This window comes from Providencia sp. wls1916 (assembly GCF_009706585.1).
Taxonomy (GTDB): Bacteria; Pseudomonadota; Gammaproteobacteria; order Enterobacterales; family Enterobacteriaceae; genus Providencia; species Providencia lanzhouensis.
The window spans coordinates 288,357-333,243 of sequence record NZ_WLUL01000020.1 but is presented as its reverse complement, the minus strand read 5'-3'; the positions used below and the strand labels follow the sequence as shown (position 1 = coordinate 333,243).

Annotated in this window: 36 protein-coding genes, 4 tRNA genes, 1 rRNA gene, 1 pseudogene and 1 other annotated feature (1 of these 43 running past the window's edge); of the genes and pseudogenes, 8 read left to right on the top strand and 34 right to left on the bottom strand. The window is 42.5% G+C overall.

Going from position 1 to position 44,887, the window contains the following annotated elements:
- Positions 1 to 12 precede the first annotated feature (12 nt).
- The 4 genes from GKR61_RS14750 to rluD form a co-directional block, all read right to left on the bottom strand.
- A 16S ribosomal RNA gene (locus GKR61_RS14750) occupies positions 13 to 1,552 on the bottom strand.
- 545 nt (positions 1,553 to 2,097) lie between these two features.
- Positions 2,098 to 4,671 carry an ATP-dependent chaperone ClpB gene (clpB, locus tag GKR61_RS14745; RefSeq protein WP_036949859.1) on the bottom strand — a complete coding sequence of 858 codons (2,574 nt, stop codon included), beginning with the start codon at positions 4,669 to 4,671 and terminating at the stop codon, positions 2,098 to 2,100.
- Positions 4,672 to 4,796: 125 nt separating this feature from the next.
- Positions 4,797 to 5,531, bottom strand: a complete 735-nt coding sequence (yfiH, locus tag GKR61_RS14740) for a purine nucleoside phosphorylase YfiH (RefSeq protein WP_036949856.1) — start codon at positions 5,529 to 5,531, stop codon at positions 4,797 to 4,799.
- Positions 5,531 to 6,508: a 23S rRNA pseudouridine(1911/1915/1917) synthase RluD gene (gene rluD, locus GKR61_RS14735; protein WP_036949853.1), complete on the bottom strand. Its 978-nt coding sequence runs from the start codon at positions 6,506 to 6,508 to the stop codon at positions 5,531 to 5,533. Before rluD ends, yfiH begins: the two co-directional genes overlap by 1 nt.
- A 137-nt stretch (positions 6,509 to 6,645) precedes the next feature.
- Here rluD and bamD point away from each other — a divergent pair, with 137 nt between their 5' ends.
- From bamD to pheA, 3 genes are all read left to right on the top strand, one after another.
- Positions 6,646 to 7,374 (top strand): outer membrane protein assembly factor BamD, encoded by a 729-nt coding sequence (bamD, locus tag GKR61_RS14730; protein ID WP_036949850.1) that lies wholly within the window; start codon positions 6,646 to 6,648, stop codon positions 7,372 to 7,374.
- A 384-nt stretch (positions 7,375 to 7,758) separates the two neighbouring features.
- Positions 7,759 to 8,088, top strand: a complete 330-nt coding sequence (raiA, locus tag GKR61_RS14725; RefSeq protein ID WP_036949847.1) for a ribosome-associated translation inhibitor RaiA — start codon at positions 7,759 to 7,761, stop codon at positions 8,086 to 8,088.
- 168 nt (positions 8,089 to 8,256) lie between these two features.
- Positions 8,257 to 8,376: a sequence feature (Phe leader region), on the top strand.
- 25 nt (positions 8,377 to 8,401) lie between these two features.
- Positions 8,402 to 9,574: a bifunctional chorismate mutase/prephenate dehydratase gene (gene pheA / locus GKR61_RS14720; RefSeq protein WP_036949843.1), complete on the top strand. Its 1,173-nt coding sequence runs from the start codon at positions 8,402 to 8,404 to the stop codon at positions 9,572 to 9,574.
- Positions 9,575 to 9,641: 67 nt separating this feature from the next.
- On the opposite strand, the gene GKR61_RS14715 is transcribed toward pheA, so the two are convergent.
- From GKR61_RS14715 to ffh, 8 genes are all read right to left on the bottom strand, one after another.
- The gene (locus GKR61_RS14715; protein WP_036949840.1) at positions 9,642 to 11,198 is read right to left on the bottom strand and encodes a methyl-accepting chemotaxis protein; all 1,557 of its coding nucleotides are present in this window, start codon (positions 11,196 to 11,198) and stop codon (positions 9,642 to 9,644) included.
- A 299-nt stretch (positions 11,199 to 11,497) separates the two neighbouring features.
- On the bottom strand, positions 11,498 to 12,619 hold the full coding sequence (gene tyrA, locus GKR61_RS14710; protein ID WP_154600386.1) for a bifunctional chorismate mutase/prephenate dehydrogenase: 1,122 nt from the start codon (positions 12,617 to 12,619) through the stop codon (positions 11,498 to 11,500).
- A 13-nt stretch (positions 12,620 to 12,632) separates the two neighbouring features.
- Positions 12,633 to 13,727, bottom strand: coding sequence for a 3-deoxy-7-phosphoheptulonate synthase (locus GKR61_RS14705; RefSeq protein ID WP_154600387.1), 1,095 nt, complete (start codon positions 13,725 to 13,727; stop codon positions 12,633 to 12,635).
- 450 nt (positions 13,728 to 14,177) lie between these two features.
- On the bottom strand, positions 14,178 to 14,531 hold the full coding sequence (gene rplS, locus GKR61_RS14700) for a 50S ribosomal protein L19 (RefSeq protein ID WP_036949834.1): 354 nt from the start codon (positions 14,529 to 14,531) through the stop codon (positions 14,178 to 14,180).
- Between the two features lie 41 nt (positions 14,532 to 14,572).
- Positions 14,573 to 15,337, bottom strand: a complete 765-nt coding sequence (gene trmD, locus GKR61_RS14695) for a tRNA (guanosine(37)-N1)-methyltransferase TrmD (RefSeq protein ID WP_036949832.1) — start codon at positions 15,335 to 15,337, stop codon at positions 14,573 to 14,575.
- Positions 15,338 to 15,374: 37 nt separating this feature from the next.
- The gene (rimM, locus tag GKR61_RS14690) at positions 15,375 to 15,923 is read right to left on the bottom strand and encodes a ribosome maturation factor RimM (protein WP_036949830.1); all 549 of its coding nucleotides are present in this window, start codon (positions 15,921 to 15,923) and stop codon (positions 15,375 to 15,377) included.
- A gap of 18 nt (positions 15,924 to 15,941) precedes the next feature.
- The gene (rpsP, locus tag GKR61_RS14685) at positions 15,942 to 16,190 is read right to left on the bottom strand and encodes a 30S ribosomal protein S16 (protein ID WP_036949828.1); all 249 of its coding nucleotides are present in this window, start codon (positions 16,188 to 16,190) and stop codon (positions 15,942 to 15,944) included.
- A gap of 137 nt (positions 16,191 to 16,327) precedes the next feature.
- Positions 16,328 to 17,689, bottom strand: coding sequence for a signal recognition particle protein (ffh, locus tag GKR61_RS14680; RefSeq protein WP_036949826.1), 1,362 nt, complete (start codon positions 17,687 to 17,689; stop codon positions 16,328 to 16,330).
- Positions 17,690 to 17,972: 283 nt separating this feature from the next.
- Here ffh and GKR61_RS14675 point away from each other — a divergent pair, with 283 nt between their 5' ends.
- Together GKR61_RS14675 and GKR61_RS14670 are read left to right on the top strand one after the other, a co-directional pair.
- Positions 17,973 to 18,764 carry a cytochrome C assembly family protein gene (locus GKR61_RS14675; protein ID WP_108479420.1) on the top strand — a complete coding sequence of 264 codons (792 nt, stop codon included), beginning with the start codon at positions 17,973 to 17,975 and terminating at the stop codon, positions 18,762 to 18,764.
- Between the two features lie 45 nt (positions 18,765 to 18,809).
- Positions 18,810 to 20,096 (top strand): CNNM domain-containing protein, encoded by a 1,287-nt coding sequence (locus GKR61_RS14670; RefSeq protein ID WP_036949821.1) that lies wholly within the window; start codon positions 18,810 to 18,812, stop codon positions 20,094 to 20,096.
- An 84-nt stretch (positions 20,097 to 20,180) separates the two neighbouring features.
- Here the strand turns inward: GKR61_RS14670 and luxS are convergent, their stop codons facing one another.
- From luxS to gpt, 18 genes and pseudogenes are all read right to left on the bottom strand, one after another.
- A complete protein-coding gene (luxS, locus tag GKR61_RS14665; protein WP_036949818.1) occupies positions 20,181 to 20,696 on the bottom strand; it encodes an S-ribosylhomocysteine lyase in 516 nt (171 codons plus the stop codon).
- Positions 20,697 to 20,853: 157 nt separating this feature from the next.
- Positions 20,854 to 22,413, bottom strand: coding sequence for a glutamate--cysteine ligase (gene gshA, locus GKR61_RS14660; RefSeq protein WP_154600388.1), 1,560 nt, complete (start codon positions 22,411 to 22,413; stop codon positions 20,854 to 20,856).
- A 184-nt stretch (positions 22,414 to 22,597) separates the two neighbouring features.
- Positions 22,598 to 22,674, bottom strand: a tRNA-Arg gene (locus GKR61_RS14655).
- Positions 22,675 to 22,776: 102 nt separating this feature from the next.
- A tRNA-Arg gene (locus GKR61_RS14650) sits at positions 22,777 to 22,853 on the bottom strand.
- Positions 22,854 to 23,026: 173 nt separating this feature from the next.
- A tRNA-Arg gene (locus GKR61_RS14645) sits at positions 23,027 to 23,103 on the bottom strand.
- An 11-nt stretch (positions 23,104 to 23,114) separates the two neighbouring features.
- Positions 23,115 to 23,207: transfer RNA gene (locus GKR61_RS14640), tRNA-Ser, on the bottom strand.
- Between the two features lie 438 nt (positions 23,208 to 23,645).
- Entirely contained in the window at positions 23,646 to 23,831 is a 186-nt protein-coding gene (gene csrA, locus GKR61_RS14635) for a carbon storage regulator CsrA (RefSeq protein ID WP_004264815.1), read from the bottom strand.
- Between the two features lie 225 nt (positions 23,832 to 24,056).
- A complete protein-coding gene (gene alaS, locus GKR61_RS14630; protein WP_154639861.1) occupies positions 24,057 to 26,684 on the bottom strand; it encodes an alanine--tRNA ligase in 2,628 nt (875 codons plus the stop codon).
- A gap of 325 nt (positions 26,685 to 27,009) precedes the next feature.
- Complete coding sequence (gene recA / locus GKR61_RS14625) at positions 27,010 to 28,077, bottom strand: recombinase RecA (protein ID WP_154639860.1); 1,068 nt, start codon at positions 28,075 to 28,077, stop codon at positions 27,010 to 27,012.
- Between the two features lie 92 nt (positions 28,078 to 28,169).
- Complete coding sequence (pncC, locus tag GKR61_RS14620; RefSeq protein ID WP_036954226.1) at positions 28,170 to 28,685, bottom strand: nicotinamide-nucleotide amidase; 516 nt, start codon at positions 28,683 to 28,685, stop codon at positions 28,170 to 28,172.
- Positions 28,686 to 28,699: 14 nt separating this feature from the next.
- Positions 28,700 to 29,902 (bottom strand): lysophospholipid transporter LplT, encoded by a 1,203-nt coding sequence (lplT, locus tag GKR61_RS14615; RefSeq protein ID WP_036954211.1) that lies wholly within the window; start codon positions 29,900 to 29,902, stop codon positions 28,700 to 28,702.
- A 1-nt stretch (position 29,903) separates the two neighbouring features.
- Positions 29,904 to 32,051, bottom strand: coding sequence for a bifunctional acyl-ACP--phospholipid O-acyltransferase/long-chain-fatty-acid--ACP ligase (aas, locus tag GKR61_RS14610; RefSeq protein WP_154600390.1), 2,148 nt, complete (start codon positions 32,049 to 32,051; stop codon positions 29,904 to 29,906).
- 126 nt (positions 32,052 to 32,177) lie between these two features.
- On the bottom strand, positions 32,178 to 32,675 hold the full coding sequence (gene aroL / locus GKR61_RS14605) for a shikimate kinase AroL (protein WP_108479426.1): 498 nt from the start codon (positions 32,673 to 32,675) through the stop codon (positions 32,178 to 32,180).
- Positions 32,676 to 32,807: 132 nt separating this feature from the next.
- Complete coding sequence (gene proA / locus GKR61_RS14600; RefSeq protein ID WP_108479427.1) at positions 32,808 to 34,061, bottom strand: glutamate-5-semialdehyde dehydrogenase; 1,254 nt, start codon at positions 34,059 to 34,061, stop codon at positions 32,808 to 32,810.
- Positions 34,062 to 34,063: 2 nt separating this feature from the next.
- Positions 34,064 to 35,167 carry a glutamate 5-kinase gene (gene proB / locus GKR61_RS14595; protein ID WP_036954225.1) on the bottom strand — a complete coding sequence of 368 codons (1,104 nt, stop codon included), beginning with the start codon at positions 35,165 to 35,167 and terminating at the stop codon, positions 34,064 to 34,066.
- A 115-nt stretch (positions 35,168 to 35,282) separates the two neighbouring features.
- A pseudogene (crl, locus tag GKR61_RS14590) lies at positions 35,283 to 35,684 on the bottom strand (sigma factor-binding protein Crl).
- Positions 35,685 to 35,755: 71 nt separating this feature from the next.
- Positions 35,756 to 37,006 carry an esterase FrsA gene (frsA, locus tag GKR61_RS14585; protein WP_036954206.1) on the bottom strand — a complete coding sequence of 417 codons (1,251 nt, stop codon included), beginning with the start codon at positions 37,004 to 37,006 and terminating at the stop codon, positions 35,756 to 35,758.
- A gap of 169 nt (positions 37,007 to 37,175) precedes the next feature.
- Positions 37,176 to 37,640 carry a xanthine phosphoribosyltransferase gene (gpt, locus tag GKR61_RS14580; RefSeq protein ID WP_108479429.1) on the bottom strand — a complete coding sequence of 155 codons (465 nt, stop codon included), beginning with the start codon at positions 37,638 to 37,640 and terminating at the stop codon, positions 37,176 to 37,178.
- Between the two features lie 319 nt (positions 37,641 to 37,959).
- On the opposite strand from gpt, the gene pepD reads away from it, so the two are divergent.
- The gene (pepD, locus tag GKR61_RS14575; RefSeq protein WP_036954204.1) at positions 37,960 to 39,420 is read left to right on the top strand and encodes a beta-Ala-His dipeptidase; all 1,461 of its coding nucleotides are present in this window, start codon (positions 37,960 to 37,962) and stop codon (positions 39,418 to 39,420) included.
- 81 nt (positions 39,421 to 39,501) lie between these two features.
- Here the strand turns inward: pepD and dinB are convergent, their stop codons facing one another.
- Positions 39,502 to 40,557, bottom strand: coding sequence for a DNA polymerase IV (gene dinB / locus GKR61_RS14570; RefSeq protein ID WP_036954203.1), 1,056 nt, complete (start codon positions 40,555 to 40,557; stop codon positions 39,502 to 39,504).
- 234 nt (positions 40,558 to 40,791) lie between these two features.
- Here dinB and GKR61_RS14565 point away from each other — a divergent pair, with 234 nt between their 5' ends.
- Together GKR61_RS14565 and GKR61_RS14560 are read left to right on the top strand one after the other, a co-directional pair.
- The gene (locus tag GKR61_RS14565) at positions 40,792 to 41,688 is read left to right on the top strand and encodes a glycerophosphodiester phosphodiesterase family protein (RefSeq protein WP_154639858.1); all 897 of its coding nucleotides are present in this window, start codon (positions 40,792 to 40,794) and stop codon (positions 41,686 to 41,688) included.
- Between the two features lie 209 nt (positions 41,689 to 41,897).
- Positions 41,898 to 42,263 (top strand): hypothetical protein, encoded by a 366-nt coding sequence (locus tag GKR61_RS14560; protein ID WP_154600391.1) that lies wholly within the window; start codon positions 41,898 to 41,900, stop codon positions 42,261 to 42,263.
- A 104-nt stretch (positions 42,264 to 42,367) separates the two neighbouring features.
- Here the strand turns inward: GKR61_RS14560 and nqrM are convergent, their stop codons facing one another.
- The 3 genes from nqrM to nqrF form a co-directional block, all read right to left on the bottom strand.
- On the bottom strand, positions 42,368 to 42,595 hold the full coding sequence (gene nqrM / locus GKR61_RS14555; protein ID WP_006657399.1) for a (Na+)-NQR maturation NqrM: 228 nt from the start codon (positions 42,593 to 42,595) through the stop codon (positions 42,368 to 42,370).
- 15 nt (positions 42,596 to 42,610) lie between these two features.
- The gene (locus tag GKR61_RS14550; RefSeq protein ID WP_154639857.1) at positions 42,611 to 43,642 is read right to left on the bottom strand and encodes an FAD:protein FMN transferase; all 1,032 of its coding nucleotides are present in this window, start codon (positions 43,640 to 43,642) and stop codon (positions 42,611 to 42,613) included.
- Between the two features lie 231 nt (positions 43,643 to 43,873).
- Positions 43,874 to 44,887, bottom strand: the 3' portion of a protein-coding gene (gene nqrF / locus GKR61_RS14545; RefSeq protein ID WP_036954195.1) for an NADH:ubiquinone reductase (Na(+)-transporting) subunit F. Its footprint extends 213 nt past the window's final position; 1,014 of the gene's 1,227 nt are visible here — the last part of the coding sequence; its start codon lies beyond the right edge, outside the window; its stop codon occupies positions 43,874 to 43,876.

The window sequence follows — 44,887 nt, the reverse complement described above, 5'->3', positions numbered from 1 at the left end:
ACACTTCAATGGTAAGGAGGTGATCCAACCGCAGGTTCCCCTACGGTTACCTTGTTACGACTTCACCCCAGTCATGAATCACAAAGTGGTAAGCGCCCTCCCGAAGGTTAAGCTACCTACTTCTTTTGCAACCCACTCCCATGGTGTGACGGGCGGTGTGTACAAGGCCCGGGAACGTATTCACCGTAGCATTCTGATCTACGATTACTAGCGATTCCGACTTCATGGAGTCGAGTTGCAGACTCCAATCCGGACTACGACGTACTTTATGAGTTCCGCTTGCTCTCGCGAGGTCGCTTCTCTTTGTATACGCCATTGTAGCACGTGTGTAGCCCTACTCGTAAGGGCCATGATGACTTGACGTCATCCCCACCTTCCTCCGGTTTATCACCGGCAGTCTCCTTTGAGTTCCCGACCGAATCGCTGGCAACAAAGGATAAGGGTTGCGCTCGTTGCGGGACTTAACCCAACATTTCACAACACGAGCTGACGACAGCCATGCAGCACCTGTCTCAGAGTTCCCGAAGGCACCAAAGCATCTCTGCTAAGTTCTCTGGATGTCAAGAGTAGGTAAGGTTCTTCGCGTTGCATCGAATTAAACCACATGCTCCACCGCTTGTGCGGGCCCCCGTCAATTCATTTGAGTTTTAACCTTGCGGCCGTACTCCCCAGGCGGTCGATTTAACGCGTTAGCTCCGGAAGCCACTCCTCAAGGGAACAACCTCCAAATCGACATCGTTTACAGCGTGGACTACCAGGGTATCTAATCCTGTTTGCTCCCCACGCTTTCGCACCTGAGCGTCAGTCTTTGTCCAGGGGGCCGCCTTCGCCACCGGTATTCCTCCACATCTCTACGCATTTCACCGCTACACATGGAATTCTACCCCCCTCTACAAGACTCTAGCTGACCAGTCTTAGATGCCATTCCCAGGTTAAGCCCGGGGATTTCACATCTAACTTAATCAACCGCCTGCGTGCGCTTTACGCCCAGTAATTCCGATTAACGCTTGCACCCTCCGTATTACCGCGGCTGCTGGCACGGAGTTAGCCGGTGCTTCTTCTGTTGGTAACGTCAATCGTTGATGATATTAGCATCAACGCCTTCCTCCCAACTGAAAGTACTTTACAACCCTAAGGCCTTCTTCATACACGCGGCATGGCTGCATCAGGCTTGCGCCCATTGTGCAATATTCCCCACTGCTGCCTCCCGTAGGAGTCTGGGCCGTGTCTCAGTCCCAGTGTGGCTGATCATCCTCTCAGACCAGCTAGGGATCGTCGCCTTGGTGAGCCATTACCTCACCAACTAGCTAATCCCATATGGGTTCATCCGATAGCGCAAGGACCGAAGTTCCCCTGCTTTGCTCCTAAGAGATTATGCGGTATTAGCTACCGTTTCCAGTAGTTATCCCCCTCTATCGGGCAGATCCCCATACATTACTCACCCGTCCGCCGCTCGTCAGCGAGAAGCAAGCTTCCCCTGTTACCGCTCGACTTGCATGTGTTAGGCCTGCCGCCAGCGTTCAATCTGAGCCATGATCAAACTCTTCAATTAAAAAGCTTGATGCTCAAAGAATGTTACTGTCGTTTGATTTCCGAAGAAACCAAATTACCTATTAGTTCATATATATGAATTAACGTGTTAGTCACTCTTCAAGACTTAAAATCAAATATTTTTTTGATAGTGTCCTGTGAGTGCCCACACAGATTGTCTGATAAATTGTTAAAGAGCGGTGCGACATTTCTTGAGAAATTCGACTCAGTTTTTATCAACTTAGGTCGTTGTCGCGAGGTGGCGTATATTACGCTTTCCTCATTGAGAGTCAAGTATTTTTTTTACTTAATCTTTTCAGATTCTCTCGCTGCCGGTTCAGTGTCCATCGCGCTTTGTGTTGGCTTGTTCCCGGTCAGTGGATGCGCATTATAGGGAGTCAGAAAAATCTGGCAAGTGTTTTTTGCAAAATAATTTCTAACTGATTACCCTTTATACTTCACGTGTATTTTTTCAACAAAAAATGCCATTTGGGGCAATATTTATATGAAAAAGGCGACCTTATGGTCGCCTTTTAACTTACATTTCGATAATAACCTAGCGCTTACTTACTGCTTTGCTACGATTTCATCGTTTTCAACATCCAGAGTAATTGGTTTACCTGGGATTAATCTGCCTGACAGAATTTCTTGTGCCAGTGGGTTTTCAATCTCTTGCTGAATTGCACGTTTCAACGGACGAGCACCAAAGATTGGATCGAAACCAGCTTCACCAATTTTCTCTAATGCAGCCGCTGTTGCAGTGACTTCATAACCATGTTCTTCCAAACGTTTATATAAACGAGCTAACTGAATATTCGCAATATTCGTAATTTGCTCTTTACCTAACGGATGGAATACCACAACTTCATCAATACGGTTAATAAATTCAGGTCTGAAGTTATGAGCGACAACTTCCATCACCATATCTTTCATTTCTGAATAACCAATCATGCCAAAACGTTCTTGGATAAGATCAGAACCTAAGTTTGAAGTCATGATGATTACGGTATTACGGAAATCTACCGTTCTACCTTGCCCATCAGTTAAACGACCGTCATCTAATACTTGCAGCAAGATGTTAAATACATCTGGGTGCGCTTTTTCAACTTCGTCCAGCAAAATAACTGAATATGGGCGGCGTCTTACCGCTTCAGTTAAATAACCACCTTCTTCATAACCCACATATCCTGGAGGTGCACCGACTAAACGAGATACAGAGTGTTTCTCCATAAACTCGGACATATCGATACGAACCATGGCGTCGTCACTATCAAACATAAAGTTTGCTAGTGCCTTACATAATTCTGTTTTACCTACCCCTGTAGGGCCTAAGAACATAAACGAACCAATTGGGCGGTTAGGATCCGATAAACCTGCACGACTACGACGGATAGCATTCGACACAGCCACAACCGCTTCATCTTGCCCAATCACACGTTGATGTAATTGTTGCTCCATCCGTAACAGTTTTTCTCTTTCGCTTTCAAGCATTCTTGATACTGGAATACCTGTCCAACGAGCCAGAATTTCTGCGATTTCGACGTCAGTAACTTTATTACGTAAAAGCTTCATGCTTTTACCTTCTGCTTTCGTCGCCACTTCTAACTGTTTTTCTAATTCAGGAATACGTCCATACTGTAACTCAGACATTTTCGCCAAATCACCATTACGACGCGCTTTTTCCATTTCAATACGCGTATTTTCTAATTCAGCTTTGATATGTTGAGTGCCAGTTAATGATGCTTTCTCTGCTTTCCACTCTTCTTCTAATGCAGAATATTCACGCTCTTTTTCCGCCAGCTCTTCTTCTAACATTTCCAGACGTTTTTTACTGGCATCATCAGACTCTTTTTTCAGTGCCTGCTGTTCCAGTTTTAATTGGATAATACGTCTTTCCAATCTATCTAAAGATTCTGGTTTTGAATCCATCTGCATACGTAAGCTAGCGCCCGCTTCATCGATTAAGTCGATAGCTTTGTCTGGCAGCATACGGTCAGTAATGTAACGGTGCGATAACGTCGCTGCCGCCACAATAGCTGGGTCAGTAATTTGCACATGATGGTGCAATTCATAACGTTCTTTCAAACCACGCAAGATAGCAATGGTGTCTTCCACGGATGGTTCTGCAACATATACTTTTTGGAAACGACGCTCTAACGCAGGGTCTTTCTCTATATATTGACGATATTCATCAAGGGTTGTTGCCCCCACGCAATGCAGTTCACCGCGAGCCAGTGCAGGTTTTAACATGTTACCGGCATCCATCGCACCGTCGGCTTTACCCGCACCCACCATAGTATGTAATTCATCGATAAACAGAATGACGTTACCTTCTTGTTTAGCAAGGTCATTCAGAACACCTTTCAAACGTTCTTCAAATTCACCACGATATTTCGCCCCTGCAATCAGAGCCCCCATATCCAGTGATAAAACACGTTTGTTTTTCAATCCCTCAGGGACTTCACCATTAACAATACGCTGTGCAAGTCCTTCAACAATCGCTGTTTTACCTACACCAGGTTCACCAATTAATACTGGGTTATTTTTAGTACGACGTTGTAATACTTGAATGGTACGACGAATTTCTTCATCACGGCCAATAACTGGGTCTAATTTCCCTTGTTCTGCACGTTCGGTTAAATCAACGGTAAATTTTTTCAAAGCTTGGCGCTGGTCTTCAGCGCTTTGGTCATTCACTTTTTCGCCACCACGCATCTGTTCTATTGCCTTTTTCAAATTGTCTTTATTAACACCCGCCGCTTTCAACATATCAGCGAGGGTTGTATTGGCTTCTAAAGCAGCGAGCAGAAATAATTCTGAGGAGATAAAGTCATCCCCATTTTTCTGAGCAAGCTGGTCACATAAGTTCAAATGACGCATTAAGTCACTTGATGGTTGTACATCCCCAGCAACACCTTGCACTTGAGGGAGTCGAGCCAATGCATCTTCAATTTTGTTTTCGAACGTAACTGCGTTCACGCCGAGCGTCGTCAATAATGGACGCACGGTACCACTTTCTTGATTAAACAAAGCACTGAGTAAATGAATTGGTTCAATAAATTGATTTTCGCGCCCAAGGGCTAATGACTGGGCGTCAGCGAGAGCTTGCTGGAATTTATTAGTTAAACGATCCAGACGCATAACACCTCCAATAGAATATGATTAAAATTGCTACTGAAGATAAGATGCGGTCTGTTTTTAAATATTCAAGTTTTAGGCGGGATTATTTTTTCAATATTTGTTAATTTGGAATATCATTCCATGAACTAGTTATTTATCCATATAAGGGATGCCATTCTCCCCGTTCTCCCCTCTCGTCGGTAGGAAAAAAATCTGTTTTCATCACTGACCGTACAAAACTCACCACCATAAATGGCTGAAATGCCCGCGGCTTGTAGCTTTTTACGCGCCAGTAAATAGATGTTTGCCAGAAATTTGTCATTGTGAGGTGTAAACGCATCTGCAAGATCGGCAGATTGACCAGTAAATGCTTGTTTAACTTCTACGCCAACTTCAAATTTTTCAGGGCCAATAGCGGGCCCCATCCACGCCATAATGTCGCTCGGTTGTGCATTAAATGCCGCTAGCGTATTTTCCAATACGCCATTGCAGAGGCCTCGCCATCCGGCATGAGCCGCTGCCACTTCTTTACCATCGCGGCTGCAAAACAATACTGGCAAGCAATCTGCTGTCATGATGGCACACACTTGACCAACTTGGTTGGTATACACCGCATCCGCTTGACGATTTTCAATCTCGCTTCCCATTAAATGCAGAACATGAGTACCATGTACTTGCTCAAGCCACACGGGTTGCTGTGGTAATTGAGCAAGCTTTTCAAGACGATGGCGATTTTCACTGACTGCCTCAGGCAAATCCTCAACATGGTCACCTAAATTTAGGCTATCAAAAGGCGGAAGGCTCACTCCACCTGCACGAGTTGTACTGCATGTTGAAATATTTTTAGGTTGCGGCCAATCAGGGAAAATCAACGTATTCATTACCAGTCCATATCGTCTTTATGAAGTTCAGTGTCAGCTTTCAGTGCTTCAATCAATTTCACCATATCATCAGGTAATGGCGCATGCCATTCCATTTGGATTCCTGTGATTGGGTGATAAAGACGCAGCATTGTTGCGTGTAGCGCTTGTCTATCAAAATTACGCATCACTTCGAGGAACTCTTCTGTTGCTCCTTTCAGTGGACGTGGTCGACCGCCGTATAATGGATCACCGATTAATGGATGGTTGATATGCGCCATATGAACACGGATTTGATGCGTTCTTCCGGTTTCTAAGCGTAGACGTAAGCGCGTATGAGCGCGAAAATGCTCCATGACTCGATAGTGAGTTACCGCAGGCTTGCCCATTGGATGAACAGCCATGTGCGTTCTTTTGGTTGGATGGCGAGAAATTGGCTCTTCGACCATACCGCCTGCTGTCATACGGCCAACAGCGACCGCTTCATATTCACGTGTAATTTCACGGCGTTGCAACGCTTCCACTAAGTGAGTTTGTGCAGGGACCGTTTTAGCGACGACCATCAACCCAGTTGTGTCTTTGTCTAAACGGTGAACAATGCCCGCTCTTGGTACATCCGCGATTTCAGGATAGCGATATAATAATGCGTTTAAAATGGTTCCGTCTGGATTACCCGCCCCCGGATGAACAACTAAATCACGCGGTTTATTAATAATTAGGATATCTTCATCTTCATAAACAACGTCAAGTGGAATATCTTGAGGTTCCCAACGGCTATCTTCTTCAATCAAGGCATCGATGGAAATTTGTTCACCACCTAAAACTTTTTCTTTTGCCTTATTGATAACTTTGCCGTTAACCTGCACTCTATCGTCTAAGATCCATTCTTTTATTCGAGAACGTGAATAATCAGGGAACAATTCAGCCAAAGCTTGATCTAAACGTTGACCAAGCTGTGATTCAGCGATAGTTGCACTTAATTGTACTTGTTGAGCCATAAATTAATCTACTTTTTGGTGTTTGTGTTTTGACGGCGCTGCCGTTTCATTTAAAATGTATGCTATTGTAACTCGAATTTTGCCGGGAGCCTTACGGATAGACTCCCTCGATACAGTCAGAGGATAACCAACACGTGATGATACGTATGAAATATCTGGTGGCAGCTGCCACGTTGAGCCTGGCTCTCGCCGGATGCTCCAGCAATAACGAAGTCAGCCCCGATAGTTCCCCAGCTGAGATTTATAGTACAGGTCAGCAAAAATTACAGGACGGTAACTATAACGCGGCAATTAAACAGTTTGAAGCGTTGGATAACCGCTACCCGTTTGGTCCGTATGCTCAGCAAGTACAGTTAGACCTGATTTACGCCTATTATAAATCAGCAGAGCTACCAATGGCGATAGCTTCAATTGACCGTTTCATGCGTTTAAACCCAACTCATCCCAATATTGACTACGTACTTTACATGCGTGGCTTAACGGCAATGGCGTTAGATGACAGCATGTTACAAGGTTTCTTTGGTATCGATCGCTCTGACAGAGACCCACAACACGCATTGGTTGCGTTCAAAGACTTGAGCCAATTAGTTCGTTACTATCCGAACAGCCCATATTCCAACGATGCAAGTAAGCGTTTAGTTTACTTAAAAGATCGTTTGGCAAAATTTGATCTCTCTGTCGTTGAATATTACAACAAACGTGGGGCCTATGTCGCGGTTGTTAATCGTGTCCAACAAATGTTACGTGACTATCCAGATACAGAAGCAACGCGTCAAGCGCTCGGATATATGGAAATTGCGTATAAAGAGATGGGCTTAGACAAAGAAGCAAACAAAGTCGGCAGCATTATTGCAGCAAACCAATAAATTGCTTTTTAACGCTATCGATTGAAATAAGAACGGCAGCTTCGGCTGCTGTTTTTTTTGATAATTTTAATCGTGATTTGAAATGCAGTGGGTTTGAAGATGAATCAGAGTGTGGGGATAGTTTTGAACTTTTTCTTTTAAAATTCATAATCTAAAATTTTACCCAAAAAAAGTACCGGCTATTTACCGTGTTGATAGCCAACTCTCTCAGTCTCCCTCAATATAGTTATTTTGGCAATCCTTTTACCTGCCTTTTTTAGCCAAAATCACACTTCAAGTGGGTACCCCCTTCCCCATAATTTAAGTGTGATCTAGATCAATTTTTTATTCCTAGATATCGGTATTCTGAATTCATCAAAGACGGAAACAATGAGAGGTAACTATATGATAGTTAACATTACTAGCAAACAAATGGACATCACACCAGCAATTCGTGAACACATTGAAAGCCGTCTAGCAAAACTCGATAAATGGCAAGTTTCCTTAATTAGCCCCCATGTGGTGCTATCGAAAGAGCCTCAAGGTTTTATGGTTGATGCCAACATAAAAACCGCTACCGGACAGTTGGTAGCAAGTGCTAAGCATGAAGATATGTACGTTGCAATAAATGACCTTATCAACAAACTCGAAAGACAGTTAAACAAAGTGCAACATAAAGGAGAATCAAGAAGGGCAACTAATAGTGTAAAAGAAGCGAATCTAGAAACGTTGTAATCAGTTGCGTTTAAGTAGTTACGTTATATTTTTATATTATCAATCCACTTATCTTGAAACCTTCCAAACGCGCTCATCATGGGCGCGTTTTTACATTCTGCGCTGTTTTTTGTTGACTTCTCATTCACTATCATGTCTATTTGAATAACTTCACTCGAAAGGATTTCCCATGAAACTAAATACTGTTTTCTTTTTCTTCTTTAGCCACTCACATTAAGGGGCTTTTGTCGTTCGAGAAAAAAAAGAAGACAATATTTTAAAGCCCCCTACCTAGGGGGCTTTTTTATTCACTGATGTTTGATAGGGTCGCAGAATGGAAAATAGCACTAATTTACTGAAAGTCCGTGAGAAAATTAGCCAGTTAGACAGTGAACTCCTTGGGCTTCTTGCAAAACGTCGAGGCTATGCAATTGAAGTTGCTGAAACCAAAATCGATGATAACCGCCCAATCCGTGACAAAGAGCGCGAACGACAATTACTCGATGTATTAATTAATAAAGGCACACCTCTGGGTCTTGATGGTTTTTATATTACACGCTTGTTTCAGATGATCATTGAGGATTCTGTCCTTACTCAACAAGCTATCTTACAAAAACATTTAAATCTGACACCAAGTGATACCGCAAGATTTGCATTTTTAGGACCTAAAGGTTCTTATTCCCATGTTGCCGCGCGTCAATATTCAGCTCGTCATTTTGATCAACTGGTTGAATGCAGCTGCCATAAGTTTCAAGATATCTTCTCACTCGTTGAAAGTGGTCAAGCAGATTACGGTATTTTACCTATCGAAAATACCAGCTCAGGGGCAATAAATGATGTTTACGATTTACTGCAAAATACATCATTGTCCATTGTCGGTGAAATTCGTTTGCCAATTAACCATTGCTTGTTGACCACGCCAGGTAGTGAATTAAGCAAGATTGATACAGTTTATAGCCACCCTCAGCCCTTCCAGCAATGTAGCCAATATTTATCTCAGTTCCCTCATTGGAAAATTGAATATTGCGACAGCACATCTACAGCAATGCAAAAAGTGGCAGAACATAATTCCCCTAATGTTGCTGCATTAGGTAGTGAGGCTGGCGGAGCATTGTATGGCTTAACGGTTTTGGAACATAACTTAGCGAATCAGCAAATTAATATGACTCGCTTTATTGTTGTGGCTCCACGAGCGATTGAAGTAACTGAACAAGTTCCAGCGAAAACGACGTTATTGATCACAACAGGTCAACAAGCCGGTGCATTAGTGGATGCTTTAATTATCTTAAAAAATAATAAGATAGTGATGAGTAAATTAGAATCTCGCCCAATTAATGGTAAGCCGTGGGAAGAGATGTTTTATGTAGATGTTCACGCTAACTTGCGTTCAGATAATATGCAACAAGCACTGAAAGAATTAGCTGAGATCACCCGCTCAATTAAAATTCTTGGCTGCTACCCATCTGAAAATATCGTTCCTGTAGAACCAGAAAAAATGACGCCTTAATTTTGGCTCAAAAAAATAACACAGGTCATTAGCCTGTGTTATTTTTATTAATTACGATTTCTGTCAATCACGATTTTTGTATTGTCGCGCTGAGTTTAAAGTAATTAACCAGCTCTTGAAGGTGGTAAGCTTGGTCATTCAACGAATCTGCCGCTACGACCGACTCTTCCACCAGCCCCGCATTTTGTTGTGTTGTTAAATCCAATTGCCCCACGGCGCTGTTAATTTGTGAAATACCATCGCTCTGCTCCCTACTCGCTTGACCAATTTCACGCAATAACGCATTCATCTCTTCAACACTGGCGACCATACCGTGGATCTGCTGGCTAGCTTGTTCAACCAATTCCATACCTTCTTGGGTTTGTGAAGAGGAGTTTTCGATTAACGAACGAATATCACTGGCCGATGCAGCACTTTTTTGCGCCAATAATCTCACTTCACCCGCTACTACCGCAAAACCACGACCATGCTCTCCTGCCCTTGCTGCTTCAACAGACGCGTTCAAGGCTAAGATATTCGTTTGGAAGGCAATAGAGTCGATTAAGTTAATAATATCCGTCATTTTTTGAGATGAACCATTAATTGCGCGCATTTTATCGGTTAGCTGAACCATCATCTGACCATTGTTTTTGACTGTCACAGCCGTATTGTCAGCTAACATTGTCGCTTCATGGGTATGTTCTGTGGTGTTCTGTACCGTGGATGTAATTTGCTCCATCGAACTTGCCGTTTGCTCAACAGAAGCCGCTTGCTCTTCCGTTCTAGCGGCTAAGTTCTGATTACCCGCAACAATTTGCCCTGCTGCCGCAGAAATACTCTCAGATCCATTTTGAACTTCTTGGACAATCTCAAGTAGGTGCCCTTTCATTTCACTGAGCGATTCAAGTAAGATCCCAGTTTCATCTTTAGATTGCGCTTGAATATTTTGGGTCAAATCACCACTGGCAATTGATTTAGCAAAATCAACCGCTTGCTCTAAAGGTTTAGTGATAATACGCGTGATGTACCACCCCATAACGCAGCCCACAACAATGCTAATGATTGATAAAAATGCCAATAAAACACGATTTGCTTTATAGTCATCTTCCACCTGATAACCCGTTTCTTGCATCAACATATTTTGGATGGCTATCAGGTTTTGGACTTGCTCACGATATTCTCGCTGAATAGCTGATGTTTTTGTCATCATCATTTCAATCGCAGCTTGACGATTTCCCTGATTCATAAACTCCATCATCTGTTGCTGAGTACTAATAAATTTAGCTCTCACCTCTTGGATATTATCAAGCACTTCACGAGAACGGCTATCAGTTATACTTCGATCCAACTCATCCAACAGATCAGAAATATTTTGGCTAATTTTAACTAGCTCTTCCTTGCGTTTTTCACTCCCTCGGTCATCCAATAAAATCAATTCTTGGATACCAATATAAGAATAAAAATTATCCATCACCGAGTTTGCATTAGCGGTTATTGGATAACTTTTAAAAATGACGTTCTGAATGCTTTCATTTGCTCGATTCATATTTACTAATGAAAATAGAGAACTTAAAACAATTAGCGTGATGAAAACGCCAAACGCGATAGTTAATTTCAAACTAATTTTGAGGTTCTTAAAAGACATAGGTTTACCACACTTATCATCATTTAATGATTAGTGTTATCGGTCAATGGCAAGGGATCTTTATTAGATAAATCGTTTAATTTATAAATATCGATATTATAAATTGATTAATTTCTAATTAATTGGTGGATAAACCTACTTAAGGAAGAAACTCAATTATAAATTTAGGATAAACTACAGAAATAAGTACAATTACTTATTTATTATAAATATTAATAATGGAAATGCATTTAGCACTTTTAGCATAAAGATAGCCATTACCCTTTTTCATCGATTTATAGAGTAATGGCTAAAAGAAATTATTTACGGTTATCGTTCGCCCGCTGTAATAGAGACTGGCTTTCTTTCATAAAATGATGTGCATCTTCACCAAACCACTGGCTGACTTGCTCAAATTGTCGAATAAATTCAGCTTTATCTTTGCGCTCCAGCATTTCAATGGATTGCCCCAAAAGCTGGTAATAACGGCGGATCAATTCAACATTTTCGTCCGAAGACATGATGATATCTGCATACAATTGTGGATCTTGTGCAAACAAGCGCCCTACCATTGCCAATTCAAGACGATAAATTGGGGAAGAGAGATCCAACAACTGTTGTAGATCAACCTGCTCTTTCGCTAAATTTTGCCCATAAGTAAACGTCGTAAAGTGGCGTAACGCCTGAATAAAACTCATATTACGATCGTGTTCTTCAGGCTTAATCGCTTTCAAACGTGCGCCCCAAACTTGTAGCTGCTCCAGCAGCCATTGATAAGACTCCGCCTTTCGCCCATCACAGAATGCAAAAACTTGCTTGGCAACACTTCCAATATCAGGACCAAACATCGGATGTAATCCTAATACAGGGCCTTGATGCACAGATAGCATGGCCTCGAGTGGCTTTTGCTTCACAGAAGCAATGTCTACTAAAATTGTTTCTGGGTCTAAAGTAGGCAAACGTTTAATGACATCAACAGTGAGGTGGATAGGTACACTAATCATCACCACGCTTGCACCAGAGACTATCGAAGCCGCATTATCCCAATCCTGCTCACCCAGCAATTTAACCTGATAGCCAGAAAGGGAAAGTAGACGATGAAATAACCGCCCCATTTTCCCATTCCCACCGACGATCACAATCGGACCGGCGGTAGGGTTCAGTGTTTTAAATCCTTTGTCATTTTCGCGCGCATAGGACTCACGCATGATCCGTCGAAGAATATCTTCAATCAGATCAGGCGGGATCCCCATTCGCTCCGCTTCTGCTCGGCGAGCCGCCAACATACTAGATTCACGCTCAGGCACATAAATAGGTAATCCGTGCTGGCTTTTGACTTCACCAACTTCAGCCACTAACTGAAGCCGTCTGGCGAGCAAATCTAATAATGACTTATCAACTTCATCAATCTGTTCCCGTAAATGGGATAATTCAGCAGACATACCAATCCCTTGCTCAGCTCACTTTGCTTAATTTTTGCCCGCGCTGCTCAAGCACTGGTGATAATGCTTGGTGTAATTTACGCAACACAGACTCAGTTTCTTCCCAGTTAATGCATGCATCTGTCACCGAAACCCCGTATTTCATATTTTCACGTGGCTGTTCTGATGACTGGTTGCCTTCATTAATATGGCTTTCAAGCATAATACCTGTAATTGATTCATTACCATTAACAATTTGATCGATAATTGAATCAACCACCAGTGGCTGACGACGAAAATCTTTATTTGAGTTACCGTGGCTGCAATCCACCATTAATGATGGTTCTAGCCCCGCTTTTTTCATTTCAGCTTCACAAGCAGCGATGCCTTGCTCATCATAGTTAGGCGTTTTACCACCACGTAAGATCACATGGCCATTTTTATTACCGCTGGTATGCAGTAAGCAAACTTGACCGGATTGGTTGATTCCCATAAAGCGGTGCGGCATTGCTGCAGCTTTTAACGCATTGATGGCGGTAGATAAACTGCCATCTGTGCCGTTTTTAAAACCCACTGGCATTGATAAGCCGGATGCCATTTCACGGTGAGTTTGGGATTCCGTGGTTCTCGCTCCGATTGCTGACCAACTGAATAAATCACCTAAGTATTGTGGGTTATTAGGATCTAACGCTTCTGTCGCCAGTGGTAATCCCATATTCACTAAGTTGGTCAATAAATCGCGGGCAATATGCAGCCCTTTTTCCATTTCAAAGCTGCCATCCATAAATGGATCGCTAATTAAGCCTTTCCAACCCACGGTTGTACGTGGTTTTTCAAAGTACACACGCATCACAATATATAAGCTATCACTTAACTCAGCAGCAAGCTTCTGTAAACGCTCACCGTATTCGATGGCAGCATCTACATCATGAATTGAACAAGGACCACATACCACGAGTAAGCGCGGGTCACGCTGATGAATAATATCAGCAATCACTTTACGCGATGTCGCAATGGCATGCAGATTGCTGTTACTCAATGGATATTTTTGTTTCAGACTTTCAGGGGTGATAAGAACCTGCTCGTCTTGAATATTCACGTTATTGAGTACATCTTTTTGCATGATCATTTGATTACCTACTTATTAGCTTATTATTTGTTAGTGATGTTATTTATCGATCTTGTGTTTGGTGCGTGAGAGATAACATATCATGCATCGTAAAGATTTCAATCCAAAACCGTAAAATAATTCAATTACATGTACACAAAAAGTTACACCATTTTATCTGATTGAATTTAAATAATATTATAGAATTCAAAGAGAATGAGTTCATATTAAAAAGCAAAAAACGAACAAAAATTGTAAATATAAATTTACGAAATGAGATTTATTGAACGGTATATTCTAAATAGTTAGAGCTGTGGCTAGGCGGTAAAATGAAGACAGTGCAGGGAGCATACATAAGTATGTGACCTGCGTGGCTGAATGAAGCCAACACCGCCACAACGCGAAATATGACGAATATAAAAAAGGCCCGCAGATGCGGGCCTTTTAACTTTCGGATGTAGCGAAAGCGTATTACTTGGCGTTCAGACGCTCTTTGATACGAGCTGCCTTACCAGAACGCTCACGCAGGTAGTACAGTTTAGCTCTGCGAACAGCACCACGGCGTTTAACAGCAATGCTATCTACGACTGGAGAGTGAGTTTGGAATACACGCTCAACACCTTCGCCGTTAGAAATTTTACGAACAGTGAATGCAGAATGCAGACCGCGGCTACGGATAGCGATAACCACGCCCTCAAATGCCTGCAGACGTTTTTTAGAGCCTTCTACGACCCATACCTTAACTTCCACGGTGTCACCCGGACGGAATGAAGGTACGTCCTGCTTCATCTGCTCTTGTTCAAGTTGTTTAATAATGTTGCTCATAATAACTCTCTTACCCTAGGTAAACTGATATGTTTAGACAATTAATTGTCTGGATTCACTGGTTGCTCAGCCTGAAATTCCCGTTGGAACTCAGCTAGCAACATCCTCTGCTCGTCAGTCAGAGCTAGGCTTTCTAGAAGCTCAGGTCTTCTAAGCCAGGTACGACCGAGTGACTGCTTCATGCGCCAGCTATCGATCTTGGCATGGTTTCCTGAAAGTAGTATGTCAGGAACTTGCATGCCGTCTAACACCTCTGGTCGGGTATAGTGAGGACAATCTAACAAGCCATCAGCAAAAGAATCTTCTTGAGCTGAAGCTTGATGACCTAATACTCCAGGAATAAACCGAGAGACTGAGTCTATCAACACCATAGCAGGGAGTTCCCCGCCACTGAGAACGTAATCACCGATTGACCATTCTTCATCAATTTCGGTTTGAATGATCCGCTCATCAATACCTTCATAACGACCACAAACCAGAATTATTTTCTCATTTGTTGCCAGTTCACAAACTCCGTCTTGACCGAGTTTGCGACCTTGAGGTGAAAGGTAAATCACTTTTGCACCATCACCGGCCTCAGCTTTTGCTGCGTGGATTGCATCTTTTAACGGTTGCACCATCATCAGCATGCCTGGACCACCACCATAGGGGCGATCATCAACGGTTTTGTGTCTATCGTGAGTAAAATCTCGCGGATTCCAACACTCAACCGTTAGCAGGCTATTTTTCACTGCCCGACCAGTTACCCCGTACTCGGTTATTGCGCGGAACATTTCGGGAAACAGGCTAATTACCCCAATCCACATGATTTATCCCACTCATAAAAACCGGTAAACCGGAGATTTAAAAACCAGGATCCCACTCCACTTCAATAGTTTTGGTGGAGAGATCGACTTTCTTGATAACCTGCCCATCAAGAAACGGAACCAACCGCTCCTTGATGCCAAATGCATCTTTTAAATTTGCCTTGATGACGAGAACGTCATTCGATCCCGTTTCCATCATATCAATGACAGTACCAAGGTCATAACCCTCAGACGTCACTACATGGCAGCCCATAAGGTCTTTCCAGTAGTATTCGTCGTTGTCCAAATCAGGAAGTTGGGTTGAATCAACCGCAATTTCAAAATTGGTCAATAGAGCAGCTGCATCGCGGTCTTCGACCCCTTTGAGCTTGACGATGATATCTTTGTTATGATGTTTCCAATCTTCTATTTCAATATGTTGCCATTGACCAGAGCGTTGGATAAACCAAGGTTGATAATCAAAAATACTTTCAGCATGTTCGGTGGAGGAAAAAACTTTGAGCCAACCACGAATACCGTATGCCGCGCCTAATTTGCCCAATACAATTGGGTTCGCAGGAGGCAGTAGTTTAGTTTGCTTGCTCATTGTTACCACCGTGACAGATTAAGCTACTTTTTTAGCTTGTTTGACCAGTTGTGCAACACGGTCAGAAACAGTTGCGCCTAAGCCAACCCAATGCTCAATACGGTCCAGGTCTAAACGCAGTTCTTCTGCTTGACCTGCAGCGATCGGGTTGAAGAAACCGATACGCTCAATGAAACGACCGTCACGCGCATTGCGGCTATCGGTTACAACGATTTGGTAGAACGGACGTTTTTTAGCGCCGCCACGAGATAAACGAATTGTTACCATAACATCCTCATTAGTTAACAAAACAACCAGACTCCATCGAGGGATAGAGTCCGGCTGTCATATAAAAAGCCCGAAAAGTTTACTCACTTTGACGCAAAAATCAATCAAAAGTACACTTTTGTTTCAGGCTTTATTGCTTAACGCCCCGGAAAACCCGGAGGCATCATACCCTTCATACCGCGCATCATCTTGGCGAGACCGCCTTTTTTCATCTTTTTCATCATGCGCTGCATATCATCAAACTGTTTTAAGAGTTTATTAACCTCTTGTACTGTGGTTCCAGAACCCGCAGCAATACGACGCTTACGCGATCCTTTGATAATCTCTGGTTTTTCGCGTTCTTTACGCGTCATGGATTGGATCATCGCTTCCATACGGATAGTAATTTTGTCATCCATTTGGGATTTAACCGCATCCGGTAACTGGGACATACCAGGCATCTTACTCAACATGCTGGTCATTCCGCCCATATTACGCATCTGTTTTAGCTGATTTAAGAAGTCATTGAAATCAAAGGTATCCCCTGTTTTCAGCTTCTTCGCTAATTTCTCTGCTTCATCACGGTCAACTTTGTGTTCAATCTCTTCAATCAGAGATAACACATCTCCCATACCTAAAATACGTGAAGCCACGCGCTCTGGATGGAATGGCTCAAGGGCGTCAGTTTTTTCGCCAACCCCTAAGAATTTGATTGGCTTACCAGTAATGGAGCGGATAGATAATGCAGCACCACCACGCGCATCACCGTCAACTTTGGTTAAAACAACCCCTGTTAATGGCAATGCTTCGTTAAAGGCTTTCGCTGTGTTTGCCGCATCTTGCCCCGTCATGGCATCAACCACAAACAAGGTTTCAACTGGATTGATTATACGATGGACTTCTTGGATCTCCTCCATCATCGCTTCATCAACATGTAAACGACCAGCGGTATCCACTAACAATACATCGTAGAATTGTAATTGTGCGTGTTTTAAGGCTTTTTGAACAATTGCCGCTGGCTTTTCTTGGACTTCAGATGGGAAGAAATCAACGCCAACCGCTTGTGCTAAAGTTTCTAACTGTTTGATCGCCGCAGGGCGATAAACGTCGGCAGAAACCACTAAGACTTTTTTCTTTTGCTTTTCTTTTAATAATTTACCCAGTTTTGCAACGCTGGTTGTTTTACCCGCACCTTGCAAACCTGCCATCAACACAACAGCTGGAGGCTGAGCAGATAAATTCAGCTGGTGATTCTCTTCACCCATTGCGCGGGTCAGTTCATTTTGAACAATTTTAATGAACTCTTGACCCGGTGTTAGGCTTTTATTAACGTCTTGACCAACAGCACTTTCTTTGACTTTTTGAATAAATTCACGGACGACTGGCAAAGCAACGTCGGCTTCCAGTAACGCCATGCGAACTTCGCGTAATGTATCTTTAATATTGTCATCAGTCAGACGTCCACGCCCGCTGATATTGCGCAAAGTGCGCGATAGTCTGTCAGTTAAATTATCAAACATGTGTCTTAGCTCAATTCTGTTATGGGTCTATATGTAGCCTTATTTGGTTACTCGCGCGCTGTATTTCAAGGGCAAACTCAAGATAGCCACGGCACAATTCAACGCTGTGTTGGTCGCCGATTGTATCACACTTGATGGGGTTTCGCTGCTTCGTTTAGTTAGCCTAAATGAGCGATTAGTAAAGAATATACAGCGATACGTCATACCAATAGTTGGAGCCTACACTTGCACGGGTTATACTAGTTAATTACTATCCACTTAAAATGAATAACGACACTATACTATGCCCGTATTTGCAGTCATAGCAGTTTGTACATACATGGTCAGTCTGCTGCTGATCGTTCCCGGACAAGTGCGCAAGCAAGCTCTTTATCGTCGATTGGCTATTTTATTAGCTATCGTGGCGATGGTTACTCACGCAATCACATTGAAATTACAAATTTTTAGTGAAGCCAGCGGGCAAAATCTCACCCTCTTAAATTTAGGCTCCTCTGTCAGCCTCTTAATGTGTTTGATTATGACCGTGGTTTCCTATTTAGGGCGCGCGTGGTACTTAACCCCTATTGTGTATAGTTTCGCGATTATTAACCTGATTTTATCTACAATTATGCCGGGTGAGTTTATCACTCATTTAGAGGCAAGCACCCCATTATTTGTCCATATTGGCTTAGCATTATTAAGCTATGCTACGTTGCTTATCGCGGCGTTATATGCATTTCAAGTTGCCATTATTGACTACCAACTTAAAAACAAAATTCTGAAATTTAGCCCTGATATGCCGCCAATGATGGTCATTGAACGCAAAATGTTTCACGTCACTCAGGTGGGAGTCATTCTCTTGACCTTAACACTGTGCACGGGCTTTATTTATATGGATAACATTTTTGATAAAGAGAATATCCACAAATCCGTACTCTCCGTCATTGCTTGGTTTGTTTACGTTATTTTGCTGTGGGGACATTTTCATGGTGGATGGCGAGGCAAACGCGTCCTCTTTTTCCATGTGGGCGGTTCACTTATCCTTACCTTGGCGTTTTTTGGTAATCGATTGATTCAGCAATTAACCATGGCGTAGAGCCATTTTAGCTTTAAACGGCTGTTATAAAAAAGGAACCTTGTTTTGGATGAAGTATCTACTGGTACTCTAATCATCATACTGATTGTTTTAATTTTTTTATCCGCTTATTTTTCAGCGTCAGAAACCAGTATGATGACGTTGAACCGTTATCGGTTAAAACATTTAGCGAAACAAGGTAATCGCTCCGCTATCCGTGTTGAAAAACTACTACGCCATCCCGACCGCTTACTGGGCTTAGTATTGATTGGTAACAACCTAATCAACATTGTTGCCTCTGCTCTCGCGACCATTATCGGGATCCGCTTATATGGCAATATGGGTGTCGCCATTGCAACTGGCGTGCTCACATTTGTTATTCTGCTATTTGCAGAAGTGATGCCAAAAACCATTGCGGCACTGTATCCAGAACGTATTGCCTTTCCTAGTAGCTTTATTCTTACACCACTGCAAAAAATCATGCTACCTGTCGTGTGGGCGTTTAATACTATTTCTGCCCTTTTTATGCGTTGCTGTGGGATAAATGTCTCAAATACTCGTAATGATGCGGTCAATAAAGAAGAGTTGCGTACCATTGTTCATGAGTCCAAAAACAAGCTCAGCCGCCGTAATCAAGACATGCTGATTTCGATTCTTGATTTAGACAAAGTCACCGTTGGCGATATTATGCTGCCACGTAATGAAATTGTGGGGATCGATATTAATGATGATTGGAAGTCGATTGTTAGGCAGCTCACTCATTCCCCTCATGGACGTATTGTCCTGTATCGTGATTCTCTTGATGATTTGATTGGTATTTTGCGTGTGCGAGAAGCTTATCGATTGATGGTAGAGAAACGTGAGTTCAACAAGCAGAATTTGATCAAAGCCGCCGATAGTATCTATTTCATTCCCAATAGTACGCCACTCAACGTTCAGTTGGTTAATTTCCAGCATAAAAAAGAGAAGCTTGGCATCATCGTTGATGAGTATGGTGAGATCCAAGGTTTGATCACCGTAGAAGATATTTTGGAAGAAATTGTCGGTGATTTCACAACATCAATGTCGCCTTCTCTAGCTGAAGAAGTCATGCCTCAGAGCGACGGCAGCGTCCTTGTGGATGGAACAGCAAACATTCGTGACCTGAATAAAGCATTTGATTGGAACCTTCCTATTGATGGTCCTAGAACCGTTAATGGGATGGTTTTAGAGGTATTAGGTGATATTCCACAGCCTGAAGAACAAATAGTTGTTGGTCACTATGTTATCGAAGTTTTAGTGATCAGCGATAATATTATCAAGCAGGTAAAAATCACTCCGCTCGGTTTTGACTCACAAGCCCCTGAATTTTAATTGTTCATTTCAATGGAAAAAGCCTTAAAAACCTGACCAATTGATCGGTGATTTTAAGGCTTTTTAGTCTATCTTTTTCAATAATTAAACGTGAAGCTGGGCAAGCTTTTCTTCTGGCAATGCAAGCTCATCGTTTTTATTGACGAGAATATCCTTCGCAAGCACACTGCGAGCAATTTGCTGAGCTTCTTCAAGAGAGTGCATCTTGTAAGTACCACATTGGTACACATTAAGCTCTGGGATCTTATTTTGATCTTGCACATGCAGCACATCCTGCATAGCAGCCTTCCAGGCGTTAGCAACACGCTGTTCATCCGGTTGACCAATCAAGCTCATATAGAAGCCTGTACGGCATCCCATTGGCGAAATATCGATGATTTCAACACCGTTACCATTAAGGTGATCTCGCATGAAGCCAGCAAAAAGGTGCTCTAGGGTATGTGTTCCTTTTTCTGTCATTGCTTCTTTATTTGGGACTGTAAAGCGTAAATCGAATACAGTGATAGTGTCCCCATGAGGCGTTGTCATCGTTTTCGCTACACGAACAGCAGGAGCAGCCATACGCGTATGATCCACAGTAAAACTGTCTAATAACGGCATTTCATGACCTCCATAAAAATAAAAAAAATAATTTTGAAAAAAAATGAAACTAATCCAAAAATGCAGAGTCTTAATATGTGAAAGACGCGCAAATTGTTATCATCCCTAATTCTTTAAAAGATTTTTTGTTTGGCCACCTTGTTGTGGCCATTTTCTTTTAGCGTCCAGCGTGGATCTTAAGATACTCTTCAAAGCTTTCGCTCTGATCCTGCTCCATTCGCTTTTGTTTCTCAATTGAAGCCAAACGCGCCTGTTCAAACTGCTCTTCAGTGATCACTTCATAAGGTTCATTAATTAACTGCTGATAATATTTTTCAGCTAATTCTAACCCATAACCACCAATACCTTTTTCCAGCATTTCGTCCATCACCAGCGCTGAATAGGTCAAGTTTGGATCTTCAAACATGGCGACAAACTGATGGCACACATCTTTGTATTTGGCATCACAGCAGGTATCTAAGACTTCAGCCACACGGATCAGATCTTTAAACAGCGTTTGTCCCACTTCAACCAATGGCTTAAGCTCGCTACCACAACCAAAGCCTATCACCTGTTCCGGCTTACGACCTTCAAGGATCACGCGGTTCCAGTTTTTGCGACAGCAATCCAACTCTTGAACATTCATTTCCGGGGCATCTGCAAGCACGCACCAGATGAGGAATAAATCCACAAAGCGAGCTTGGGTTTCATTAACCCCAATCGGACTAAATGGGTTGATATCAAGGGAGCGAACTTCAATATATTCGATACCGCCACGTAATAATGCATCAGAAGGCGATTCATTCCCTTGTGGTACACGCTTCGGACGAATTGGTGCATATAGCTCATTCTCGATTTGTAACACATTAGTGTTCAGCTGAACGTACTTGCCATCTTTTTTCACGCCCAACTTCTCAAATTCAGTAGAAGGCTTATGAATAGCTTTCTTCAGATTTTCCACATATTCATCAAGGTGGTTAAACGTAATATTTAAATCACTCTGAGATTTATTGGTGTAACCTAAATCACTCATTCTCAATGAGGTTGCATAAGGCAGATAATAAGTACCACACTCAGTTTTATTAAAATTCAGTGAGGTTTCTCTGTTCTTCAAGAAAGAGCCGCAAATAGCGGGAGATGCACCAAATAAGTATGGAATCACCCAACCAAAGCGATAGTAGTTTCTGATTAGGCGTAAATAGCCTTCAGAAATTTTTTCCTTTCCGCTTTCTGCGTCTTCAACACCCGCCCACGCCTTCCAAAACTCAATTGGGAATGAGAAGTTATAGTGAACCCCCGCGATGGTTTGCATTAATGCCCCATAGCGGTTTTTTAACCCTTCACGATACAGTGTTTTAAACTGCCCCACATTGGAGCTACCGTATTGCGCCAGCGTGATCTTATCTTCACTTGCAATAAAGCAAGGCATACTTAACGGCCACATTCTTTCATTTTGTAAATGACGTGCCGTATAGCGATGTAGATCTTGCAAAAAAGCCAAGTTGTGGCTAATGCTTTTATCTACAGGAGTAATAAATTCGAGTAAGGATTCCGCAAAATCCGTGGTGATCCATTTATGGGTAAGGGCTTTCCCCAGCTCATCTGGATGCAATGTCTCGGCTAACGCACCTTGAGGTGTCACGCGTAGTGTTTCACGTTCAATACCACGTTGAATGCCATTGAGAATTTCCGGGTGCGCTTCTAACCATGAGAGCGCTTTTGATACGTCCGGGATCAAATCGACCTCCCGCCTGTGATTTAGTTTTATTTTAATAAGGTGATTACTTTAGCTTAAATCACATAAATTGTCGCTGTCTAGATGTGTGGTTTACCCGATGAGAAAACAGAAAGAAAAGGAAGGAAGATAGTAAGTTAGGATTTTAGGCAAAAAAAAACTCCTCAAATTGAGGAGTTTTTAATGATGGTGCATCCGGGAGGATTCGAACCTCCGACCGCTCGGTTCGTAGCCGAGTACTCTATCCAGCTGAGCTACGGATGCAAAATTTGTCGATTATCAATCGATGCTGTATGACTACAGCAGTAATTTTTATTTATGAAATTGATGACAGAATTGTTGATACTAACAGAAATGTTTAAGAGATGGTGCATCCGGGAGGATTCGAACCTCCGACCGCTCGGTTCGTAGCCGAGTACTCTATCCAGCTGAGCTACGGATGCATTTTAGTGCAATACGTACTTCTCTCTCAATACTGCTTAATCAAAATCTACTTCAATATTTATGGTTATAAATCTTATTAGCTTTAAGAACCATATTAAATCTAAACTACTTTCGTTTCAGTTCGCTATAAACCAAAACATCACCCTATCAGCTTTGCTTATAAGGTAGAAAATGGTGCATCCGGGAGGATTCGAACCTCCGACCGCTCGGTTCGTAGCCGAGTACTCTATCCAGCTGAGCTACGGATGCAGAGCCTAAAATGGCGGTGAGGGAGGGATTCGAACCCTCGATGCAGCTTTTGACCGCATACTCCCTTAGCAGGGGAGCGCCTTCAGCCTCTCGGCCACCTCACCATATTTTAGTCACATACGATTTGTTTTTGTTTAAACATCTCGTCTCTGTGTGGCGCACATATTACTTTCCTAGACTTAGAAGTCAAACAATTTTTCCAAACTTTTTGCATTCCAATGATCGTTTGCACATTTCACAAGCAAGATGATTAGTTTAACACCGAAAAAGCAATATTTCCGTGCTTTTTTGCCCCTTTATTATCTTCACTCTTATTATAAAAAATTCAGAAAAAAATAGAGAAAGTTGATAGCACGTAGCTTAGTAGCATAAAAATAGTACAGAAAGAAAGGTGGATTCATTCAAAGAGATAGCGCTCAACACCAACATAATGTGTTAAGCCAATTAAAAAATAGAAAGATTAAAGAATTACTAAAGATAAAAAGGGGAAAGACAAGCGCCCATGATTGCTGTGTGATAACTCACTGGACGCTTATTCATTATTATTGATTGTCTGGTTGAGTCTTTTCGGCCTGGATCCGTTGATAAATTTCTTCACGGTGAACAGAAACTTCTTTTGGGGCATTAACACCAATACGTACTTGGTTGCCTTTTACGCCCAATACGGTCACTGTTACCTCATCGCCTATCATGAGTGTTTCACCAACTCGACGAGTCAGAATAAGCATTCTTTGCTCCTTGAAATATTAAAAGAGTCGGGTCTCTAGGTATTCCCCGCTATTGTCCATCACACACCGTGAAAACGTAAAGCAATGACATTCACCTAAAGCATTGATGCCATCAAGGCAATAATTCTAATTATTTACAAGCAAAATATAACACTACCGGCAACATATTAACAATGCTGCAACAGATTAAAGTTACCCCATTAAAATGGGGTAACTTCGCAGCAATTACAGTTTCGAATCAACCCATTGTTCGACACTTTCCATCGCTGTTAGTAATGCGCTTACGTCAGTACCTCCAGCCATCGCCATGTCTGGTCGACCGCCACCTTTACCGCCTACTTGCTGAGCAACATAGGATACCAAATCACCTGCTTTAATTTTAGCAGTCAAATCATTAGTCACACCAACAATTATACTGACTTTATCACCACTTGTGGTTGAAAGCACGATAATCGCCGATTTCAGCTGATTTTTTAGATCATCGACCATTGTTCTCAATAGTTTAGGATCAGTATCGCTTAATTGACTAACTAATAGTTTGATACCTTTAACATCTTTCGCTTTACTACCTAGTGAAGCACTTTCTTGAGAGGCTTGCTGATCTTTTAATTGCAAAATCTCTTTTTCAAGATTTCGTGACTTTTCCAATGCAGCTTTAACTTTCTCAACTAGGCTATTTGCATCACCTTTTAATAGATGAGCAATAGCAGAAAGTTGTTCTGATTGAGCATGTAAGTGCTCCATTGCAGTTGCGCCAGTTGTCGCTTCGATACGACGAACCCCAGCAGCGGTACCTGACTCACTTAAGATACTGAATAAACCAATATCCCCTGTGCGGCTAGCATGTGTACCACCACATAATTCGATGGAGAAATCCCCCATACTCAGAACACGTACTCGCTCTTCATATTTTTCACCGAATAATGCCATAGCCCCTTTCGCTTTCGCACCCTCTAAATCCATCAACTCAGTTTCAATTTCTGAGTTTTGACGGATCTGCGCGTTCACAATATCTTCCACTTGACGCAGTTGCTGATGTGTCATCGCTTCAAAATGAGAGAAGTCAAAACGGAGATACTTGTCATTCACCAACGAGCCTTTTTGAGAAACGTGCTCGCCTAAGACTTGGCGTAATGCGGCATGTAATAAGTGAGTCGCCGAGTGGTTTAGGCGAATAGCATTACGTCTTTCACTATTGACTATAGCCGCAATTCGATGGTTAACAACTAATGAGCCAGATTCAACTTTACCTACATGACCAATTGCTTGACCATATTTTTGAGTATCAGTAACCGTAAAGTTAGCGCTGTCATTTTTAAGAACACCAGTATCACCAACTTGACCGCCTGATTCTGCGTAGAATGCGGTTTTATCTAAAATGACTAAACCTTCATCTCCCGCTTGCAGGGAATCAACTGGCTGACCATCTTTATATAATGCAGTGATAGTCGCTTGCTGTTCATCATGCTGATAGCCTGAGAATTCACTGTGTTTGTCAACTTTAATCAGTGCGTTATAGTCTGCGCCAAAGCCGCTTGATTCTCTCGCACGACGACGCTGATCTTCCATTGCACGCTCAAAGCCTTCTTCATCCACTTTAAGATTGCGCTCGCGACAAACATCAGCCGTTAAATCTAGCGGGAATCCATAAGTATCATAGAGACGGAATGCCGTTTCACCGTCTAGCGTATCGCCTTTCAGTGTTACCAGCTCGTCATCTAATAATTGCAGACCACGTTCTAAAGTACGCGCAAACTGTTCTTCTTCCGTTTTTAATACTTTCTCAACTAAAGCTTGTTGACGCTGTAGCTCTTCCGCAGCAGGTCCCATCACTTTAATTAAGGTAGAAACTAATTTATAGAAGAACGTTTCTTTCGCGCCCAGCATGTACCCATGACGTACCGCACGACGAATAATACGACGTAAAACGTAACCACGACCTTCGTTTGATGGAATGACACCATCACTCACTAAGAATGCGCATGAACGAATATGGTCAGCAATAACGCGCAGAGATTTGTTGGACAAGTCAGTTGCACCTGTCACTTCTGCTGCTGCAGCAATCAGTTCACGGAAAATATCGATTTCATAGTTCGAATTTACGTGTTGCAGAACCGCAGAAATACGTTCCAGCCCCATACCTGTATCTACAGAAGGTTTTGGTAGTGGTTCCATGGTACCGTCAGATTGACGGTTGAACTGCATAAAGACGAGGTTCCAGATTTCAATATAGCGGTCGCCATCTTCTTCTGGACTTCCTGGAGGGCCACCCCAGATGTGATCGCCATGGTCAAAGAAAATTTCGGTACATGGTCCGCAAGGCCCAGTGTCACCCATCTGCCAGAAGTTGTCAGAGGCGTAAGGAGCACCTTTGTTGTCACCGATACGAATAATACGTTCAACAGGAACACCAATTTCTTTGTTCCAAATATCGTAAGCTTCATCGTCAGTCGCGTATACAGTAACCCACAGTTTTTCTTTTGGCAGGTTAAACCATTGTTCGCTGGTTAAAAGTTCCCATGCAAAGCGAATAGCGTCGTGCTTAAAGTAATCACCGAAGCTAAAGTTACCTAACATTTCAAAGAATGTGTGGTGGCGAGCTGTATAGCCCACGTTTTCTAAGTCGTTATGTTTACCACCTGCACGTACACAACGTTGTGCGGTTGTCGCTCGGGAATATGCTCGTTTATCCAGACCAAGAAATACATCTTTGAACTGGTTCATCCCTGCGTTAGTGAACAATAGTGTTGGGTCATTATTTGGCACTAGCGAACTGCTGGCTACCACCTGATGACCTTTCGTATGGAAAAAGTCGAGAAACGCTTGACGGATCTCAGCGGTGCTTTTACTCATATTTATCCCGATATCAAGCTGGAAACAGAATTACGAATTGTTGAGATGGAATGTAGCATCACCTCTAATCAACTCTCCGATTAAAAAGTGACTGATAAGATAAAGTCTCTTTGTATAGAAGTAAAATATAGATACATCCATTCGCGGCTTTCATTGTAAAGCGTCTGAATATTTTCTGAAAGTATGTTTATACCTCTGGCTAGGGTATTTTTCCACAGAAAAACTGTTCAATAAACTATTATTGTGATAGGCAGATACAAAAAAGCGCCAATCAATTAAGAATGGCGCTTTTGATATCAGCTTATTTCAACAAGTTAGCGTTGAATTAAAATTCTTCTGGAACTTCTTCTTCATCAGAATCACTGATGAAATCAGTTGCTGCACTGTTAAATTCACCTGTGTGGTTTAATAATAAATCACGCAGCTTTTTATCAATTTCTTGTGCAACTTCAGGGTGTTCTTTCAGGTAAGTTGTCGAGTTCGCTTTACCTTGACCAATTTTGTCGCCGTTATAGCTGTACCAAGCACCCGCTTTTTCAATCAGCTTATGTTTAACACCTAAGTCAATCAGCTCACCGAAGGTATTGATACCTTCACCATAAAGGATTTGGAATTCAGCTTGTTTAAATGGCGCTGCAACTTTGTTTTTCACAACTTTAACGCGAGTTTCGCTACCAACAATTTCTTCACCGTTTTTCACTGCACCAATACGGCGGATATCTAAACGGACAGAAGCATAGAATTTCAGTGCGTTACCACCAGTCGTAGTTTCTGGGTTACCAAACATCACACCAATCTTCATACGGATCTGGTTGATGAAAATCAGCAAGGTATTTGAGTTTTTCAGGTTACCCGCTAATTTACGCATTGCTTGACTCATCATACGCGCCGCAAGGCCCATATGAGAATCACCAATTTCGCCTTCAATTTCAGCTTTTGGTGTTAATGCTGCAACGGAGTCAACGATGATCACGTCTACTGCACCAGAGCGAGTTAATGCATCACAGATTTCTAACGCTTGCTCACCAGTATCTGGTTGGGAACACAGGAGATTATCAATATCAACGCCTAATTTTTTCGCATAGATAGGGTCAAGTGCGTGCTCAGCATCAATAAATGCACACGTTTTACCACTACGTTGTGCTGCGGCAATAACTTGCAAAGTTAATGTCGTTTTACCGGAAGATTCAGGTCCGTAGATTTCAACAATACGCCCTAATGGCAAACCACCCGCACCTAAAGCAATGTCAAGAGATAAAGAGCCTGTTGAAATGGTTTCAACATCCATTGTGCGGTCTTCACCAAGACGCATAATGGAGCCTTTACCGAATTGCTTTTCGATTTGACCTAATGCCGCAGCAAGTGCTTTTTGTTTGTTTTCATCAATAGCCATGTTCACTCCCTAAGGCAATGGTGGTAACCATTGCGAATAAAACGATTGAATTCGATTTGTTGGAACTAAGTATACTGTATAATCATACAGTATCAAGAAAATTTTTCAGATATTAACTGTAAAAGCGTTTCCAGCGAATAACCTGTTGATTGTAAACGAACTTGATACCTATCACCTTCGAATATCTGATGACGAGTCACAACATCCACAGTACCATTGGCCTGCTTTAATGCAAAACCAAACCAAACTGTCCCGACAGGTTTATCTTCACTCCCGCCGCCCGGTCCAGCAATTCCGCTGACTGACATTGCAAAGTCTGCTTGAGCTTCATTTAATGCGCCAAGTGCCATTTCCTGAACCACTTGCTGACTGACTGCACCAAAACGCGTTAATGAGTCATTCGTTACCCCAATCATTTGATGCTTGGCTTCATTACTGTAAGTTACAAACCCACGGTTAAAATAAGCTGAGCTGCCTGCGATATCCGTCAACACTTTGGCAATCCATCCACCAGTACAGGATTCTGCCGCCGTCACTGTTTTATCAAGTTGCAGTAAACGCTGTCCTAACTGAATACTTAATATTTCGAGTTGCTTCTCATCTATCATTTGGCTATTCACCATTATGCTGTTTTTTTACGAGCGCGATCCCAAATCCACAGCCCTGCAATCGCGATAGCAAACACTACACCAAAACCGACACCCACGCTCACGACTGAGAACCCAACCTTTATCGCCAGAGAATATAACCCTAGCATTAATAGCATGGCGCTGTTTTCACCGAGATTTTGTACTGCGATGGCATTACCTGCCCCGACTGTTTCTTTACCTTTCTCTTGGAGCAAAGCATTCAGTGGAACTACAAATAACCCACCAAAAATCCCTAATATCATCAATATAAAATATGAAGGAATAATATTGGTTTGCAGTGACAAGAAAACCACCATAACCCCAATCACGATCCCTGCGGGAATACAGCGGTAAACCGTTTTTAAGGTAATAAATTTCGCCGCTAACCCTGCCCCCACCACAATACCAACTGCAACCATCGCATTCAAAATGGTCGGGGTTGTATTATCTTGCAAGCCAAGAGCCACGGGCACCCATGCCACCAGCAAGAAACGTAATGTCACCCCTGCGCCCCAAAACATGCTGGTACCCACAAGGGAGAATCGGCTTTCTTGGTTTGCCCATAAAATACGACAGGCGGAGAAAAAATCCACCAGCAACAGTTTGAAATTCCATCCTGTTCCTGGTCTTGCAGCCGCTAAATGTGGAATAAAAAAGTTTACAATGACCGCTAGCGCATACAGTAAAGAGCAGGTTCCCAACGCCAATAATAGGTTAATGTCAGAGAGCATGCCGCCCACCACAGAGCCCACTAAAATCGCGGCGATCGTTGAGGCTTCCATTAAACCGTTAGCTTTGACTAAGTTATCGCCGCCAGTCAACTCGCCTAAAATACCGTATTTTGCAGGGGAATATGCCGCAGCACCGACACCGACTAACCCATAGCATAGGAATGGATTAACCCCTAAACAGATCCCCAATGCTCCAACAAATTTAAATATGTTGGAAAACAGCATCACGCGACCTTTTGAGAATCTATCCGCTATTTGCCCCACAAATGGTGCTAGTACAATATAGGTGAAAACAAACACCATTTGTAGAATTGGGTGGCTCCATTCTGGGTAAAATTCCGCTTTTAGCTGCGCTAATATCGCGAATAATAAAGCATTATCTGCAAACGCAGAAAGAAACTGAGATGCCAGAACGGCCTTCATCCCTGTGCTCATCAGTGGCGTGTTTGGTGTGCTCTCCTGCATATTATTCCCCTGTTAACGCCATCTGTTTTAATGTCACGAAATCCGTTTTTCCACTGCCTAATACTGGTAAGGCTTTAACCCAGCGGATATCCCGCGGAACCGCCAATTCGGTTAAACCCTTACTTTTCGCTGCAGCAGATAATGCGCCCCGGTCAAGATCCTTATCTGTGGTAAATAGCACCAACGCTTCGCCTTTACTACTGTCGGGTTTAGTCACAACTCCGTGGTCGCAACTTGGCGAAATCTCAGCCACCATTTGTTCAATGCTTTCAAGAGATACCATTTCGCCAGCGAGTTTAGCAAATCGCTTCACTCGTCCTTTAATAGTGCAGAAGTTTTTATTGTCTAACTCAACAATATCCCCTGTGTCATACCAGCCTGGCTCTATCTCGCCCTGAGCATTCTCGGCTTTTGGCTCTTCTAACACACCCGGCGCTTCAACTCGTAAATAGCCCTTCATAATATTCGGGCCTTTCAGCTGAAGTTTTCCGCCGTGCTCAATGCCCGGCAATGGGATAATACGGGCTTCCATACAGGGTAAAATCTGTCCTACAGAGCCGTCTTTCGCCGCCATAGGGACATTAATAGAGACAATCGGCGCACACTCAGTCACCCCGTAGCCTTCAAGAATGCGAATACCAAATTTTTCGTACCAAATTTTCTTGGTTTTATCCGACAGTTTTTCGGCTCCCGCGACAACATAGCGTACTCTTGCAAAATCATACGGATGGGCAAAACGTGCGTAATTACCTAAGAATGTTGAGGTTCCAAACAGAACGGTACAATTTCGGTCATACACTAACTCAGGAATAATTCGGTAATGTAATGGGCTTGGGTATAGGAAAACACGGCTACCCGAAAACAGTGGAATAAATAACCCAACCGTTAATCCAAATGCATGGAATAGCGGAAGCGATGACATAAAACGGTCACGCGGCGTAAAGTCGGCAATGGTTTTTATCTGTTCAACGTTCGCCATTAAGCTTCGATGACTATGTACTACGCCTTTTGGCGTTCCTTCAGAGCCAGAGGTAAACAATACAATAGCTTCATCATCCACATTTCGAGGAATAATCGCATTACGTGGTGAAAATAAGTGCTTAGCAATCCACCATTTATCTTGGAAAGTGACAGTATCTTTTAAATCTTCGAGGTAAATCCACGTGGCTTCAGGTACTTGCTCAGGAATATGGGTCAGCTTCCCTTTTTCCAAAAATTGTCTTGAGGTGAAAACCACTTTCGCCGTCGACGCTTTCAGCGCATTACTGATCCCATGACTCCCCGCAGTGTAATTCAGCATCGCAGGCACTCGCCCACGCATTAAACAACCGAAAATTGCTGCCGCGGTCACTGTCGCATTGGGTAGCAATAACCCTACACGCTCATTTTCATGGGTATAGCGTTCGATAATTCGTCCAACACCAAGGGATTTTTTTAGTAATCCTTGATAGCTATCCTCTTTAAAGGCGATATCTTCAATACAGCGAGAACGACGTCCATAACGCTCAATACTATCAATAAAGGCTTCGACTAATGTCATTTGCGGGCGGCTTGCCATACGTGCCGCTTTCATGATTTGGTAAAGATGTTCTCCCGCTAGTGCTCGGCGCTCAACCGCACGAGGTGCATCCGGCATAGGAATGGCTTCAGCAGGTAGGATATGTAACTTGATTTTCGGGAACCACTTTAACGGGATAACCCCTTTTAAGCGCCCAAAATAACTTCGCTCAGCACCATCAATACGAATAGGGACAATTTTTGCCCCTGATTTAGCAGCGACGAAAGCAGCGCCTTCATAGATCTTCATTAAAGAGCCATGAACAGAAATGCGGCCTTCTGGGAAAATAACGATGGGGCGACCTTTGTCCACTTCACGAACAAGGTGTCTGAGACCTAATGGATTTTTTGGATCTAATGCAACAACATCGGCATAAGGCTTAAGACGCTTGATCATCTTAGGCGTCGCCACCGTGCTATACACAGCAAATACAGGTCTTACTGGTAAGAATAGCGCAATCAACACACCATCAAGAAAAGAGACATGGTTTGGCGTAATGATACATTTGTCTTGATTGAACTCATTTGGGTTGCCAATGACTTCGACACGAAACAAAAACTTCAGTACTTTTTTTATTATCTTTGCCAACATAATGATTCCCTTTCTTATGATGATAATTTTATCTATTGATTAACAATTAGATACTACAATAATTATCTCGATACCCATGCACCTCATTAAGGGGTTTATTCCTAAAGGTACTGGTATACCTAATATTTATCTCAAATTTGCGATCTGGTTAATGATAGCATCAATGGATTGATTGGCATCAATAACGTGGTGCGCAGTCGATAAATAGATAGGATCACGCTGCTCCATTACCTCTTCAATTTCTTCAAGCAGTGATTTTCCGGTTAAGCTCGGTCGCTGTTCTGCTTGAGGCTCTGCCGCCAGCCGCTGTGCGAGAGTTTCTGGGGTTGAACGTAAATAAATAACCGTTCCATTATCTCGCATAACCTGCTGATTCTCAGAGGCTAAAATAATCCCGCCCCCTGTTGAAACAATCGCTTTTTGTGGTTCGATTGAAGCAAGAATTTGGCTTTCAAGCTGACGAAAATAGTTCCAACCTTGTTGCTTGACAATGTCAGCGATGCTCATTCCTGCATGTTCAAAAATAAGTTTGTCAGTGTCAATAAACTGGTAACCCGTTTTTTCCGCGAGTTTCTTACCAATTGTTGTTTTTCCTGAGCCTCTAGGCCCAATAATGTAGAACATCTATATTCATCCCATCATCATGATTACTATGATAAATTTGCCATACACATGCTTCTAGCGGGTTAGCCTAAATGGCGAATAGCCTAAAAAATAAAGCCACACGCAGTGTGGCTCGAAATTATTATGATTAAATTATGGTCGACTTAAAAAATCACCGTAACCAATCCATTTATAAGTAGTCAGAGCATCTAACCCCATAGGTCCACGGGAATGGAGTTTTTGGGTACTCACAGCCACTTCCGCACCGAGTCCAAACTGTCCACCATCGGTAAAACGGGTGCTGGCATTCACGTATACCGCAGCTGAATCCACACGCTGTACAAAGTAATCCGCTTGGCGAATAGATTCCGTTAAGATGGCGTCAGAATGCGCGGTACCATAATGGCGAATATGCTCGATAGCGGCATCAATCCCTGAAACAATTTCAACGTTCAAGTCCAAAGATAACCATTCATCAACTAAGTTTTCCGCTTGAACAGGCACCACTTTAGCCACACCATCTTTCAAGAATGCCATTGCTTTTTCGCTGGCATGTAATGTCACTTGCTGCTGAGCCATTTTCTCACTTAAACGCGGTAAGAAACTCGCTGCAATATTTTCATGAACCAACAGTGTTTCCAATGAATTACATGCGCTTGGGCGCTGAACTTTAGCATTAGTAATGACACTTAGTGCCTTATCAAAATCCACAGAGTCATCTACAAAAGTATGGCAAACACCAATTCCGCCAGTGATCACCGGGATCGTGGATTGTTCACGACATAGTTTATGTAACCCTGCACCACCGCGAGGGATCAGCATATCCACATAGCGATCCAATTTTAACAATTGGGTCACTAATTCACGATCCGGATTATTGATTGCCTGTACTGCATTGGCTGGCAGCCCGCTATTTTTCAGCGCTTGCTGAATAACCTCTACCACCGCAAGATTGGTATTATGCGTCTCTTTTCCACCACGCAGAATGACCGCATTTCCCGTTTTTAAACATAAAGAAGCGACATCCACAGTGACATTAGGACGAGCTTCATAGATAACTCCAATGACCCCTAACGGAACACGGCGACGTTGTAAATTTAACCCGCTATCTAACTCGCTACCATCAAGGACTTGCCCTACCGGATCAGCCAGTTGGCACACTTTTCTGACGTCATCCGCGATACTTTTTAAGCGCGCTTGGGTCAGCAATAAACGATCTTGTAATGCCTCACTCATACCGCTTTGTTGAGCTTGAGCCATATCCAGCTGATTAGCCGCTAAAATACTGGCACTCTTTTGCTCTAAGAGGTCAGCAATTTGCTCAAGCGCACTATTTTTTTGTTTGGTATTAAATTGAGCCAACTGCCATGACGCTTCGCGCGCCGCTTTACCCATTTGTTCTAACATAATTAACTCACTATCATATCGTCGCGATGAACGGCTACTGAGCCATGTTCATAGCCAAGGATTTTACCAATATCTTGGGAATGGTGACCGGCAATCATTCTGAGCGCATCACTATTATAGTGGCTTACGCCATGTGCCAAATCTTTACCTGCCATATTGCGAATACGGATCACTGCGCCACGGGAGAAATCGCCTTCAATTTTCTTAATGCCTTTTGGCAATAACGAACTACCTTTTTCAGTGATGGCTAATTGTGCGCCGTCATCAATGTAAACATCGCCCGCCGCTGGCGCCCCAAAAATCCAGCGTTTACGGTTTTCCATTGGATTTTTCTGCCCATAAAAACGAGTTCCTACAGGGATATTTTCAATCACTGAATTGATGACATCTGGTTTATTTCCCGCTGCAATGAATACGTCAATCCCAGCACGGCCTGCAACATCTGCCGCCTGTAATTTTGTTGCCATTCCACCAGTGCCTAAGCCCGTTACACTATCCCCTGCCATACGGCGTAAATCATCATTAATACCGTGAACTTCAGGGATTAATTTTGCGTTCGGATTACTGCGAGGATCCGCGTCATACAGGCCTTCAATATCGGTTAATAACAGTAATTTATCTGCATCACCAAGAATGGCAGCAAGTGCGGATAGGTTATCGTTATCCCCTACTTTAATTTCTGCCGTCGCCACTGCATCATTTTCATTAATCACCGGAATAATGCCGTTATCTAACAGCGCTTGCAGTGTGTCTCGCGCATTTAAAAAACGTTCGCGATCTTCAAGATCTGCACGCGTTAATAGCATTTGTCCAATGTGGATCCCATAGATGGAAAAAAGCCTTTCCCATAATTGGATTAAACGACTTTGACCGACCGCCGCCAGCAGCTGTTTAGATGCAATGGTGGCCGGCAGTTCGGGGTAATTGAGATGTTCACGCCCTGCGGCAATTGCGCCAGACGTGACAATAATAATTCGGTGACCTTTTTCATATTGCTGCGCACACTGTCTAACCAACTCAACAATGTGAGCTTGATTTAAACGACGTGAACCCCCTGTTAAGACACTTGTGCCAAGTTTGACCACGAGTGTTTGGCTATTTTTCATCATTTTTCTGCCATTAGGATTAATAAATACAAAGTGGGTATCAGTTTTATCAGGAGATGCGCGTTATGCCAACAGGCATAACGCAAAATTAAACAAAAGTTGGTTTAAAACAATTTTATGCGCTTAATTCCAGCTTTAATTCTGTCATTAAGGGGGATGGGAACAAGCTTAACTCTAGGGCAGATAATTGCTGGGTAAGGCGTTGATGGAAGGCATGCAGGTTCTTTTCGACGGCTTCCGTCGTTGCGGCATCTTTCAAGGTTTTTGCTTGCCAACTTCCCTGATTGTTGTAGATCCCTAACTTGTAAGCAAATTCGAAGCCTTAATCCATAGGGGCTAGTTCTAACCACCATCCCCAAAACTCACGTTTTTCAGGCGCGATATTCGCATTAACACAGACAACCAAGCTATCAAAAAAGTAGCAGTTTTTGATAGATTGTTGCTCACGTAAATAAGGCCCTATCGCAGCAAATTTCTTTAAAAATTTTCCATTTGTGTAATCAGTCGGTAACGCCATATTAAGGATCTCCTTCTTGGGAAGATCCCTTTTTAGCAAATGTTAAAAAATAAGCAAGCTATTCAATACAATTATAATATTTTACTTTCTAACCATTTGGTTGTATCTGACATTGATCGCTCGAAAGCCTCTAATATAGGGCTACTCGGCAACGTCAACAAATGACTATCCATAGACGAACGAGCGATTAAGTCTGAATCAGCTTTCGGACTGTAGGGATCATTTTTAAAACATACTGACATCATCGGGACTTGGTTACGGCGACCTAACAAACCTTGATTACGCAGTGAATAGCAGCTGAGTTCATGGCGTAATGATTGACCATCAACTTGATAAACCCCTAAGCGGCTAGCAAAAACATCCAGCACCATACGGGGGATATCTTTTTGGTATTTTTCTTCATGCAATAGGCTATGAACGATAGGACCAATCACCGCTACTGCTTTGATTTTATCTGGGCACATATACGCTAAACGAACAGCGATATTCGCGCCAAAACGGATCCCTGTGATGGCAAATCGTGTGTGGTCAATCCATGGAATGGTGTCGAGCTGGCGAACTATCTGTTCATGCAACGTGCTGGTTTCTTGCGAAAGGCTGTATTTACTGGAATAACCGATAGATGGCATATCCAGCGTTAACATCGCAATCCCTCGAGGCTCTAAATACTCTCTAAAGTAGCGGCTGTAATCTGTCTGTAGGCTATCAAGCATGCCACAAACCATCACGGTTGGGTAAGGACCTTGAACATTCGATGGTATGTGTAAAAAGCCACAGACTTCTTTACCACCATCGACTTTGAATGGGATTTTTTTCAATTGGTACTGTGAGAATTTTGCCGCGCTATCATAAGCCTTACAGGCTAATACAATCGCTTGATCCGCCAGTTCATCCCCTTTAATAAACGGGTAAGCCGCAATGCTGTATAAGTTAGCGGCACGCAGCCACGCATCACACGCTTCCTGACCTTTTTCAAATTCTAAGGCTTTTTGCTGCCAGCGCATGGCTTGATTAGACCATTCAAAACACCAATTACCACGGCGATTGCCAATGACAGTATCAAGCCATTCATCACGGCTGCGTTTAGCATCTGAGATGGCAATACGGCTTAAAACTTCTTCAATTTCAATCGCATCAATACCACGCCAAATCCACATTAACCGGTTGAGAGTACGATACCAATGATTATGTGAAGAGCCACTTAATACACTGTGGTTCTCTAATTGGGACAAAGTATGAGAGGAATAAGAAACCAACGTTGATGTTTCAACTTGTCTAACGCGAGGTTTAAAAAGTTTTTCGGATAAATTTTGCTGAGTCATGTGGGTTCCCTACTTTTACCTATTAAATCTGTCACATAAACAAAAAGGGAGTGCATTTCGCACTCCCCTCTATCATATCGTGTTTAGCTCAAATCACTTAGGTAATAATGTGTTGTTTTTATCAAACAACCCTATCACGGCTAAACAGATTTAAATTATTTCGTTCGGACTACTTATCTTGTTCGCACAGAGGATCGATAAACACAACGCCCATATCCCAAGGCTGTTCAATCCAAGTGTTTTGTGGGATATCAACCACATAATCATCCACTAATGGGCGACCTGCTGGTTTTGCAAAGATAGTCACGAAGTGTGCTTTTGGATACATGTCGCGGATAGCTTTCGCTGTGCCACCAGTATCCACTAAATCGTCAATCACGATAAAGCCTTCACCATCGCCTTCAGCGCGTTTGATTACATTCAATTCGCGTTGGTTATCATGGTCATAGCTAGAGATACAAACGGTGTCAACATGACGAATACCCAGCTCACGCGCTAACAGTGCGCCAGGGACTAAACCACCACGGCTAACTGCGATGATACCAGTCCATTGTTTTGCTGGTAATAAACGTTGTGCGAGTTTACGGGCATGTATTTGCAACATATCCCACGTTACGACATATTTTTCGCTCATAAAATTCGGGTCCCGAAGGTGAGTAAAACAGAAATGTGTCTTGCGGAAAAAAGGTTGCGCGAGATTATAGTGATTTGACGCAGGAAAAACCAGCGAAACCATCCCACTAAATGAATTATTCTTATTAACGCTCTCCATTATTCGATAGAAAGTGTTATGCTGAATCAATACTTAAAACCGCTTAAAACCTGAGTTATTACACTTAAGTGCAATCTTAAATTAAGCGACCAACGCCGTCAGTCGATTGTTTTGGGTGTAAGCCAATCCCCAGCTTGAAATATGACGGAAAGATTACGATCAAAGTGTCAAGGAGAAGAACGTGTCACAATTATCAACGCTAAAACCACAACCACTGTGGGATATTTTCGCTAAAATCTGCTCCATTCCTCACCCATCAAAACACGAAGAAGCTTTAGCCGCCCACATCATGGAGTGGTCTAAAGGGAAAGGTTTTCACGTTGAGCGCGACCAAGTTGGTAATATCTTAATCCGTAAACCGGCGACAAAAGGCTACGAAAACCGCAAGCCTGTTGTACTGCAAGCTCACTTAGACATGGTGCCGCAAAAAAATAACGACACAGAGCACGATTTCACTAAAGATCCTATCCGCCCTTATATCAATGGTGAGTGGGTCACTGCTGAAGGTACAACATTAGGCGCAGATAACGGCATCGGTATGGCGTCCGCATTAGCAGTATTAGCGGATGACAGCGTTGAACACGGTCCACTGGAAGTGTTACTGACTATGACCGAAGAAACGGGCATGGACGGCGCTTTCGGTTTACAACCAAACTGGTTACAAGCTGATATTCTGATCAATACCGATTCAGAAGAAGAAGGCGAAATTTACATGGGTTGCGCAGGTGGTGTTGATTTCACTGCCACATTTGATTTAACCCGTGAAGCATTACCACAAGGTTATAAAACCTTCACCATGACCTTAAAAGGCCTTAAAGGCGGTCACTCTGGTGGCGATATTCACTTAGGTTTAGGTAATGCAAACAAACTGTTAGCGCGTTTCTTAGCGGGTCACGCTGAAGACTTGAGTTTAAAACTGCTGGAATTCACTGGCGGTACACTGCGTAATGCGATCCCACGCGAAGGCCATGCAACTTTCGCGGTACCAGCTGATAAAGTGGCTGAATTAACCGCGCTGAGAACTCGCTACGAGGGCATTCTGAAAAATGAATTAGCCGCAGTAGAACCTAACCTAGCTTTACTGTTAGATGAAACAACGAGTGACTTAAAAGCCCTGACGAATGATTGCCAACAGCGTTTAGTTTTCTTCCTAAACTCGGCACCAAGCGGCGTTATCCGTATGAGTGATGTGGTAAAAGGAGTTGTTGAAACTTCACTGAACGAAGGCGTTGTGAAGATGACTGAAGACAAAGCGGAAGTAATATTCTTAATCCGTTCACTGATCGATTCAGGTAAAAATTACGTCGTTAATATGCTGACATCACTGACAAAACTGGCGAAAGCTCAACACCGTGCTGAAGGTGGATACCCAGGTTGGCAACCAGATGCAGACTCACCAGTCATGCATATTGTTAGCGACACTTACCAAAAACTGTTTGGTAAAATTCCAAATATCATGGTTATCCATGCCGGTCTCGAGTGTGGTCTGTTTAAAAAGCCTTATCCATTAATGGATATGGTCTCCATTGGACCAACCATCCGTGGAGCACACTCACCAGATGAGCGCGTTCACATTGAGAGCGTGGGTCAATACTGGACACTGTTAACTGCTATCTTAAAAGCTATCCCAGTAAAAAACTAAGTAGGCTTTAAGCTATCAATATCAGGGTCATAAGCGACAGTTTATGACCCTATTGTTCTCATTCTTTAAACATAATAAAAACTATAAAAGTAATGAAAGCTGCCTTTCAATTTGTGGATTCTGCAATGTCACATGCAGACCAACTAACCTAACCCCCCGCCCTGCTCGTCGATTTTCCCAAGCCTGCTGTGCCAACCGAATAAGATCCTGCTTATCTATAATGGGATAAACATGCTCTTGCGTCGTTTGCTGAAAATCCTCAAATTTTAATTTCACTCCTTGGCGAGCAATACGCAGATCTGGCTTCACTTTCTCTAAGCGAAAATGTAGCTCATCGTATAAAGTATCGAGTAAAGGCAAACACTCTTCCCACTGATGAATATCTTTGGCGAGAGTGCGTTCTACCCCAACGGATTTACGTAAGCGTTCGGTATTTACTGCTCGTTCATCAATGCCATGACAGCGTTCCCACAGAGCTTGTCCAAATTTACCCATGCTTTTTACCAACGCCAGCATGTCATAGCGCTGAACATCCGCGCAGGTCAATAACCCCATATCCGCAAGTTTTTGCGCTGTCACTTTTCCAACGCCGGGGATCTTTTTTAATGGCAGCGTGGCAATAAATGCCGGTAATTCCTGTGGAGTGATCACAAATTGCCCATTGGGTTTATTCATATCAGAGGCAATTTTGGCGAGGAATTTAATCGGAGCAATTCCCGCAGAAGCTGTGAGTTGAAGTTCATCAAAAATTTGCTGGCGGATAGCCTCGGCGATAAGCGTGGCAGAGCCGTGAAGCTGCTGGCAATCAGTCACATCCAAATAGGCCTCATCTAAAGATAATGGCTCAATCAGATCGGTATAGCGGGCAAATATTTGGCGAATATGATGGGAAACGTCTTTATAAACCGCCATACGACCGGGTACGACTTTCAGGTGAGGGCATAATTTCAACGCCAATGCCGTCGACATTGCACTGTGAACACCGTAGCGTCTCGCTTCATAATTTGCAGTGCTCAATACGCCACGTCGGTCTGCACTTCCCCCGACAGCCAGTGGAATATTGCGTAATTTTGGGTCATCACGCATCTCTATCGCTGCAAAAAAGCAATCCATATCAATATGAATAATTTTACGCATGATAGCCGCCCCAACCAATAATTACTGAATAAATATACAGTGGTTTTATTAGCTATGCAACCTTATTCATCTGATTGAAATGTATTCCTGAAATACTGTAAATAACCGAAAAAGTAAAAAGTTACTCCTAATTTATAGGCGCATTGCTTACAAAACGGATGAAACATATTACAACAACCACTCGGTCAATCTCATGTTAGTTCATTGAATTTTCTATTATTATGGATTATACAAATGCAAATTATATCAACGTCAGTGTTAAAAAAATCCGCTACGATAGGCTTACTACTTTTGGTTAGCCAATCCGCTTTCGCATTAATGCCGCAGATTGTAGCGCACCGCGCAGGTACCGCAGATGCCCCTGAAAATACCCTTTATGCTATAGAACAAGCCAAAAGCAATAAAGCTGATGCAATTTGGTTAACTGTTCAGCTCAGTAAAGATAATCAATTAGTCCTTTATCGTCCGAGTGATTTAAATGCTTTAACGGATAAAAGTGGCGTTATTTCTGATTATTCCGCCAAACAATTAAGCCAGATAAATGCGGCGTATAAATTTAATCAGAAAAATAACCAGCAACTACCTACTTCGCAAACCACTATCGTCACACTAGAAGATGTTTTAAAAAAATACCCCGATACGATTTTTTATATCGACTTAAAATCTCCTGATGCAGACCCTAATACTCAAGCTCAAGCTATTTTGGCATTATTAAATAAAACCAACGCGTTTAACCAAGTGCGTTTTTATTCCACTAACGATGCATTTTTAAAAGCGCTTAAGCCACTTTCCTCTAAACTGCAACTATTTGAAAGCCGAGATGAAACTCGCACCATGCTGGCAAACAGCGTAATGAGCCATCAATGTATGCTTGATAATGATAAATCTGCAACCCGTTGGTATGGTTTTGAGCTGCATCATAAAGTTGAAGTCGTTGAGAAATATACCCTTGGTGAAGCGCGTTCACCAGCAACACTCTCATGGGATAAAGAAGCTATCGACTGCTTTAGAAAAAATGGCAACGCTTACATCATTGTATTTGGTGTAAATAGTGACAGTGATTATCAACTGGCTAAAGAAATTGGTGCTGATGCCGTTATGGTTGACTCACCAAAAGCTTTCAAAAAATAAAGACTAATTATTAAGCTACTTTATTTTGATAATGATTTATTCGATTTAAGTAGCTTATTTTTATTACTCATCTTTTCTATCCATACATTCCCCTATCTTATCTTTCCTTCTTTTTTAATAGTAAATAACATTCAATATTAATTACTTAGTAAAGTATCGATGCCAAAATAAGTAAATACATTTAAACACTTATTCATAAGGAATTTAACATGGCGATATCAAAAGGCTTGCTTTCTATCGAGAACCTATGGAATGAAGACTTAAAAAAGGTGGAAATTTCTTTCAAAAACAATGCGAATGAGTATGGAAATGTTTTTATTTTTTATAATCTTATGAATGGAAAAAAATTAAGTGATATCACAGAGTTCACTTTTTCTTCAACCGAACAGAGCTATTGGATGGGAGTAATCACAACAAAATCAGGAGAAAAATGGAGTAGCATCGCTGACTTAGCATGCAAGCTCAATGAGAAAGATAATGGCAAAGTCACTCTCAGTTTCAAGGGAAATACGCGACACATGTTTGTTCACTACCCTGTTTCCACATCATGCTCGACTTCATTACATAAAATTTAGTTTGCAATGAAATACATCACTATTTTTATCAAAATAACCTTAAAATAAAAAACCCTAGCAGCTCATTAAAGCAACTAGGGTTAATATTCACAACAGAGTAAAAATTACAAAATGCGGTTTTTCTCTAGCATTTTTTTGCGCGCTTCTTCCCGTGCCATACGCTTTTTACGCGCATCGCAAGGCTCAGGGCAGTCACAAACTTTCTCTACCCCAATGCTACTTAAACCGCCGCAACTGCCTTGGATACTTTTCCGCTTAATAATATACCCAAGGGACATACCTAAAAACGCCAACAAAAATAAGGCAAAGGCTGCAAGAAAAACATTCAACATTCTGCTTTCCTCCTTTTACTGTTTTTTCTGTAAAAATGGCTCGAATGCTTTAGTGTAACGCTCTTCGAAGCCTTTATCTGTCTTCACAATCATAAAAACAGGAATATTCATCTTTTCAGCAAGTGCAAGACCCGCATCTGGTCCCATCACATTAAAACCTGTAGATAATCCATCCGCACTCATGCAATCGTCGGCTAATACGGTAATTGAGACTAAATTGTGGGAAATTGGCTTACCTGTTTTTGGGTCAATTGTGTGTGAGAAATGCACACCATTTTGTTCAAAATAGTTACGATAACCCCCTGAAGTGGCGATAGATAAATCTCCCGGCTCGATAATCTCCTGTGCCGTTTGACTCACACCATCCGTTGCAGGTTTTTCAATCGCAATACGCCATGGTGTATCTTTGCCATTTTTACCTTTTGTACGGACTTCGCCACCAATATCAACCATATAATCCTTGATACCGATGGACTCTAAATATTCCGCCACCACATCAACACCATAACCTTTAGCAATGGAAGATAAATCAACATACAGCTCAGGAATGGTTTTAATTAAGTTGTTGTCTTGTACAGAGAGTTTATCGATACCCACCCATGCACGACGTTTTTCAAGCTCCTCATCTGTAGGTGCTTTTGTGACTCTCCCCTCTGGACCGAACCCCCATAAATTAACCAGTGGACCAACGGTGACATCCAAACCGCCATCCGTTAATTTATTAATCTCAATGGCTTTACTGACCACTTTTGCCGTCGCGGCAGAAACAGGGAATGGCACATTAACTTCATTGGATTGATTGAAACGACTTAATTCGGAACCAGGGCGATAAGTCGACATTTGGTCGTTCACTTCTTCCAAACGCTTGTCGATTTCGGCTTGGATAGCTTCCGATGAAGGCTCTGAAGAGTCTGTCACGAACTTAACAGAATAATAGGTTCCCATGGTTTGTCCCTGAAGATTCTTTTGTTCAGGTCCACCACATGCGGTAAGAAGAAGAGTGGCTGCGAATAGCAGCACAGGAGCAAATACTTTTCTGTTTAGCATAAATTTTCTCAGCGTTAATTGTAAGCGCCCACTAGAGAAAGAGTAGGTGCTGAGACGTCTAACAAACTCAACATTCACAAATCTAGAGAATACTCACGTTTAAAAATTGAATTGCCTATTTGGCGATTCACAGTTTACAACCAAAAAGAGGAAAAAAACCCATTTTTTCCTCTTTTTAATCAACAAGCGCCCAGTTTCCTGAGCGCTTAATAGATAATTCACAGTAACTAATCAGCCACCAAAATCATCCAGTAAGATGTTTTCGTCCTCAACACCAAGGTCTTTTAACATCTTAATGACTGCGGCGTTCATGACAGGAGGCCCACACATGTAGAACTCACAATCTTCTGGCGCAGGGTGATTTTTGAGGTAGTTTTCATACAGGACATTATGAATAAATCCTGTGTAACCGTCCCAATTATCTTCTGGCAAAGCGTCAGAAAGTGCAACATTCCATGTAAAGTTGTCATGCTCTGCGGCTAATTGGTCGAAATCTTCGGTATAGAACATTTCACGTTTAGAACGCGCACCATACCAGAAACTGATTTTACGCTTAGAATCTAAACGACGTAATTGGTCGAAAATGTGGGAACGCATCGGCGCCATACCCGCACCACCACCGATAAAGATCATTTCCGCATCAGTTTCTTTTGCGAAGAACTCACCAAACGGACCAGAGATAGTGACTTTATCTCCCGGTTTCAGTGACCAAATATACGATGACATAATTCCCGGCGGTACATCGGGATTACGCGGAGGTGGCGTTGCAATACGCACGTTCAGCATAATAATACCGCGCTCTTCTGGATAGTTTGCCATTGAGTAAGCACGTACTGTTTCTTCTTTGACATCAGAAACATAGCGGAACAGATTGAATTTGTCCCAATCTTCACGGTATTCCTCAGGCACATCAAAATCTGAGTACTTCACCACATGAGGCGGGCATTCAATTTGAATAAAACCACCCGCACGGAATGGAACCACTTCGCCCTCAGGAATTTTTAACTTCAGCTCTTTAATGAACGTTGCTTTGTTATCATTGGAGATAACTTCGCATTCCCATTTTTTCACGCCAAAAATTTCTTCAGGTAATTCAATTTTCAAATCTTGTTTTACGTTAACCTGACATGCCAGACGGCAACCTTCTTTCGCTTCACGTTTATTGATGTGTGAAAGCTCAGTTGGCAGGATGTCACCACCGCCCTCTTTGATTTTCACACGGCACTGACCACATGAACCACCGCC

What these genes read in the sequence shown, in the direction of transcription:
- bamD (WP_036949850.1), top strand. Translation starts at nt 6,646, where the DNA reads ATGATACGTATGAAATATCTGGTGGCAGCTGCCACGTTGAGCCTGGCT.
- dinB (WP_036954203.1), bottom strand. Translation starts at nt 40,557, where the DNA reads ATGCGTAAAATTATTCATATTGATATGGATTGCTTTTTTGCAGCGATA.
- tyrA (WP_154600386.1), bottom strand. Translation starts at nt 12,619, where the DNA reads ATGTCTGCTGAATTATCCCATTTACGGGAACAGATTGATGAAGTTGAT.
- GKR61_RS14675 (WP_108479420.1), top strand. Translation starts at nt 17,973, where the DNA reads ATGCCCGTATTTGCAGTCATAGCAGTTTGTACATACATGGTCAGTCTG.
- lplT (WP_036954211.1), bottom strand. Translation starts at nt 29,902, where the DNA reads ATGCAGGAGAGCACACCAAACACGCCACTGATGAGCACAGGGATGAAG.
- pheA (WP_036949843.1), top strand. Translation starts at nt 8,402, where the DNA reads ATGGAAAATAGCACTAATTTACTGAAAGTCCGTGAGAAAATTAGCCAG.
- GKR61_RS14705 (WP_154600387.1), bottom strand. Translation starts at nt 13,727, where the DNA reads ATGATCATGCAAAAAGATGTACTCAATAACGTGAATATTCAAGACGAG.
- proB (WP_036954225.1), bottom strand. Translation starts at nt 35,167, where the DNA reads ATGAAAAATAGCCAAACACTCGTGGTCAAACTTGGCACAAGTGTCTTA.
- ffh (WP_036949826.1), bottom strand. Translation starts at nt 17,689, where the DNA reads ATGTTTGATAATTTAACTGACAGACTATCGCGCACTTTGCGCAATATC.
- pncC (WP_036954226.1), bottom strand. Translation starts at nt 28,685, where the DNA reads ATGATAGATGAGAAGCAACTCGAAATATTAAGTATTCAGTTAGGACAG.
- aroL (WP_108479426.1), bottom strand. Translation starts at nt 32,675, where the DNA reads ATGTTCTACATTATTGGGCCTAGAGGCTCAGGAAAAACAACAATTGGT.
- GKR61_RS14565 (WP_154639858.1), top strand. Translation starts at nt 40,792, where the DNA reads ATGCAAATTATATCAACGTCAGTGTTAAAAAAATCCGCTACGATAGGC.
- GKR61_RS14715 (WP_036949840.1), bottom strand. Translation starts at nt 11,198, where the DNA reads ATGTCTTTTAAGAACCTCAAAATTAGTTTGAAATTAACTATCGCGTTT.
- frsA (WP_036954206.1), bottom strand. Translation starts at nt 37,006, where the DNA reads ATGACTCAGCAAAATTTATCCGAAAAACTTTTTAAACCTCGCGTTAGA.
- trmD (WP_036949832.1), bottom strand. Translation starts at nt 15,337, where the DNA reads ATGTGGATTGGGGTAATTAGCCTGTTTCCCGAAATGTTCCGCGCAATA.
- nqrM (WP_006657399.1), bottom strand. Translation starts at nt 42,595, where the DNA reads ATGTTGAATGTTTTTCTTGCAGCCTTTGCCTTATTTTTGTTGGCGTTT.
- recA (WP_154639860.1), bottom strand. Translation starts at nt 28,077, where the DNA reads ATGGCTATTGATGAAAACAAACAAAAAGCACTTGCTGCGGCATTAGGT.
- GKR61_RS14560 (WP_154600391.1), top strand. Translation starts at nt 41,898, where the DNA reads ATGGCGATATCAAAAGGCTTGCTTTCTATCGAGAACCTATGGAATGAA.
- rpsP (WP_036949828.1), bottom strand. Translation starts at nt 16,190, where the DNA reads ATGGTAACAATTCGTTTATCTCGTGGCGGCGCTAAAAAACGTCCGTTC.
- yfiH (WP_036949856.1), bottom strand. Translation starts at nt 5,531, where the DNA reads ATGAATACGTTGATTTTCCCTGATTGGCCGCAACCTAAAAATATTTCA.
- rluD (WP_036949853.1), bottom strand. Translation starts at nt 6,508, where the DNA reads ATGGCTCAACAAGTACAATTAAGTGCAACTATCGCTGAATCACAGCTT.
- rplS (WP_036949834.1), bottom strand. Translation starts at nt 14,531, where the DNA reads ATGAGCAACATTATTAAACAACTTGAACAAGAGCAGATGAAGCAGGAC.
- raiA (WP_036949847.1), top strand. Translation starts at nt 7,759, where the DNA reads ATGATAGTTAACATTACTAGCAAACAAATGGACATCACACCAGCAATT.
- GKR61_RS14550 (WP_154639857.1), bottom strand. Translation starts at nt 43,642, where the DNA reads ATGCTAAACAGAAAAGTATTTGCTCCTGTGCTGCTATTCGCAGCCACT.
- proA (WP_108479427.1), bottom strand. Translation starts at nt 34,061, where the DNA reads ATGTTAGAACAAATGGGTAAAGCGGCGCGCGAAGCGTCATGGCAGTTG.
- csrA (WP_004264815.1), bottom strand. Translation starts at nt 23,831, where the DNA reads ATGCTTATTCTGACTCGTCGAGTTGGTGAAACACTCATGATAGGCGAT.
- aas (WP_154600390.1), bottom strand. Translation starts at nt 32,051, where the DNA reads ATGTTGGCAAAGATAATAAAAAAAGTACTGAAGTTTTTGTTTCGTGTC.
- luxS (WP_036949818.1), bottom strand. Translation starts at nt 20,696, where the DNA reads ATGCCGTTATTAGACAGTTTTACTGTGGATCATACGCGTATGGCTGCT.
- rimM (WP_036949830.1), bottom strand. Translation starts at nt 15,923, where the DNA reads ATGAGCAAGCAAACTAAACTACTGCCTCCTGCGAACCCAATTGTATTG.
- clpB (WP_036949859.1), bottom strand. Translation starts at nt 4,671, where the DNA reads ATGCGTCTGGATCGTTTAACTAATAAATTCCAGCAAGCTCTCGCTGAC.
- gpt (WP_108479429.1), bottom strand. Translation starts at nt 37,640, where the DNA reads ATGAGCGAAAAATATGTCGTAACGTGGGATATGTTGCAAATACATGCC.
- alaS (WP_154639861.1), bottom strand. Translation starts at nt 26,684, where the DNA reads ATGAGTAAAAGCACCGCTGAGATCCGTCAAGCGTTTCTCGACTTTTTC.